Origin of the sequence: Bradyrhizobium sp. WYCCWR 12699, from assembly GCF_032144035.1 — a bacterium.
Taxonomy (GTDB): domain Bacteria; phylum Pseudomonadota; class Alphaproteobacteria; order Rhizobiales; family Xanthobacteraceae; genus Bradyrhizobium.
The window spans coordinates 167,516-224,304 of sequence record NZ_JAVTJN010000001.1; the positions used below are offsets into that span (position 1 = coordinate 167,516).

Sequence of the window (56,789 nt, forward strand, 5' to 3'; positions counted from 1 at the left end):
TCTAGAAGAGCCGGATTGCGGCAGCCTCGTCAAACCAGATGTCTCAATCGGTCTCATCACGTGAGCGCCGGCAGAGGCAGAATATCTCAGTGAAATGAACGGCTTGGATCGTAGATTTTCTATCGCCCCCATGATGGACTGGACTGACCGGCATTGCCGGGTGTTCCACCGCCATCTGACGCGGCGGGCGTTGCTCTATACGGAGATGCTGACGACCGGGGCCATCATTCACGGTGACCGCGAGCGGCTGCTTGGGTTCGACGCGGTCGAGCATCCGGTTGCGCTTCAGCTCGGCGGGTCGGATCCGCGTGACCTCGCGCAAGCTGCGCGGATTGGCGAGGCGTTCGGCTATGACGAGATCAATCTCAACGTCGGCTGCCCGTCGGACCGCGTGAAGGACGGCCGCTTCGGCGCGTGCCTGATGGCTGAGCCGGAGCTGGTGGCGAGGTGCGTCGAGGCGATGAAGGGTGCGGTTGCGATTCCCGTCACGGTGAAATGCCGCATCGGGATCGACGACCAGGATCCCGAAGCGGCGCTCGATGCGCTTGCGCGCGCGGTGGTCGCCGCCGGCTGCGATGCGCTGATCGTGCACGCCCGCAAGGCCTGGCTCAACGGTCTGTCGCCGAAGGAAAATCGCGACATCCCGCCGCTCGATTACGACCGCGTCTATCGGCTCAAGCGCGCGATGCCCGGCGTACCCATCATCATCAATGGCGGCATCCCCGGGATAGAGGAAGCGAAGGCGCATCTCGACCATGTCGACGGCGTGATGCTCGGCCGCGCCGCCTATCAGGAACCGTGGCGGTTGCTCTCGGTCGATTCCGAGATTTTTGGCGAAGCGCCCCCGCATGACTCCATGCAGGCCGCGCTCGAGGCGGTGATGCCCTATATCGAGCAGCAGCTCGCACGCGGCACGCGGCTGCACGCGATCACGCGGCATTTCGTCGGCGCATTTCATGCCGTGCCCGGCGCCCGGGCCTTCCGTCGCCATCTCGCCGAGCAGGGCACGCGGCCGGGCGCCGGCGCTGACGTGCTGAGCGATGCGATCGCCAAAGTCGCATTCGGACAGGTTGCGGCCTAGAAGCTGCACCCAACGCGCCTGTCCCAATCGCTGGGGACAGACGGAGGCGCCTGGATACGCTAGGTCTCGGCAGGGGCTACAGCAAGGGAGCGAAGCTTGAGCACCGCGCCGCGCATCGACATCGATCCCGCCGCATTCTGGGCCGATCCCTATCCCATGCTCGCGAAAATGCGGAAAGAAGCGCCGATTGCCTTCGTGCCGCAGCTCGGCTCGACGCTGCTCACCTGCCGCGACGACATCTCGATCTCCGAGAAGCAGATCGACGTGTTCTCCTCGCACCAGCCCGCCGGCCTGATGAACCGCCTGATGGGCCACAACATGATGCGCAAGGACGGCGAGGCGCATCAGGTCGAGCGCCGCGCGATGTTCCCGACGGTGTCGCCGAAGACGGTGAAGGCGCATTGGACCGCGCAGTTCCAGGCCCATGCCGACCGCATCCTCGCGTCGATCGCGCCCGGCCGGGTCGATTTGATGCGCGACTTCGCGTTGCCGTTCTCCGGCGAATGCCTGAAGTCGATCACCGGCCTCACCAATATCGGCTTTGCGGACATGGACGCCTGGTCGCAAGGCATGATCGAGGGCATCGCCAACTATGCCGGCGATCCCGCGGTCGAGGCGCGCTGCCATGCCGCGACGTCGGGTATCGACGCTGCGATCGACGACATCCTGCCGGTGCTGCGCAAGCATCCCGACCAGAGCATCCTCGGCGTTCTCCTCGCCTCGGGCATGCCGATGGAGAGCGTGCGCGCCAACGTCAAGCTCGCGATCTCGGGCGGGCAGAACGAGCCGCGCAAGGCGATCGCTGGCACGATATGGGCGCTGCTGACCCATCCCGAGCAGCTCGATCTCGTCAGGCGCGGTGAAGTCTCCTGGCTGCAGGCGTTCGAGGAATATGCCCGCTGGATCTCGCCGATCGGCATGTCGCCGCGCCGCATCGCAAAGCCGTGGAGCATCCGCGATGTGTCATTCGAAACCGACGAGCGCGTGTTCCTGATGTTCGGCTCCGCCAATCGCGACGAGAAGCATTTCGACCGCGCCGATCAGTTCGACGTGCGCCGCGACGTGACCAGGAGCGTCGCGTTCGGCGCCGGCCCGCATTTCTGCGCCGGCGCCTTCGCCTCACGCGCCATGATCGCCGACGTCGCGCTGCCGACCTTGTTCGGACGGGCAAAGATGCTGGAGATCGCCGACGACGAGGAAGTGCGGATCGGTGGCTGGGCGTTTCGCGGACTGCAGAATCTGCCGGTGCGGTGGATGCATTAGACCTGCAGGCCACGGTGGCGCCACTCCGCGATCATGCCATCATGCTCCTGTTTTGCCCGACGGAGCAAACGCATTGCCTGAGGCCGACTAGCCTGCAGCGTAAGTGATTGATTCCGTTATCGCCGGCTACTTTGCATGGGGTTGTTTTTCGCCTTTTGTGTCCGGCCCCAACCAAACGGCCCTCACATTTGCGTGCGGAAAGATTTGCCTGCATTTGCCTCGCCGATTGAACGATTGATCGTGTCGTCGGGCGCGCGGCAGCATGCGCATTGTTCTTCGTTGAGAGATCTCGACAAGTGCAGCTGACCGCACCATCGTTTTAAGTGCGCTAGGTTCGGAGCCGGTTAGCGGCGAGCCACTTGTTATCGGCGGACGATCGTACCTAAATAGAGGGAACCCCGCTTCGGGGAGCAATGCCATGAATGTAGTGCCCCGCGATCTCATGACTGAAATCCCCGTCTCGTCCGCCGATTTCCGCGGCGCCATGCGCCATCTCACCGGCGGCGTCAGCGTCATCACCGCCGGCAGGGGCAAGGACATCACCGGCATGACGGTGACCTCGGTGACCTCGCTGTCGGTCGAGCCGCCGACGCTGCTGGTCAGCATCAACCGCGATGCCTCGTCCTTCCCCTTGATCCGGCGCCACGGCGCCTTCGGCGTGAACATCCTCAACGCCGACCAGCTCGATGTCGCCGAGCGCTTTGCCGGCAAGGGCGGGCTGAAGGGCGCCGATCGTTTCAAAGGCGCCAAATGGGCGACGGCGGTCTCGGGCGTGCCGCTCCTGGTCGGCGCGCTGTCGGCCTTCGATTGCGAGGTCGAGGAGATCATGGAGCGCCACTCGCACGGCATCGTCATCGGCCGTGTCAGGGACATCAAGAGCTCGATGCGTACCGCGGCGCTGGCCTATTGGCACGGCCAGTATGTGGCGGTCGACCAGGACGAAGACGCCGCAAGGCTCGCCGAAGTCAGCCTTCCCGCGCACGGCCGGCGCGGCGCTTGATCGCTGCCCGAGGAAGCGCAGGCTGGCCTTTTCCGCCTCATCGCTCTAGAAGCGGCCAGAGCCTCCCGGTTCGGGATGGCCATGGAGCGGATCGATGAAGCGCATCGCGACCTTCGCCTTCTACGCCGTCGGCGCGCTCGCGATCGCCTATCTCGCGCTCTATGCCTATGCGATGTTCTCTGGCCAGCCCGTGATCATCCCCGGCGACCCCATCCACATCTTCCGCAAGCCGGATGCGCCGAGTTATTCGTGAGACGCGGGCGGGCATGACGGCGGAGCCTTGGCTACCCCCGCAAAATCGCCAGCGCCAGGGCCTGCGCGCGCGGCACGATGCTGTCGATCTCGAGATATTCCTCCGGCGTATGCGCGAGGCCGCCGACCGGGCCGAGACCGCAGATGGTCGGCGTGCCCACGGCGGCGGTGAAGCCGGAATCCGCGCAGCCGCCGGAGAACTCGCCCTGCAGGGTGGTGAGGCCGACCTGCCGCGCGGCCGCCTGATAGCCTTCGAACAGCGTCTTGGACTCCGCACTCTGCACCACCGGCACGAACTCGCCCTTGATCGTCAGCGCTGCGCTGGTGCCCGGCACGTAAGACGTCGCGACGATTTTTTCGATCGCATCCATCACCCGCGCACGATCCGCCGGATCTACATAGCGCAGGTCGATCTGGCCCTCGGCGGAGGGCGCCGTGGTGTTGACGGACTGCCCGCCCGAGACGAGGCCGACATTCAGCGTGATGCCCTTGTCGAGATCGGTCAGCGCGTGGATCTGCACGATCTTGTGCGCGAGCTCGCCGATCGCGCTGACGCCCGCCGCGAAGTTGGCGCCGGAATGCGCGGCTTTGCCGGTGATGGCCAGATGCATGAAGATGCCGCCCTTGCGCCCGGTGACGACGTTGCCGGTGGGGCGGCCCGGCTCGGAATTGAACACGGCGCGGGCGGAGCGGCCTTCGCGCTCGATCACGGGCCGGGAGGAGGGCGAGCCGATCTCCTCGTCGGAGGTGATCAGCAGCTTGATCGGATGCGGGTTGCCGCCGAATTTGTGGAAGGCGGTTGCGACGAACACGTTCATGACGAGACCGGACTTCATGTCGGCGACGCCAGGCCCGTAGGCGCGCCCATCCCTGATGGTGAACGGCCGGCGCCCGGCCTCGCCCTTGCCGAACACGGTGTCGCGATGTCCCATCAACAGCACCGGCTTCTCGTTGCTGCCGGGCTTCACCACCTCGGCATGGATCGCATCGCCGAAGGTGGCGTTGGCCTCGCGGCGGCACGGAATGCCGTGCTCGGCAAAATGCCGCTCGAACCGCGCCCCGACCGCATCGACGCCGTCCTTGTCGTAGGAGCCGGAATCGATGTTCACGACATCGCGGAGCAGATCGACCATCGCCTGCCGCTGCGATGCCAGCCAATCCGTGATTTGAGCTTCAGACATGTGGTTCCTCGCGTGGTTCTCAGGCGGGGTTATAGGACTTTGCTCCCGGGCGTCCTAGTCGCGTGGCGCGATCCCGTTATGCGACGAGCGCTCTCAATGACGAGGTTGGCAGCTTGCTCCACAACAGAAATGCCCGGGACCAGCCCGGGCATTCGTTGCCTCAACCAGCGTGAGGTGTTTACGCCCCCATCATCGGCACCCGCGGATATTCGCCGGGCGTGCCCGCCGGCGGGATCGGGATGCCGCCGTCGGAATATTCATTGAGCTTGTTGCGCAGCGTGCGGATCGAGATGCCGAGGATGTTGGCGGCATGGGTCCGGTTGCCGAGGCAGTGCTTCAGCGTCTCCAGGATCAGGTCGCGCTCGACGTCGGCCACGGTGCGGCCGACCAGCGCGCGCGTCACCTGCTCGGCGGCCATGGTGGCGTGAGCGACGGCGGGGGGCGTCTTGGCGAGGTCGAGACGGTCGCCGTCGGGCGTGATGATGGCGTCGGCGCCGATCTCGTCGCCCTGCGCCATCAGCACCGAACGGTGCATGGTATTTTCGAGCTCGCGGACGTTGCCCTGCCAGCGGTTGGCCGAGAGCACGCGGCGCGCTTCCGCCGAAATCGGGCGCAGCGGCACGCCGTTGGCCTCGGCGTATTTCTTCACGAAATGCTGGGCGAGCTCCAGGATGTCGGCGGGGCGCTCGCGCAGCGGCGGGATCTTCAGGTTCACGACGTTGAGGCGGAACAGCAGGTCCTCGCGGAACGTGCCCTCGCGCACGGCTTCCGCCAGATTGCGGTTCGAAGTCGCGATGATGCGGATGTCGACGGGCACTGGCTTGGTGCCGCCGACGCGGTCGATCACGCGCTCCTGGATCGCGCGCAGCAGTTTCGATTGCAGGCGGACGTCCATCTCGGAGATCTCGTCGAGCAGCAGCGTGCCGCCGGTGGCCTCCTCGAACTTGCCGATGCGGCGCGCGACCGCGCCGGTGAAGGCGCCCTTCTCGTGGCCGAACAGCTCGGATTCCAGGAGATGCTCGGGGATCGCGGCGCAGTTGATCGAGATGAAGGGACGCTTGGCGCGGGCCGAGCGGGTGTGGACGTAGCGGGCCAACACCTCCTTGCCGGTGCCGGACTCGCCGGTGATCATCACCGAGGCGTCGGAGCCCGCGATCTGCTGCGCCAGCTTGATCACCCTGGCCATGGCTTCGTCGCGGTAGATCAGCTCGCGGGAATCGTTGGCGACGGCGGCCAGCACCGCGGCGATCAGCTCGGGGTCGGGCGGCAGCGGGATGTATTCCTTGGCGCCGGCATGGATCGCGGCAACCGCGGCGCGGGCGTCGTTGGTGATGCCGCAGGCGACGATCGGGGCGTGGATGTGCTCGGCCTCCAGCCGCATCACGAGATCGCGGATGTCGAGGGCGACGTCGACCAGCAGCAGGTCGGCGCCCTTGCCGCCGCGCAGCACGCGCATCGCCTGGTCGTGATCCTCGGCGTGGGTCACTGTGGCGCCGTTGTCCATCGCGATCTTGGTGGCGGTGGTGAGCTGGCCCTTCAATGTGCCAACGATGAGAAGCCGCATGTCAGTCTCCTGTCCGTCTGGTCGCGCCTTCGCGCGTTATCAAGTGCGTTCGGTCTTGATGATTTCGGTCATGGTCACGCCGAGCTTGTCCTCCACCAGGACGACTTCGCCGCGGGCGACCAGCTTGTTGTTGACGTAGATGTCGATGGCTTCGCCGACGCGGCGGTCGAGCTCGAGCACGGTGCCGGGTCCCAGCTTCAGCAGCTCGCTGACGTCCATCTTGGAACGGCCGAGCACGGCCGAGACCTGCACGGGAACGTCGAACACGGCCTCGAGGTCGGCGGCGGCGCGCGCCGCATATTCGTCCTCGTTGTAGCCGACATCCGTGCCGGCAGGCGGCATCGGGCCGTTGAGATCGGGCAGCGGGACCTGTCCGTCGGTGTCGCTCATGGGTTAACTCCCCCTGCGGGACGCGATGTAGCGTCCGACCATTTCGTCGATCTTGGCCGCGATGGCGCCGCGCTCCAGCACGACGCCGCCATCGGCCCATTCGATCCGGCAGTCGCCGGTGGCAATCTCCGGCTCGGCCAGGATCACCAGCCGGCCCTCGAAGCCGCTCTGCTTGGCGAGCCGCTCGATCTTCTCGCGGGCGGCGTCGTAGAGCGCATCGTTGATGCGGACGACGAGATGCGGCGTCGCGACCAGATGCGAGAAGCAGTCCTTGACCAGCGCGACGATCTCGCCGAGCGGCTCGGCGGCAACGAGATCGGCGCACAGCTTGCGCGCGACCGCCACCGCGACGTCGACCGCCTCGGTTTCCATCTTGGTTTCGATGTTGCCGATGCCGGCCGCGATGCCGCGGACGGCGATATTGATCTCTTCCATGGCAAGCGCGACGCGGCGGTCGCTCTCGGCCTTGGCTTCGTGCTGGCCGGCGGCAAAGCCTTCCTGATAGGCGCGCGCTTCGGCTTCCGCGACCTTCTGGGCGATCTCGGCGGCGGTCGCGGCCTTCTCGCGCGTCGCCCGCTCGGGCGCCGCGAAGTCGGTATCGAACAGGAATTTCGCCGGAGCGGCCATCAATACACCAGTTCGTCGTCGGCGCGGTTCTTGGTCAGCATGATCTCGCCCTTGGCGGCGAGGTCCTTGGCGAGGTTGACCAGAAGCGCCTGGGCCTCGTCGACGTCGCGCAGGCGGACCGGGCCCATCGCCGCCATGTCGTCCTGGAGCATCTTGGCCGCGCGCGAGGACATGTTGCCGAAGAAGAAGTTGCGGACGTCCTCGTTGGCGCTCTTGAGCGCGACGCCTAGCTTGTCCTTGTCGACGTTGCGCATCAGGGTCTGGGCCGATCCGGAATCCAGCTTGACGAGGTCGTCGAAGGTGAACATCAGCGCCTTGATGCGCTCGGCCGATTCCCGGTTGTCCTCCTCCAGCGAGGTGATGAAGCGGGTTTCGGTCTGGCGGTCGAAATTGTTGAAGATTTCAGCCATCACCTCGTGCGCGTCGCGGCGGCGGGTCTGGGACAGATTGGACATGAATTCGGTGCGCAGCGTCTTCTCCACGCTCTCGATCACCTCCTTCTGAACCGCTTCCATCTTCAGCATGCGGTTGACGACGTCGAGCGCGAGATCCTCGGGGAAGATGCCGAGCACGCGCGCGGCGTGTTCCGGCTTCAGCTTCGACAGCACCACCGCGATGGTTTGCGGATATTCGTTCTTGAGGTAGTTCGCGAGGACCTCTTCCTGCACGTTGGAGAGCTTCTCCCACATGTTGCGGCCGGCAGGGCCGCGGATCTCGTCCATGATGCCGTTGACCCGCTCCGGCGGCAGATATTGCTGGAGCAGGCGTTCGGTGGCGTCGAAATTGCCCATCAGCGCGCCGGAGGCCGACATGCGCGAGACGAATTCGAGCAGCATGTCCTCTACGGTGTCGACCTCGACGGTGCCGAGCGTCGACATTTCCAGCGAGAGCTGGCGCACTTCGTCGTCGTCGAGCAGGCCCCAGATCTTGCCGCCATATTGCTCGCCGAGCGCGAGCATCAGGATCGCGGCGCGCTTCGGTCCGGACAATTGTTCGGCCGGCTTGCCGTCCTTTGCCCTTGTGTTGGCACGCTGACCGAGCGTGGAGATCACGCTGGTGATGTCGTTGCTGTTGGCGTTTTGCAATGCGGCGGCCATGTCAGTTCACTTCTCGTATTACTTTGCGGATTCGCTCAGCCATTGGCGGACGATGGCGACGGTTTCGTTGGGGTTGCGTTCGGCGAGCTCGCCGACGCGATGAACGGACTGGGCGTGGACCTGGCCCTGGATGGTGGCGACGTCGATCGCGCTGGCGGCGCCGCTCGGCAGGAGGGCCTGGCCCGAGGCGGGCGCGGCCTCTTCCGAGGCGGCGGGGCCGGCGAGGACGCCGGAGATGGCGGCGGCCATTTCGTCGGAGGCGAGGATGCGCTTGACCAGCGGGCGGATCACCAGGAACAGCACGATCAGGCCGAGCAGCATCATCACGCCGAGCTCGACGAAGTACATGACGTCGTCCTTGGTGAACTGCAGCATGCCGAGCAGGCCGCCGGGCTCGCCGATCGGAGCGGTGGAGGGTGCGTCGGCAAAGCGCAGATTGACGACCTCGACCTGGTCGCCGCGCTTCTGGTCGAAGCCGATGGCCGAGCGCACCAGCGCGGCGATGCGGTCGAGCTGCTCCTTGGTGCGGTCCTGATAGGCCAGCTCGCCCTTGTCGTTCTTGGAATAGATGCCGTCGACCAGCACCGCGACCGAGATGCGGTTGACCCGGCCGGCCTCGGTCACCTCGGTCTTGGTGGTGCGGGAGATCTCGTAATTGTTGGTCTCTTCGGTCTTCTTGCTCTGGTCCTTGGCCGCGACGCCGTTGTTCTGCTGGTTGCCGGGCAGCTCGTTGTTGACGGTGACCTGGCCGTTGTTGTCGGCGGTCATGCTCTGCTCTTCTCGGGTCTGGCTCGAGCGCAGCACGCGGCCCTCGGGATCGTACTTGTCCGAGGTCTGGGTGACCTTGTTGAAGTCGAAATCGGCGGAGAGCTGCACGCGGGCGCGGCCCGAGCCGACCACCGAGGAGACGATCTCCTCGACCTGCTTGCGCATCCGCTTCTCGAAGGAGATGCGGCGCTCGTCGCCGACCGCCTGCTCCGGATCGGCTGCCGCGCCGTCGGCCAGCAGCTGGCCGGCCTCGTCGACGATCGAGACCCGCTGCGGCTTGAGGCCGTTGACGGCGGAGGCGACGAGGTGGCGGATGGCGCGGATCTGCTGGGCTTCCAGCGAGCCGCGGACCCGCACCACGATCGAGGCCGACGGCTCCGGCGCCTCGCGGGCGAACAGCGGACGCTCGGGCAGCACCAGATGGACGCGGGCGGCCTGGATGCGGTCGATGGCGCGAATGGTGCGGGCGAGCTCACCTTCCAGCGCACGCAAGTGATTGATGTTCTGAACGAAAGAGGTGGTGCCGAGCGCGTCCGACTTGTCGAACACCTCGTAGCCGACGCCGCCGCCCTTGGGCAGGCCGCCCTCGGCGAGCTTCATCCGCAGCCGCGTGACCTTGTCCTTGGGCACCATGATGATGGAGCCCTCGTTGCGGATCTCGTACTGGATGCCCTGGCGCTCCAGGTCCTTGATGATGCCGGAGGAATCCTCGACGCTGAGGTCGGTGAACAGCGTGGTCATCTGCGGCGTGGTGACGCGCATGATGACGAACGCGAAAAAGCCGATGAGCGCGGCGGTGACCGCGATCATCGCCGCGAACCGGGCGGCTCCGATACTCTTCAAAAAGTCCGCAAGACCTTGCAAGCAACCGCCCCAACAGATTCGGCCGCTTTCACCGGAAAGGCCGACTGGGCAATTATTGCCTAGGGGATGGTTTCGATATGGTTAACGAAGGTTAAGAGGTCGGACAAAAGTAGCGCCAAAGACCAAATATGAAAAAAATCGGCCCCGCGAGGCGAGGCCGATTTTCGTCAAAAGCCGCAGTTTTCCGGATCGCCTTACTGGCGATATTGCTGGATACGGGTGGTTCGAAGACCCGCCAGACCATGCTGGTCGATGGAAAACTGCCAGGATAGGAATTCGTCGACCGTCAGGGTATAACGGCTGCAGGCCTCCTCGAGCGAGAGAAGTCCACCACGGACGGCGGCGACAACTTCGGCCTTGCGGCGGATGACCCAGCGTTTGGTGCCGGGTGCAGGCAGGTCCGCGATCGTCAACGGACTGCCGTCCGGCCCGATGACGTATTTTACCCTCGGGCGATGGGGTTCTGTCATGGCGTACTCACAAACTCTCAACCACTGAACTCACATCCGTAACCCTACGCCCGGCGGCTTAAAAATCCGCTAAGCCTAAGGCTTCAATACAATTCTCGTTGAAAATGCTGAAACGACGCCATGTCGGCCGGCGGATCGGGTGACATCCGGGCCGGTCGAGGGGTCTTCTTAATACTTTACTAACGAACGAGGCCCTTCAAGGGCTCTCTCAGCCGTCGTCCCTGCGAAAGCAGGGGACTCCTACCGCGTGATCTCTCGATGGGTCGCGCGTGGCAGCACCAAGAAAAATTTCCTAACTACGAGTCTTCGCCAAATTCCTCCCCGGGGTTATGGATCCCCGCGCCGGTGCGCAATTGTGCACGAGGCGGGGATGGCACCGACTATGTAGCTCGTGCCCGAGCCTAATTGCTGCTCGTCGCGATGATGCTCTTGACCTGGCTCAGCGTGTAGCTGGCGCCGTCGATGGTGAGCAGCGGCGGCGACTGGGTCAGGTCGACGGACGACACGGTGCCCTGCACCTGCGCGGCGATGCCGACATTGTTGTTCGCGACGTCTTTGCCCGTGGCCGTGATCGTGTACTTGCCGTCGGGCCATTGAGTGCCGTCATTGCCCTGGCCGTTCCAGGTGAAGGGGATGTCGGTGCCGGCGGCGGCGGTATATTTGCCGGTGAACACGGTCTGGCCGCTGGCATTGGCGACGGTAATGTCGACGGTAGAATCCGTGGGCACGTTGAGATGCCAGGTGGCCGACGAGCTCTTCATGGTCGCGGTCGAACCGTCGACCAGGGCGGTCTTGCCGACGAAGCCCAGCGCCTGGGTCGCCTGCGTGGTCTGCTGCAGGGTGACGAGCTGGGACAGCGCATCGTTGGTCTTGAGCTGCTGCTCGACGCCGGCGAACTGCACCAGCTGCTGGGTGAACTGGTTGGTGTCGAGCGGATCCAGCGGGTTCTGGTTCTGCAGCTGCGTGGTCAGCAGCGTCAGGAAGGTCTGGAAGTTGCCGGCGAGCGTCGATCCCGTGGTCGAGCTCAAGGAGTTCGACGAGGAGGATTTCGGCAGGTCCGTCGTCCCGGAGATGACAGCAGGGGCGGTAGCGCCAGTCGTGGTTGTCATGTCGAATACTCCTTACACTCTGATATCGACGCCGCTGCTCGGCCCGTACATGCGGCCGTAGCCGCGCCCGACGGGTGCGGCAGCGACAGTGTCGTCCTCGCTGATGATCAGCCGGCGGGCATTGCCGCCATTGTCGTTGTTCTGGCCGGAGTTCTGGCCCGATGAATTCTGGTCGCGCAGGCTGAAGGACAGCCCGTTGCTGCCGGTCTTGAGGCCGGCATCGTCGAGCGCGCGCTGCAATTGCGGCGCGTCCTGGCGCAGCATCTGCAGTGTCTCCGGCTTCTCCACCGTGAGATGCGAGGTGACGTTGCCGGCGCGGTCGACATGGATGCGCACGTCGATGCGGCCGAGCTCGGCCGGATCGAGGCTGATGTCGAAGCGGGACCTGCCGGAGCGGATCGCGGCCGCGATCTCGACCGGCACGCCGCTGATTGGCACCGCCGTGGCGGTCGCCGCGGTCGCGGTCAGTGTCGCGGTCGATGCGGACGCGATCGAGGTCGTGTTGGTCAGCGGCGCCTGCACGGCGGAAGCGGCCTGCGCGTTCGCATCGGTGGCATTGAAGGCGGCCTGCGCATTGGCATGGGCCTGGGCGGCCGGTGCCGCCGGAATCGCGTCGGGGCTGCGGTCCGCGGCGCCCGGCTTGGTCTCGGTCGCCGCGTCATCCGCCTGCGGCTTGGGGCCTTGCGGATGCGCGGCGGCGTTGGCCGTCGCAATGCCCGGTGCTTGCGTCGGGGCGGCGTTCGCCTTGCCGGTGTCCTGGCCGATATTGGAGACGTCGGACTGTCCTTGCGCGGTGGCGACGGCCTGGAACGAGGTCTTCGGCGTGCCGGGATTGACGGGGATCAGTCCGCTGGTCGGCTTGGCGTCGGCGGTGACCTCGTCGGTTGCGCCGGTCGCCGCGTCGGCCAGCGTCGCCGACGTGTCGGCATCCACCTTGGCGCTGGCGGTCTTGGCGCTCTTGTCGCCGGGCGTCGCATTGTCGGCCTTGGTGCCCGCGATCTGCGCCGCGGTCGAGGCGCTGGCGGCAAGGCCTGCGGCGGCGATCGTCAGCGGCGAGGAGGTGGCGGCCTGGGTCGCAGCCGCGTTCGGATCGGTCGGGACCACAGGCGCGGCCACCACGATCGCGTTGGGATCGGGCACGGCGACCTGCGCCGCATCGGTCGGTGCGATTGCCGCGGGATCCACGGCGGCGGCGAGCCCGTCGGTGGCCTCGGCCTTGTCGCCCTTGGTCTCCTCGGACGCGTCAGCCGATTTGGCGTCGGATGTCTCGGACTTGTCCTTGACCTTGTCCTTGGCCTTGCCGGCGTCCTTGGCCGGGTCGGCGGTGGCGTCGCCCGTCTTGTCGTCCCTGGCGGGGGCCGATACGTCGGTGTCGTCGCTCGCCTTGCTCTGCGAGGATGGATCCGTGGATGAGGTGTCGCGCGGGCCCTTGTCCTGGGAGGACGAGGACAAATCGCTCCGCCGCGGCGCGCTGTCCTGAGCCTGCGAGGCCACATTGGTGCTGATCGCCTGGGCGTTGCTGTCGACCAGCGACCCGAAGCTGTCGTTCGCGGGCGCCTCTTTGGCGCTCTGCGAGCGGGCAGGCTTTTGTTGCGTGCTCGAAACTTGCACGCTTGCCGCGACTTCTGAAGTACGACCGACCACAGGCGACCCCTTGGAAACATCTTCGGCATCAAGGGAGCAAGGAGCGGGCCAGCATCGCAATGCGTGATTTTATATAATAAAATCAGTGGCTTGATTGGTTTCGGACGCCGCAGCCGGGCCCGCCGCGACCCCGCCATTTCTGCCTCCCCGGCAAGAATTGCCCTAAGCTGGCCACCCCCGTGATTGCTTCACCGGAATGCCGCCTATATTAAAGAGGTTACTCTCAGCCGCTTTCGACCGGGCAGATGTGCCTTTCGGGAACTAAAGTTCCCGGGGATCGCCGATGTCCCGCGAGAAGCAAGAAATCGCGGGTCGCCGCGCGCCGCCGTCAACCCTTGAAGGCCCATGCTCAACAGTCTGGATCTCGAAGGCCGTCCTGAGGACACCAGGGTCGTCGTTGCCATGTCGGGCGGCGTCGATTCCTCGACGACGGCTGCGCTGTTGAAGGCGGAAGGCTACGACGTCGTCGGCATCACGCTGCAGCTCTACGATCACGGCGCGGCGACGCACCGCAAGGGCGCCTGCTGCGCCGGCCAGGACATCCACGACGCGCGCGACGTCGCGGCCAAGCTCGGTATTCCCCATTACGTGCTCGACTACGAGGATCGCTTCCGCGAGTCCGTCATCGACAATTTCGCCGATAGCTACGCGCTCGGCGAAACGCCGGTGCCGTGCATCGAGTGCAATCGCTCAGTCAAGTTCCGCGACCTCCTGAAGACCGCGCGCGAGCTCGGGGCGCAGGCGCTTGCCACGGGCCATTACGTCGCCTCGCGGCGCCGCGAGGACGGCTCGCGCGCGCTGGTCTGCGCGGCCGACGCCGACCGCGACCAGAGCTATTTCCTGTTCGCGACGACGCAAGAGCAGCTCGACTTCCTGCGCTTCCCGCTCGGCGACATGACCAAGCCCGAGACGCGCGAGCTCGCGCGGCGCTTTGGCCTGTCCGTCGCCGACAAGCACGACAGCCAGGACATCTGCTTCGTGCCGACCGGGCGCTACACCGACATCATCACGCGTCTGCGGCCGAACGCGATGGACCCCGGCGACATCGTCGATCTCGACGGCCGCGTGCTCGGCCGGCACAACGGCATCGCCAATTTCACCATCGGCCAGCGCCGCGGGCTTGGCATCGCAGCCCACGCGCCGCTGTATGTGGTGCGGCTGGAGGCAGCTCACCGCCGCGTCGTCGTCGGCCCGCGCGATGCGCTGAAGATGCACCGCATCGCACTTCGCGACGTCAACTGGATCGGCGACGGCGACATCGACCGCGCCATCGGCGGCGGCCTCGAACTATTCGTTCGCGTGCGCTCGACCCGCTCGCCGCAGCCGGCCTGGCTGCGCGGCGGCAATGGCCATTACGAGGTCGAGCTCGTTGCCGGCGAGGAGGGCGTCTCGCCCGGCCAGGCCTGCGTGTTCTACGACGCAGCCAGCGGGCAGGCGCGCGTGCTCGGCGGCGGCTTCATCCAGAGCGCCGCCGCGAAGGTCGGCGGTGCATCGGCGCGCCCGCTTGCCGAAGCGGTTCGCGGCTAATCTTGCCGAGATCGGCCCCAACTGCTACCGCGAAAGAGGTGCACCCCCTCTCCCGCTTGCGGGGGAGGGTAAGGGAGGGGGCTCTCTCCACCAGCGATATATCGCGAGCGGAAAGAACCCTCACCCGGCGCTGCGCGCCGACCTCTCCCGCAAGCGGGAGAGGCTCTAGGCCGCGCACGGAGTTGGATCTGATCTCACCAATGATCATTACCGAATAGAAGCGTTCAGGCAGGGCAGGGGCATGGCAGCAGACATCTCGCGGGCGGGGGTCGAGAAGGCCTATGGCCGCTGGGCGCCGGTCTATGATCTCGTGTTCGGCAAGGTGTTTGACGCCGGACGGCAGTCGACCATCGCAGAAGCCGACCGCATCGGCGGCCGCGTCCTCGACGTCGGCGTCGGCACCGGGCTGTCGCTGTCGGACTATTCGCGCACCACGAAGATCTGCGGCGTCGACATTTCCGAGCCGATGCTGCGCAAAGCGCAGGCGCGCGTGCGGAGCTTGCGCCTCTCCAACGTCGAGGTGCTCTCGGTGATGGACGCGAAGAACCTCGCTTTCCCCGAAAACTTCTTCGACGCGGTGGTCGCGCAGTACGTCATCACGGCCGTGCCCGATCCCGAAGGTACGCTCGACGAGTTCGTGCGCGTGCTCAAGCCGGGCGGCGAGCTGATCCTGGTCAACCACATCGGCGCCGAGAGTGGTCCGCGCAAGCTGTTCGAGCTGGCCTTCGCGCCGATCGCCCGCCGCCTCGGCTGGCGCCCGGAATTCCCGTGGGCCCGCCTCGTGAACTGGGCCGCCAGGCACGGCGGAATCACGCTGGCCGAACGCCGCCCGATGCCGCCGATGGGGCACTTTTCGCTGATCCGCTACCGCAAATCGTGATCATGTGCCGGGAACGCGCGCCGTGATCGGCGCGTTTCCCTCCCATGCGCACGACATCAAACATCATCCTGGCTGGCCTCCTGATCGCCGCTTCCGGCGGAGCGATCGCCCAGGCCCCGCCCGCCCCGGCGACGCCGCCGCAAGCGACCGCGCCGCCATCCCCGCAACATGCCGCCAACTGCGCCCCGCAGGACCGGCCGGGCCGCTCGTCGGACGGCACCACCACCGGCCAGTCCCGGGAACCGCTCGGCGACAAACTGGCCAAGTCCGACGGCGTGCTCTGCCCGCCCTCCGGCGTCGACCCCGACATGCACGCCCCGGCCCCCGACAGCGGCGGCAACACCCCGGTGATCCCGCCCCCCGGCAGCCCCGGCGGCGACCCCAACGTCAGGCCGAAATAGCGCGCCGTACTCCAGATTGCGTCATGCCCGGGGTTGTCCCCGGGCATCCGCGTTCTTGGGGCCCGCAAATCGAGGCGTGGGTGGTCGGGGCAAGTCCGGCCATGACGAACTCATTGAAAAAGATGCCATATTCGTAAGGCACTTGCCCCACGATAGCCTTGGCGAAGGCGGAAAAAGGCGGCCGCTTTGCTTGACTTCCCGCCGCCCCCTTCTTTATATGCCGCGCGTTCGCGAGATCGGCCGTCGCAGCCGTTCGCGACCCTGTGGCGGGGTAGCTCAGCTGGTTAGAGCACGGGAATCATAATCCTGGGGTCGGGGGTTCGAGTCCCTCTCCCGCTACCACGTACCTCCCACTGTTATGGTGGGCCTCCGGAGAGGCCTCCCGCCTATCCAGCGTGGCGAGTCTCCCCTTCACATCGAGTTCGAAGCCCTTCCAGGGTCCCTTTGGCTGGACAGTGACGCTGTGCACGGAGGTTCGGTAGATCATTCTGCGATTGACCGATTCTCTGACGACCGGAATGATCTCGCGGGCGCCTGCCGGTCCTTTTGCGCGGACGTCTCGTCCGGTCTGCGCGTCGGGTGCGATACAGAGCGCGGTGCCTGAGGCGGAACGTGCACGAAGTTGGGAGTGGTCTTGGCCTCAACATTTGTAAAGCCGATCGCAGAACCGCATCCCCTGGCTTCGGCAATTCAGGGTGGCTTGAACACGTTGTCCAATGCCCTGAGCTGGGCATGGCTCGACACGGTTTGCCAGTATCGGCGCTCGAGGATCGGCCCTCTGTGGGAAACCCTCAACGTGCTCGTGATGCTGCTGGGCCTGAGCGTCGTCTCGTCGGCCATCTTCGGCAGCAGCGTCTCCGACATCATCGCCTATGTCGGTGTCGGAATCATCGTGTGGTCGGCGATATCGGCGCTGGTCATCGAAGGGGGCGGCGTCTTCGTCAGAAATGCCGGATATCTCAGCAATTCCACGCTCGGTCTTGGTCTCTATGTCGGCCGGACCGTCTTCAAGATCATGATCACCTTCGGTCATCACGCCATCATCTATCTGCTCGGCCTCGTGTTTGCGCTGGTCCCGCTCAGCTGGACGAGCCTGCTGGCTATCCCCGGCATCATCCTGCTGTTCGTCAATGGTTTTTGGGTCGTGATGGTGCTCGGCTTCATTTGCGCGCGGTACCGCGACGTCGAGCTGATCGTGCGCAATTTGATGCAGCTTGCTTTCTTCGTGACGCCGGTATTCTGGAATTATCGGCAGATCGCCAGCGACCGGCAGTCTCTCGTCGAATACAACGTGCTGTTCTATTTCATCGAGATCATACGCAATCCACTCCTCGGCGAGGTCCCGCCGCTTGCGCATTATCTGACGGTGCTCGGCGTGACCGTCGCCGGCTATGGCCTCGCCTTCATGGTGTACCGCCGGATGCGCGGTCAACTCGCCTTCTGCGTCTAGAGCATGCCCGAAAAATCGAACATCGGTCTTCCCAGCGGATCATGCTCAACCAAGAGATTCTCACGAGAAACGGCTGACCGATGGCTCATGTTCGTCTGAAGAACGTCAACGTCAGCATCCCGATCTACGACAGCCATGCGCTCCGCCTGATCCGCCTGCCGTCCTTCAGCAATGCCCGGGTCGGCTCCGACTCGGCAAGCCGCACCAACGGCATCATCGTCATTCATGCCTTGAAGAACCTGTCGCTCGACCTAGGAGAGGGCGACCGCATCTGCCTGATCGGCCACAACGGTGCAGGCAAGACTTCCCTGCTGCGGCTGGTTGCCGGAATCTACCCGGCGTCGACCGGTTCGGTGGACGTGAAGGGAAGCGCGTTCACGCTGCTCAGCGGCAGCATCGCGCTCAATGCCGACGCGACCGGATACGAGAACATCAGGCTGATCGCGAATCTCTACAACTGGCCGAGCGACAAATATCAGGACCTCGTGCGCGACATCGAGGAGTTCACCGAGCTCGGCGTCTATTTGTCGTTGCCGACGCGCATCTACTCGGCAGGCATGCAGGCGCGGCTCTCGTTCGCGCTTGCGACCGCCCAGAATCCGGACATCCTGTTGATCGACGAAGGCATTGGCGCCGGCGATGCGCACTTCCAGGAGAAGGCGCACGAGCGCGTGAACCAGTTCGTCAGCCGCGCTCGTATTCTGCTGCTCGCATCGCATTCAAAAGACCTGTGCCGGTTGATGTGCACCAAGGCGTTGGTGCTGTCCAAGGGCGAGGGCGTCTTCTTCGGCGGTGTCGAGGAAGGCTTCGCATTCTATGAGCAGATGGGCTGAAGCAATAGTCCGGGATCGGCGGTGACCTCCGTTCGAGGTACCAGCTGAGGCTCCGCGATGGGGGATCGGCAGCCTTGCCGGTCGCAGAGACGAATGCGCTCACTTTAGGAACTCCGCGCACGGTCGCGGCTTGAATCGGCGGGCCAGAGTCGCCGCCGATTGCTGGCCTGCACGGCCCGCCTCCAAGCCCCCATGCCCCCCCAGGGTGGGCCGTGCGTCACGCGAGGAGAAGCCATTGTCCGACCCGACCGAGCAAGAGATCAGGGAACGCGCGCACCGCCTGTGGGAGCAGGCCGGCAAGCCCGAAGGCCGCGAGGACGAGTTTTGGCAGGCCGCCGAGCAGGAGCTGCGCAACGAGGACAAGTCGAGCACGTTGCGGACGCCGGACACGCTGTGACCGACAAGACCTGCCCATTCTGCCGGGGTCTGGGATGGGTCTGCGAAAACCACCCGCTCCGGGCCTGGAGCGAGAAGCTTGACGGCTGCCGCTGCGGCGAGGGCATGCCCTGCACCTGAAACACGATTGAAGATCCCGAAATCCGCGTGGTGATCGTCGAAGCCGATACGACCTGGCACTAGCGGCGTCGAGCAGATGTGATGGTGCGCAGGGTGGGCTACGCCGTCCGCTAACTCGCGCTGTTGCCGAGGGAACAGACCATCCCGGAAAGGAATTCAGTCTCTGAACAGCACGGGCTCTGACAACAATCCTTTCCCACGGCAGTGTCAGCGGTGGATGAGCAGAAGAAGATCGAGCACCAGATCGAACTCGCGACGCGAGCGGCAGCGCTCGTCAAGGACGAAACCACCGGCCAGCGCTTCAGGAATTTCGCCGACGAGCTGAAGCGCAAGCTCCGCCGCATGATGCGGCGCGGCCAGGTGCGCGCGCGTGCCTACGAGCTCTGGGAGCAGGCGGGACGGCCAGCCGGCCAGGATCTGGAATTCTGGCTCGAAGCGGAACGGCAGATCGAGGACGAGCGCGAGGAGCGGAAGGGCCCGGGCGCTTCATAGGTGCAAGCTGCGCGCGCGATTGGAGGGGCCATTTGCCGCGTTGCAACAAAGAAAAAGCCGCCGGGCTCTCACCAGGCGGCTTCGAAAAGTCCCGAGCTGTCGATCGTCGCCGCAGCCTTACGCGTACCGCCGTTACCTTGTTTGCGGCCATGCACCGTCATAGTAGGCGGAGGCGGGTGATTCTGCTGTGATCTGAACCACACAGTGGACAGATGATGGCGGCGCTGGGAGCGACAAGAGGGTGGCGAGACGAAGCAAAGCTCGGGTGAAATGCACCGCTAGGTCGAAAAGGCGTGTCTGAAGCAAGCCGCCGGCCCGGTTCGGTGCCGCAACGCTCAAGGCGCTGCGGCTTGTTCGGGACACGCGCGTCCAGCCCTCAGGCCCGATACCACGCCGCCAGATTCCACGTAATGGTGTCCCAGCCCGAGATGTCGATCATCAAATTGTTGGCGCCGGCATTGACGATATGGCGCGAGAGCAGCGGCAGGAACACGTGGGCTCCGCAGAAGATCTCGTCCACCTTCATCAGCAGCGCGGCGCGCTTGATGGGATCGAGCTCGTTCTGCGCCGCCTTGTAGGACTTGTCGGCTTCAGGGTCGGCATAGCGCGAATTGTTGCGGCCGAGCCATTTGTTGTCCTTGGTCGCGATCTCCCAGGACACGCATTGATTCAACAATCGCTCCGGATCGGGCTGCGGCTGGGTGGTATTGTACATCTCCATGTCGGCATAGAATTTCGAATAGGTGTCGGGATTGCCGACGTCGGAGGAGAAGAACACCGAGGCGGTGACCGCTTTGATCTCGATCTCGATGCCGGCCTTCTCGCAGGCCTGCTTGATGATGGCCTGGGTCTTCTGGCGCGGGGCATTGGTCGAGGTCTGGAACACATATTTGAGCCTCTTGCCGTCCTTCTCGCGGATGCCGTCCGCCCCTTTCTTCCAGCCTGCTTCGTCGAGGATCTTGTTGGCCTTGTCGATGCTGAACTCGTATGTCAGCTTGGGCGACTTGAACTGCTTCGGTGCGTTGACGAAGCTCGCGGTCGCGACGGCGCCGCGGCCGTAGATGAATTTCTGGATCGCGTCGCGGTCGATCAACAGGTTGATCGCTTTGCGCACCGCCGGATCGGACAGCGTCGGATGCTTGGTCTTGGCGTTCGAACGCTCGCCGTCGACCTCGGTCCACGGGTCGGTCGTGTTGAGGATGATGAACTCGACATTGCCGGAGGGGGTGATGTCGAGCTTGCCCTTGCCGCCCGCTTCCATGCGCTTGAGCACCTCCTCCTCCACCTGCATGTTCCAGGCAAAGTCGTATTCGCCGGTCTGCAGCACGGCGCGCGCCGCGGACACCGCATCGCCGCCGCCCTTGATCTCGAGCGTGTCGAAATGCGGCTGGTTCTTGATGTGATAGTCCGGATTGCGCTCGGCGCGGATCAAATCGCCCGGCTTGAACTCGACGAATCTGTACGGGCCGGTGCCGACCGGCTTCAGATTGCCCGGCGCTTCGCGCGACTTGGCGCCGACATAATCGCCGAAAAGATGTTTTGGCAGGATCTGGCCGACCGAACCGACGAACGGATCGGCCCAGAACGGCGTCGGCGCCTTGAAGATCACCTTGACGGCGTAGTCGTCGATCTTCTCGACCTTGATGTCCTTGTAAGAGCCGGTGGTGTAGGCCGCGGTGGCGAGGTCGCCGGCATACTGCCAGGTAAAGACGACGTCGTCGGCGGTGAAGGGCTTGCCGTCATGCCATTTGACACCCTGCTTCAGCTTCCAGACCACGCTCATGCCGTCGGCCGCGAGGCCGCCGTTGGCCTTAGTCGGGGCCTCTGCGGCAAGGCAGGGGATCAGGTTGCCCTCCTTGTCCCAGCCCGCGAGCGGTTCGAAGAAGACGCGCGAGGCGATCTGGTCCTTGGTGCCGAGCGCGAAATGCGGATTGAGCAAGGTCGGCGCCTGCCACAGCAGCATCTTGAGCGTTCCGCCGCCGCCGGCCTTGGTCGGCTTGTAGGGCAGCGTGGCTTCCGCCATCGCGACGTCGTTCCAGACCAGGATCTGGCTTGCGATCGGGGCCGCGATGCCGGCCGCGGCCACCTTCTGGATGAACGAGCGTCGCGACAGCGTGCCTTGCTTGACCTGTCCGACCAGACCCCGGATTTCATTCTCGTTCATCAGATGACCCTCCACCTCGAAGACAAATCGTCCCTGGCGGTCATCATGTTGCATCATGCGCGAGGCGGCAATGCCGGCAAAGCCGCCCTGCGACGAAATGACGATGGGGACAGCCCGCGCGGGTCACGAGCGGGATCGCCGCGCAGGCCCCTTGACGCGCCGGGCATCTAGCCGATGCTGACCACGCCGATCGCCAGGGCCGAAAGCAGCAATGCCTGGCTCAGCAGCTGCAGCGCCGTGTTCGGAAGCGCCAGCCAGCGCGAGACCCGCTCGGAGAAGGACAAATTCGTGTCGGCGAACAGCGGCTCGAAGCTGTGCCGGAAGAAATGCGGGAACCTGGCGCCGAACCCCGGGGTCAGCAGGGCGTGAAAAGTCGACATCATGGCGACGAAGATGACGGCGCCGAAGGGCTGGCCGACGAACTCGGCCGCGTCGATCAGCTTGATCAGCAGCGCGACGCCGGAATAGATCGGCACGCCCTGAAGCACAAAATAGAGTGCAAAACATTCGAGCCATTTTCGGCCGGTGAGCTTTGGCGTGGCAAGTGCGGTCATGGTCGATTGCTCCTTTGGTTCCGCTGGTGATGTCGCCAATCTTGCGCGCCGGGCGCCGCGTTGCCGTGATGCGCCTCACGCTTTGCGGCCGCCGCGAATTCGTTCCGCGTTTGCCGCCGAATGGAGAACGCGTGCCCGCCCCGAGCATGCAATATGGATTTCCATTTCATTGATTTCGGCCTACGGAGAAGCGAATACGGTTCCAGTCATTTTCGCCGTGCCATGGAGACCAAGATGTCGTTTCGCTTGCCCCTGATCCTCGCAACCTTGCTCGCCGCCTGGTCGGCAGGAAGCTCAGCCGAGACCATCAAGATCGGCGTGACGCCGGGGCCGCATGCGCAGATCCTCGAGGCGGTGAAACCGGTCGCGGCCAAGCAGGGCCTCGACATCCAGCTGCTCGAGTTCTCCGATTACGTGGTGCCGAACGCCGCGCTCGATGCCGGCGAGATCCAGGCCAATTCGTTCCAGAACCAGCCTTATCTCGACAACCAAAAGGCCGACCGCGGCTACAAGATCGAGGCCGTCGGCCTGACCGTGAACTTCCCGATCGGCGTCTACTCGAAGAAGCACAAGGCCTTCGCCGACATTCCCGAGGGCGGCAAGGTCTCGATCCCCAACGATCCGACCAATGGCGGCCGTGTGCTGCTGCTGCTGCGCGACAAGGGCGTGATCAAGCTGAAGGACGGCACCGGCTTCAAGCCGACGGTGCTCGACATCACCGAGAATCCCAAGAAGCTGAAATTCATCGAGGTCGACGCGGCGCAGGCGCCGCGCGCGCTCGACGACGTCGACGCCGCCGCGATCAACACCAATTACGCAACCCAGGCGGGTCTCGATCCGGTCAAGGATCCGATCCTGCGCGAAGACCCCAAGGGCCCCTACGTCAACCTGATCGCGGTGCGCACCGCCGACAAGGACAAGCCCTGGGTCAAGATCCTCGTCGACAGCTACCACACGCCCGAGGTGAAGGAATTCGTTCTCGCCAAGTTCAAGGGCGCGGTGCTGCCGAGCTGGTAGGCAATCTGCCCAGCTCCAGCGCAGTCGCGGGCGATCCGGTGGGCGGCCTTGCGCATGAGCCTTGCTTATGGGCCTTGCTTATGAGCCTTGCGCAATGCCCGCTTGTCTGAAGCAGCAGTAACCGACATCATCGGGGGCCTGGCCATCCCAGCCCGACAGGGGTCGTATGAAACGCTTTGCAAATTTGAAACGCCTGGGGTTCTTCACGCGGCTGCTCGACGAGGCCCCGCCGGCGGACCGCTACCGCTTCGCGGCCGAGCAGATCGTGCGTGCCGAAAAGGCGGGGCTCGATTCCGCGTGGATCGCGCAGCATCATTTCCACGAGCGCGAGGGCGGCCTGCCGTCGCCCTTCACCTTCCTCGGCTACGTCGCAGCACAAACCTCGCGCATCCGCCTCGGCACCGGCATCGTCACGCTGCCGCTGGAGAATGCGGTGCGGGTGGCGGAGGACGCCGCGGTGCTGGATCTCCTCTGCAACGGCCGTTTCGAGCTCGGCGTCGGCACCGGCGGCAATCCCTCGGCTTTCGCCGCCTTCGGCCTCGACAGCGCCCAGCGCAACGAGATTTTCGCCCGCAATCTCGAGGTCGTCCGCACCGCTTTGGTCGGCAGGCCGCTCGATGGCGGTGACACGATCTATCCGCAGCGGCCGCAGCTGGACAAGCGGATCTGGCAGGCGACGTTCTCGGTCGCCGGCGGCGCCCGCGCCGGCAAGGCGGGCGATGGCCTGTTGCTGTCGCGCACCCAGCCGCGCACCAAGGAGGCACCGAAGGCGACGCTCGCCGAGATCCAGAACCCGGTGATCGATGCCTATCTGGAAGCGCTGCCCAAGGGGGCTGAGCCGCGCATCATGGCCTCGCGCAGCGTCTTCGTCGCCGACGACCATGCCGAAGCGATGCGGCTCGCAGACATTGGACTGCGCCGCGCGCTGCCGCAATTCATGAAGGGCGGTCACGCCAAGCCGGGCGAGACGCTGGAGGAAATGATCACGGCGTTCGACACCCATGTCGGCGACGCCGATCACGTCGTCGCCTCGCTGCGGGGCGACGCGACGCTGGAGCGGATCACCGATCTCGTCTTCCAGGTGCATTCGGTCGATGCGCCGCACGCCTGCGTCCTGCGCTCGATCGATCTGGTCGCGGAGAAGGTCGCGCCGGCGCTGGGCTGGACGCGGACGGCGCCCGACGTGGCGCTCGCAGGTTAACCGCTATGAACGCGATCGCGTGGCACGAGGCTGAATGATGGCAACACCAGATATCATCGACACGCTCGCCGGGATCGAGCCCGGCTCGGCTCTGGACGCCATCCGCGCCCGCCGCCTGCAGGCGCGCGACAATGCGCAGAAGAGTTATCTCTCGCTGTTCGAGCCGATCGACGCGAGCGAGTTTTCGCTGGTAGAACGCGCCGCGGTCGCGGCCTTCGTGACCGGGCTGCACGGCGAATCCCCCGTCGCCGCCTTCTATCGCGACAAGCTGGCCGCCAACGCGGATGGCGCGCGCCTGATCGAGGCGATCGACGGCGAGATCGCAGGGGGCAAGACCTCGGGTCCGTATGGCTCGTATCCCGCCGGTCCGCTGTCGATCGAGAACACCGCCGGCCTGATCTATCGCGTGAGCGCGGAGCGCAAGGCTGCCCTCGGTCCGCGGCTCGTCGCGGCCCTCGAACACGCGCATCTCCTGGTGTTCCGGCCGCGCGATGCCGCGTCCGCCGACATGAAGGCGTTGCTGGACGCCGGCTGGTCGGCCACCGGAATCGTCACCTTCTCCCAGCTCGTCGCGTTCCTGTCGTTCCAGCTGCGGGTCGTCGGTGGCCTGCGCACGCTCGCCGCCGCGAACGCATAAGAGGAGGCAGCAATCATGAGCGTCACCGTCAACCCGCCCGTCGTCTTCACCCAGGATGAACTCGGCTGGGTCTCCTGGATCGATCCGTTGCCCGAGGCCGAGCTGACCGGGCGGCATTACGCTGGCCTCGTCGACCGGGCCCGCGCCAAGTCGGAATATTTCCGCCTGCTGGTGCGCGATCCCGAGGTGCTGGAAGCTCGTACCAAGACCGACAAGGACATCTTCTACAACGTCGCCGACGGCCTGCCCCGCGCCGAGCGTGAGCTCGCGGCGGCCGCGACCTCGCGCTATAACGGCTGCATCTATTGCGCCTCGGTGCATGCGCGCTTCGCCAGCACCTATTCCAAGCGCCGCGACGACGTGCAGAAGCTGCTCGATGAAGGCGTCAAGGCCGATCTCGGCGAGCGCTGGAATGCCGTGGTCAAGGCCTCCGTGGCGCTGGCCGCGACGCCGATCGCGTTCGGCCCTGACAATATCGCGGAGCTGCGCCGCGCCGGTCTCGACGATGCCGAGATCGTCGACGTCATCAACGGCGCCTCGTTCTTCAACTGGGCCAACCGGCTGATGCTGTCGCTCGGCGAGCCCTCGAAATAGGCAATATCACCGGCACAAAGACTTGCTGCTTGTTTCAACACCTGAGTGGATGGAGCCGTGCATGAGCAACATCGATCGTCGTACCCTGGTGAAGGGCTCGCTTGCCGCCATGATGGCGGGCGCGGCCTTTTCGCGCGGTGCCTTCGCGCAATCCTCCGAGCCGATTCTGCTCGGCGTCAGCGGCCCCCTGACGGGACCGAACGCGCAATATGGCACGCAGTGGAAGCAGGGCTTTGATCTCGCGCTCGACGAGATCATGGCGGCCGGCGGCATCAACGGCCGCAAGCTCGCTTACCAGTTCGAGGACAGCCAGAGCGATCCGCGCCAGTCGGTGGCGATCGCCCAGAAGTTCGTGTCCGATCCCCGCATCGTCATGGAGCTCGGCGATTTCTCGAGCCCCGCCTCGATGGCGGCATCCCCGATCTACCAGCGCGGCGGCCTGGTGCAGTTCGGCTTCACCAATTCGCACCCTGATTTCACCAAGGGCGGCGACTTCATGTGGAGCACATCGGTCAGCCAGGCCGACGAGCAGCCGCTGCTGGCGGCCTATGCGGTGAAGCGCCTCGGCCTCAAGAAGCTCGCGGTGCTGCATCTCAACACCGATTGGGGCCGCACCAGCCGCGACTATTTCGTCAAAGCCGCCAAGGAATACGGCGCCGAGATCGCGGTGACCGAGGGCTATATCGCGGAAGAGCGCGACTTCCGCTCGACGCTGGTGCGCGTGCGCGACGCCAATCCCGACGGGCTGATCCTAATCTCCTATTATTCCGACGGCGCGCTGATCGCCCGTCAGGCGCGGCAGGTCGGCCTGAAGCAGGTGATGTGCGCCGCAAGCTCGGTCTACTCGCCGAAATTCATCGAGCTCGGTGGCGAGGCGGTCGAGGACGTGCATCTCGGCACGCGCTATTTCCCGCAGGATCCCCGGCCCGAGGTGAAGAAGTTCATCGCCGGCTTCAAGGCCAAGTATGGCGGGCAGGAGCCCGATGCCTTCAACGCCTATTCCTACGATGCGATGAACATGGCCGCCGCCGTCGTCAAGATCGGCGGCACCGATCGCCGCGCTGTCCGCGATGCCTTCGCCAAGGTGAAGGACGTCTCCAGCGTCATCTTCGGCCAAGCGACGTTCGACGTCGAGAGCCGCCGCGTCAAGGGCGCCATGAACGCCGAGCTCGTCGTGCGCAAGGGCCAGTTCGCGCTCTGGGACGGCAAGCCGACCTGACCTGATGGTCCGAGCATTCGCTTCGGCCCGTTCTCCCTTCAGTAGGAAAACTGCGTGTCTTCCTGGCTCGACTACACCATCAACGGGCTGATCGTCGGCAATGTCTATGGGCTCGTTGCGGTCGGGCTCGCGCTGATCTTCGGCGTCAGCCGGCTGATCAACTTCGCGCAAGGCTCGATCTATCTCGTCGGCGCCTATGTCGGCTGGGTCGCTGTAGTGCAGCTGCATACGCCGCTGCCCCTCACCATCATCGTGGTCGCGGTAGCGGCTGCGATCGTCGGGCTGATCATCGAGCGGTTCGGCCTGCGTCCGCTGCAGAACTCGGTGCGCATCGCACCGCTGCTGGCGACGATCGGCATCAGCTTCGTGCTCGATCAGCTGGTGATGCTGACCTTCTCGCCCAATCCGCGCGCGCTGCCGAGCCAGTTGCCGGATGTGCGTTTCCAGGTCGGTGGTGGCACGATCGGGCCTCTTGATCTGCTCATCGCAGGTGTCGGCCTCACCAGCGCGCTCTTGCTGTTCGTGTTCCTGCGCTACTCCAAGCTCGGCTGGGCGGTGCGCGCGGCCTCGCAGGACCGCGACGCCGCGATGCAGATGGGCGTCGACGTCAACCGCGTCAATCAAGCCGTGTTCGGCATCGCCGCCGCGCTCGGCGGCGTCTCCGGCATGCTGGTCGGCATGTACTACAACCAGATCGACACCGCGATGAGCCTGCAGGCGACGCTCAAGGGCGTCGTCGCGGAGGTCGTCGGCGGTGCCGGCAATGTACCGGGCGCGGTGATCGGCAGCCTGCTGCTCGGCCTCGTCGAGAGCTATGGCGTTGCCGTGTTCGGCACCAGCTACCGCAATCTGTTCGCATTCCTGCTGCTGGTCGTCGTGCTCGTGCTGCGGCCGAACGGCCTGTTCGCCAGCGCGCGGCAGGCGCCGCCCGAGCCGCTCACCGGCACCTTCATCGCGCCGAGCCGCCCCGTGCGCATTCCGCGCTGGGCCCTGGCTGTTGCGGCAGCGATCTTCGCGATCCTGCCGCTATTCCCGGTATCGTTCTACGTGCTTCAGACCCTGATCAATGCCTGGCTGCTCGGTATGCTCGCGCTCAGCCTGACGCTGGTCGCGGGCACGATCGGCCAGGTCTCGCTCGGTCACGCCGCGCTGCTCGCGATCGGCGCCTACACCTCCGCGCTGCTGTCGCTCACGTTCTCCGTTCCCGTCGGCCTCGCGATCATCGGCGGCGGCCTGATGAGCGCGGCGCTCGGGACAGCCTTGATCTCACCCTCGTTCCGCCTGCGCGGGCACTATGTCTCGATCGCAACGCTCGCGATCGGCGAGATCGTCTCGTTGGTGATCCTGAACTGGGAGACCGTCACGCGCGGGCCGATCGGCATCTCCGGCATCCCGCCGCTGTCGCTGTTCGGGTACGATCTGATCAGCCCGACCTCGGTCTACTGGTTCAGCTTCGCGGTGATGGTGGTGCTGGCGCTGCTGCAGGGCCGGTTGCTCGGCTCGCATCTCGGCCGCAGTTTCCGCGCCATCCGCGACGATGACGTCGCCGCGCGCGCCTATGGTCTCAGCCTGAACCGCTACAAATCGCTGGCCTTCATCTTCGGCGGGTTCGCCGCCGGAATCAGCGGCGGCATTGCCGCACATCTCTACTCCTACATCAACCACGAGACTTTCAACACGCAGCAATCGATCCTGGCGCTGACCGTCGTCATCCTCGGTGGCCTCGGCAATGTCGTCGGTGCCATTCTCGGGGCGGTGGCGCTGGTCGGCTTGCCCGAGGTGTTCCGGATCGCGGCGGAGTATCGCATCCTGATCTACGGCATCGTGCTGCTGCTGCTCGTGCGGTTCAGGCCGCAGGGCCTGCTGGGGACGATCTGATGGCGGAGCAGCACGTACCCATGCTGTCCCTGCGCGGGCTGACGCGCCGCTTCGGCGGCCTCACCGCCGTCGACGCGATCGATCTCGATCTCGCCAAAGGCGAGCTCGTCAGCATCATCGGCCCCAATGGCGCCGGCAAGACGACGCTGTTCAATCTCGTCACCGGCCTCGACCGCCCCGATGCGGGTACGGTTCACTTCGAAGGCCGGGACATCACCGGCCTGTCGCCGGAGCGGCTCGCGGCCGAGGGCATCGCGCGCACCTTCCAGCTCGGCCGGGTCTTCGGCAATCTCAGCGTGATGGACAACGTCCTGATCGGCGCGCACACGCGCTTGCGTGCGGTGAAGCCGGCCGTGCCGGTGATCGGCCCGCTGCTCGAACTCGGACTGGCGCTGCTGCGGCCCGCGAGCGTCAAGGCGGAGGAAGAGCGGCTACGGGAAGAGGTGAAGGCCATTCTCGCCCGCTTCGGCGAACGGCTGGTGCCGCGCATCGACCAACCCGCCTACAGCCTGTCCTACGCCAACCGCCGCCGCGTCGAGATCGCGCGCGCGCTCGCGTTGAAGCCGCGCCTGTTGCTGCTCGACGAGCCGACCGCCGGCATGAACCCGACCGAGACGGCGGAAATGCAGGGGCTCGTCGCCGAACTGAAGGCGGAAGGGCTGACCATCCTCCTGATCGAGCACAAGCTGGAGATGGTGATGCGCCTGTCCGACCGCGTGATCGTGATGGACGAAGGCAAGAAGATCGCGGAAGGGCCGGGCGAACAGGTGCGGACCGATCTCAAGGTGATCGAGGCCTATCTTGGCCATGGCCTGAGCAAAGAGCAGGAGAGCGCGGCATGATGAATGCGTCGCCCGAAGCGCTGCTGGAACTGTCCAACGTCAACACGTTCTACGGCCAGGCCCAGGTGCATTTTGATCTCTCGATCACCGTCGCGCGCGGCCAGATCGTCTGCCTGCTCGGCGGCAATGCCAGCGGTAAGTCGACCACGATGAAGATCATCCTGGGCCTGGTGAAGCCGCGCTCGGGCGAGGTGAGCTTCGACGGCGCCTCGCTGATCGGCCTCTCCACGCCGCAGATCGTCCGCCGCGGCATTGCCTCGGTGCCGGAGGCGAGGCGATTGTTCGCGGACATGAGCGTGCGCGAGAACATCCTGATGGGCGCCTTCGTGCGCAATGACCGCGATGCGGTGGCGCAGGATCTCGACAGGATGCTGACCCTGTTCCCCAAGCTCGGCCAGCGCCTGTCGCAGCGCGCCGGTTCGCTCTCCGGCGGCGAGCAGCAGATGGTCGCGATGGCGCGCGCGCTGATGAGCAGGCCGCGGATGATCGTGATGGACGAGCCGACCATGGGCCTGTCGCCGCTCTATGTCGACCGCGTGCTGGAGCTGATCCGGACCATCAACCAGGAGGGCGTCTCGGTGTTCATGGTCGAGCAGAACGCCAGCCTCGCGCTCGAAATCGCGCACGAAGCCTATGTGCTGCAGACCGGCAGGATCGTGCTGTCGGGGCCGGCGCGGGCCTTGAAGGACGACCCGCGCATCCGCGACGCCTATCTCGGCGGCTCCGAGGCGGCCTGACGCCTCACGCCGACGCCGCGCGCACGACCGGCTCGGCCGGCAGGTCGTCGCCATTGGGATCACCGGGGGCCGTGGCCCAGGCCAGCTCCACCAGCGTCACGATCCGGCGGCCGCTGCCGTCGATCTGGACCACGATCAGGCCTTGCTCCTCCATATAGCCGAGCAGCCGCTGCGCCCGGCGCAGCGAATGCGAGCCGTAGGCGCGGGCGATCGCGGCGTCGCCGGGGCAGGGCCAGCCTTCCTTGGCGGCACGCGCGATCATCATGAACACGCCCTGCATGTCGTCGGGCAAGATCGACGCGCGCAGCGAGACGTCCTGCCAGGCGTCGTCTTCGGCCAGATCGGTGCCGAGGCCGGCGCGGGCATGGGTCAGCATGCGGCGAAATTCGTTGAGATCGGGCACTGCCGTGCCGAGGCCCTCGATGCGGCAGCGGACCACGAACTCCTGATAGAGCACGCCGATGGCGCGGAAGCCGGCGTCGGGCGCGGCGAGCACGGCCCGCAGCGTACGATCCACGCGCTCGCGCCGCTCGGCGAGCTCCTCGGCACTGACCGGCGCCTCGACCACCTCAGGCTGGATCACCGGTGCGGCCGCCTTTGCGGCGCGCAGCTGCTCCAGCAGATCCGGCGCGGGCCGTCGCTGCGGCCGGCTGGCATCGGGCGGCGGCGCGGCCAGGATCACGGCGCGCATATCTTCAGTGGCCTCCGGCAGCGGCATCAGCCGCGGCGTCGAATTGCGCGGGGAGGTGTCGGTCGGGCCGATGTTCAGGCGCAGCGGACGGCGCGACAGCGCAGGTCCAAGCGCCATGAACTGGCCGCGCTCGAGGTCGCGAAAGGCTTCGGCCTGCCGCCGTTCCATGCCGAGCAGATCGGCGGCGCGCGCCATGTCGATGTCGAGGAAGGTCCGGCCCATCAGGAAGTTGGAGGCTTCCGCCGCGACGTTCTTGGCGAGCTTTGCCAGCCGTTGCGTCGCGATGATGCCGGCGAGTCCGCGCTTGCGGCCGCGGCACATCAGATTGGTCATGGCGCCGAGCGAGAGCTTTCGCGCTTCGTCCGAGACTTCGCCTGCCACCGCCGGCGCGAACAGCTGGGCCTCGTCGACGACCACGAGCATCGGATACCAATGGTCGCGGTCGACGTCGAACATCCCGCCGAGAAACGCGGCGGCGCGGCGCATCTGGTTCTCGGCGTCGAGACCTTCGAGATTGAGCACGGTGGAGACGCGATGCAGCCGCGCGCGCTCGCCGGCAACCTGAAGGCCGCGCTCGGTGTGGTCCTCGGCCTCGATCACGAGATGGCCGAAGCGTTCGGCCAGCGTGACGAAATCGCCTTCGGGGTCGATGATGGCCTGCTGCACCCAGGGCGCGCTCTGTTCCAGGAGCCGCCGCAGCAGATGCGATTTGCCGGAGCCCGAATTACCCTGCACGAGGAGGCGGGTCGCCAGCAGTTCCTCGAGGTCCATGGCGGCCGCGGCGCCCGCCGTGGTCTGCCCCATCTCGATTGCAACTGTCATGCCCGACTCAAGTCCCCGTCATTCGCGGACAGCGGCTTATCAATCCCGCCGCGACGCGTCGAGCGGCATGGCGCTGATCATGCCGCGTTGCCCACGGCGGCGTTCAGCCGTGGTTCGATTGCCGTAGAAGTGCGGGCCGATAGGGGGCTTGCGGATCGTCGTCCTCGTTCTCGGGGATGACGCATGAGCCGAATTCCTGCCTGATCCGCTCCATCTCGGCGATGCGCTCGTGCAATCGCTGCAAATGTTCCGGCGACGTTGCCCGCCAGAACCGGAACGTGTCGGCAGTGAGCGGCACGAAGGCCGTGCCGAACAGCGTCGGCTCGGGAACGACGGTGCGTCCGAGCAGCAGAAAGCGGTCGGCGCCGGAGACGACGAGGGTGGCATAGCCCCGATTTCCGATCCGCTTGATCCCGTTCAGCGACCATTCGGCGAGCTTGCTGAAATAAGGCTCCTCGCGCCAGCGATCAGGGCAATGGTCGTCGACCGTCACGTTCACTGCATCCTGGCTGAAATGCACGATGATGCCCGACTTCGCCGGGAACCAGTCGTCGTCGAGATGCCCCTGCAGCCAGGCGCAGACGAAGGAACGGCACATCTGGGGGCGGCGGTCGTAGATGGTGCAGCCGGTGCCGGTCTGCCAGTGCTTGCAGAGCTGGTTCACCGGCTTGTCGACGGCGGCCACTTCGAGAATGTCGCAGCATGCGTTGCACGATCCGCATTGCCGGGCCAGCGGAGCTGCTTTAGGCACGGCGGTCGCACGAAAGCCCTGGCCGTCGCGGACCAGCAGCTTCTGCTTCTCCAGCGTGTTCAACGCGCGCTCGACCTTGAGACGGGACAATCCGGTCGCGTCGATGAGACTCTTCATGGTTGTCGCGCCGGCCTCCACCGCGCGCACGACCTGCAACGTCGACTGATCCATCTTCGATGACTTGTTCTTTCGCCCATCATCCGGCTGTCGCCGGCAGACCCGGAACCTGCTGTCCGGAACCGGCGTCCAGAGATACTGCCGAGACATCTCGGCAGCCTCCATTAACTAAGGCCAGACGTCGCATGGATGCAAATTTTTCGCAAACAGGCCGGGGCCGAGGCGGACGCGGCTGATCCGGCCGCAATCTTTCCAATGGGCGCGCAGCCGGCAAGCAATACTCGGAACGGCGCGCCTACTGCGCGCCGGATCCGCCCTGCACGATCTTCTCGTTCAGCTTCTGGTCCACGGTGTCGACCGTGCGGTCGATCTCGGGATTGGGCACGCCAAGCTGATGCGAGATCAGCTTCACCAGGAGATCGACGCGCTCGATGAAGGGCGCGCCGCTTGCGACCGCACGCGCGGCCGACGACGGCTTGAGCAGGCTCTCGGCGGCCTTGGCGTATTTCGCGAACGGCACCTGGTCCTGCGGATCGGCGCCGAGGCGGCGCGCGATGGCGTCGACATGGTCGTAGATCGTCTGCGAGCGCTTGATGTCGCCGTGCACGGCGTCGCGGATCGACTGCGGCTCGTTCGGCGTGATGCAGCGATAATTGCCGGTGAGCAGCATCGACCATTTCGCCAGCGGCACGAACAGGGAGTCGAACACTTTCAGCTTCACTGGCACGTCGTGGCCGTCGAGCGTCACCGCGTCGATGTCGGCCTCGAGCTCACGCAGCACCTTGTTGTGCTTTTCGTCGGCGAACACCGAGGCCTTGAAATTGGTGGGCAGGCCGACATGCAGCACGTTCGCGGCTTCTTCCGGCGGACGGAACGCCTGCGGGTCGGGCGAGCACAGCGTCACCAGCCCCGGCTCGAACCGCTCCCACACCTGCGCATTGGTGTAGGCCTCTTCGAGGTCCATATCGGCGAGCGCCGGGATCCGCTTCAGATAGGGCAGCGGCGGCATGTTCATGATCGACAGACACGGCAGCTTCGCTGCGGCGATCTTGACCATGAGCATGCGCACGGTGTGGTTGGTGTATTGCGGCTCCTGCATCGCAAGGCCGACCAGATCATAGCGGGAGAGGTCGACATTGGCCGGGGTCACGGCGTCGAGCTTGCCGGGCAGGTCGCGCGAGAAGATCGCCCGGTGCACCGCCTCGTCACGCAGCTTGATGCGCACCTCGGTACCTTCGCGGTTGATCAGCTCGGCGGTCTTGGCGCGGCAGACCAGGGTCACGTTGTGCCCGGCCATCAGCAGCTTCGTGCCCAGCAGCGAGCCGTAAGAAGCCCCGAGAATCAATATGTTGCGCGCCATGCTCCGTCCCTTTGACAATGTGCGTGATTTTTCAGCCCCGGCCGTCATCCGCGGGCGAGTTGCCGGCATGTAAAGCGAAGTCCGCGGAGATGGCAACTGGGATAATGCATACAAGGGTGACCGGCGGGCCTCCTGAAACGCCCGCATGCGCCCTCCCAATGTGCCGAAGAGTTTTGATTTACAGAATTTGGGTCCAGTCGCTCTCGCGCGCGTGACGACTAGTCATGAGCACGTCACATAAGTCGTCGCCGTCATTGCGATGGATCAGCGTGCCGGCGGCTTCCGTCCTCGCATTGTCAGGCAAGGCGGCAATCGGACGCATCTCACCATATCGTGCGTTCACAACGGCGGTTTACGCAGTCATGTCTGTTTGATCGACAGGTGGCGCATTTCCGGCTTGCCTGTCGCAACAAGAGACGAACGAGCCCGCATCACTGGTGCGCGGCAAATGACTGTGGATCAGCGACGGAGCTGGGACGTGACGATCGCGTTGAGCAGGCTTGGACATTGCACCGAGGCCGGCTCGTTTGGAAGCAGGACCGTTTCGCGCAGTGCCTTCGCTGCGCCGAAGACGACGCTCGAAGATCCCGGCGCATGTCTGGGGGCGCGCGGATAGCGTCGTTTGGGGGCTGGCATGGAAAGTGATCATTGGCCACACGGCTCGTGCGATGGCTGCGGTCGCAGCCTGGCGCAGTTGCGGCATCGCGCGTCCGGATTCTTTGAAAGCTTGTCGGTCGCAGAACTCGGGCGGGAGACGCACCGGCATCTGTGGGTTTCGGACTGGCTGCGGGTCGCAGACGACTACCGGACCTTCGCCAAGTTCGCCGGCGAGGATGGGACCATCCCGACCGCGCGGGAGGCGTGGCTATGTGCGTTGACGGCCTTGGAAGTCGTCAGAAGCGTGTCTTGCCCAGGCGACGTCGAAGCCGCCGATTTCGCAAACGAGGTCGATATCAGCCTGAAAGGCTTGGCCGATGACGCCGGCCCCGCGATCGAGCGCGTGACCCTCGAAGGCTTTGACGAGGCCGCGCTCACCGGATTCTTCGTCCCGGCGCTTTGCCGGGCGTCGTCCGCCCCCGCGGTCATCTGCGTCGGCGACGAGGACATCACGCTGGGCTCGATGATGATCAGGCTGCTGCCGGCATCGCTCCGTCACAACATATCGCTCCTGCTCGTCGACGCCCGCCGCTCATCCGCCCGCCGCCCCTTCAAGCCGGAGCAGATGCTTCAATGCTGGCTGGACTATCTTCAGGGGCGAGCGGATGTCGATCCGCAGCGGATCGCGATCTATGGCGAAGGGGCGGGCGCCGGGCATGCGTCCCGTCTTGCCCGCGCGGATCGCCGGCTCGCCGCCGCCGTGTGCGACGGGGGCCTATTGAGCCCGGTGATGTGCCGGGCATCGCTGCGCTGGATGACCGACGTCGAGCAGGCGGCCCTTGACGCGAGCGTGCCGGTTTCGATGATGGCCCCGCGCCAGCTCCCGTGCCCGCTGCTCATGGTGGTCGGAAGTCGCTCGATGATGCTGGAGCAGGATGCCCTCGAACTGCAATCGGCCTATCGACAGGCCGGAGCCGATTGCTCGGTGGTCGTTCCGAGCCGCATCCCGCATCCCCTCGGCGAGGTCGAGAATTTCGTCGCCGTCGACGATTTCATTTTCGAATGGCTCGACAGCAAGCTCGGAAGCGCCCCCCAGCTCGAGGACGTGACCTATCTCTAGTCGGCCGGGCTTGCTTCCCGGCGGATCACGACACGTCGATCGCCAGCAATCGCGCCGCCAGCCGGGCGTTCTTGGCGATCTTTGCCAGCGCGGTGTTCATGTCGGCCAGGGTCTTCTCGTCGAGATCGTTGAACATCGTCGAATTCAGCGCGAGCCTTCTCTTGGACAACTGCTCGATGTCGGTGGTCGCTTTCGCGGTCAGCGACATCAGCACGAAGCGGGCGTCGTTCGCCGCCGGCCGCCGCGACAGGAAGCCGCCCTTTTCCAGGATCTTGGTCTGGTTGGTCACGAAGGCCGGATGAACGCGCAATTTGTTCGCGATGTCCGTGCCGGCGACGCCTTGCCCCTGGTCCAGCTCGGTGATCGCCATCAGGATCAGCCATTGCGGCTGGGTAATGCCGAGCAATCCGGCCCAGCTGGTGTGGATGTCATCCAGCTGCGCGTGAATTTCGACGACATTCCAGATGAAGTCCCTGATCGCCTTGTCGAGCTTCTTCTCGATCATGCCGCGTCGCCCCTCCCCCTTTGGCGTTGATCCTTTTTTTATTGGTCTTGGATCAATGTTCTATCGGGATATCGCGGGGACGTCTCCTATGTCGCGCGTCGAAAGCAGGCGACAGATACAGCATTGTTGGAATGGCTTAGCCATTTGATACTTGCATAAATCAATTAATTCAATTACGTCTCGTGCCACTCAATCTTTGCTGCTCTTGACCCTGTCGACAGACGGCGATGTGAGACCTCCAAGAAAGCCCTCGGGATGCCCCCTGAGGGCTTTTTACTTTTTCTTCAGTATCTTAGTTAGCCTTCTCGCAAGCTCTGTTGCTCGCGAGCAACATCTTCCGCCGAACTTACAATTCATTAGATCAATAAATTGAGGCGGTTGTTTTTATAAACTATACGTGAGTCACGACGGAGGGGGGGCACCTCACTGTCGTTTCAGTCCGGACCTCAGTGCGGATCTGAATTGGACGGAAATTATGAGGGTGAAGCGGTGTCCTCCGAGGAAGCCGAGCCCCCTGAATCGACCTGGAGGTTTACCTAAATGAAGTTGACGAAGTCGCTCTTTCTCGGCTCGGCTGCCGGCCTGATGGCCGTCTCCGGGGCGTTCGCAGCCGATCTTCCCGTGAAGGCCAAGGCGGTCGAATACGTGAAGATCTGCTCGCTGTACGGCGCCGGTTTCTACTACATCCCGGGCACCGACACCTGCATCAAGCTGGGTGGTTATCTGCGCGCCGAAGTCGCGTTCAACACCAACAGCAACTACGGCATCTCGAACGGTTCTCCGGCCGGTGCACACAACCGCCTGAGCAACTACTACCAGATGCGCGCTCGTGAAGATCTCAACATCGACACGCGCACCGCGACCGAGTACGGCGTCGTCCGTACCTTCTTCGACGGCGTGTTCACCTGGACCACCGGCGGCTATCAGGGCTCCGGCTCGGCGACGGGCGGCACTGTCTACACCGGCAACCTCGGCCTCAACACCTCCGGCGCCACCCCGGCGCTCGTTGGTTCGTCGATCAACGGCACCGACGGCAACACCTCGGGCGGTTCGCTCGGCGTGTACTACGCCTTCATCCAGTTCGCCGGCTTCACCATGGGTAAGGCCGTGTCGCAGTTCGACGCGCCCTGGACCAACTATCCCGGCAACAACATCGACAGCCTCGTCGGCGGTTCCGGCACTGTCACCGGCGTCAACCAGTTCACCTACACTGCTGACTTCGGTCAGGGCGTGACGGCGGCGTTCTCGGCTGAAGACGCGACGGCTTACTATCAGGCCGGCAACGTCAACCTGACCGGCGCGACCGCTGGCAGCATGATCGGCGGCACCTACGGCACCAACGCCATCGGCGGTTCGCGTTCGCCGAACCTCGTCGGTATGGTCCGTGTCGACCAGGCCTGGGGCATGTTCCAGGCGTCGGTTGCTGCTCATGACAACCACGTTGCCTACTACGGCGCCAACGAAGCCACTGGCCACCCCGACGACAAGTGGGGCTGGGCAGTTCAGCTCGCTCTGTCGATCAAGAACATCCCGACCGGTGCGGGCGACGTGCTCAACATTTCGGGCGTCTACACCGACGGTGCGACCCGCTACAACTTCCAGAACCTGGCGGGCAGCAGCTACTCGATGTTCGGCAACTCGGGCGTTGCCTACCAGAGCGTCGGCTTCGCCTATGCTCCGGACACCGTGTTCGTCACGGGCGGCCAGCAGGAGACTGTGAAGACCTGGGGCTTCCGCGGCGCTTTCACCCATAACTGGGATCCGTACTGGAACACCGCGCTCTACGGTGCCTACGCTCAGGCGCAGTACGGCTCGACTGCCAAGACCGCGCTCTGCGGCGCTGGCGGTGCGGGCGGCGTGTTCGGCGGTCTCGCCGGTGTCACGGGTTGTAACCCTGACTTCGCCGTCGGCCAGATCGGTATCATCACCCGCTGGACCCCGGTCAAGAACCTGACGTTCTCGGGCGACCTGAACTGGACCCGCCTCGACCAGAAGTACTCGGGCACGGTTGGTTACGCTGGTGCCGGCACGACGGCCAAGCCGGCCGCCCTGTACGAGCTGAAGGATCAGGACAGCGTCACCCTGCTGCTCCGCGCTCAGCGCAACTGGTAAGATCAGTCGAAGTCTTTCGACGAGCACCCGGCGGGAAACCGCCGGGTGTTTTTTTGTGCGTGATGGTGCGGGAGATTCGGCGGCCGGTGGCCCTGGGTGAGGGCAGCGATACCCGGGACTCGGTCGCGAGCATCCCGGATGTCGCTGCGCGAAGGTGCCTGTCGCCCCACGCTCAATGTCATCGCCCGGCTTGACCGGGCGATCCAGTAGTCCGAGACGGCCGTGATTGGACCGCGAAGCCGCGGCGTCCTGGATTCACCGCTTTCGCGGGAATGACACGGCACTTGGAGGACAAGCTGCCGCCTCACATTGACGATGTGGAGAGCGCGTGCGCATTCTGGAACAGGCGCTGCTGCGAAAGGATCCGCAAAGCCTTATCCGAAGACTTGCCCGGAAATTGCGCGCGTCTCAGCCCTGACTCGCCATCCGCGCGCGGTCGAGATGCTCTTCGATCTTCGGGCGGTCGCGGGTGCGCTCGAAGCTGGTGCACAGCAGTTCGGTTTCCTCGAGCGAGATCGGAGCGCGATACAGCCGGCACATGAACTCGGCGCTTGCGCGTCCCTTGGAGGCCGCCGGGCCGCGTTCGGCGAGAAACATGCAGTCACGGCAAACGCTGGCATCGAGCCGTTGATGGGCTGCGTCGAGGTGATTGAGCACTTCGCGGAGCGAGTCGCGCAGCCTGACGCATTCGTCATTGCCGAGCGCCCTGACGGCGTTCACCACGTGATTGATCGGGTCGTGCTGATTGAGGCACTTCTCGCCCTGCGCGGTGACGTGCAGGACGACGGAACGCTTGTCCTCCTGCGACGGCTTCCTCACCAGGAAGGACTTGCTCTCCAGCGTCTTCACGATTTGCGATGCGGTCGCTCTGGTGGCGCCTATGAAGCCGGCAAGCGCAGACGGCGTGCGCGAAAACCTGTTGGCGCGGCCGAGAAAGCGCAGCGCCATCCATTCCCGATCGCGCAATCCATGCTGGTTGCCTTCGAAATACCAAGCCCTCGCCGCTTGAACCAGCAGCTCGACGGCTTCCCGCGCCAATGGCATGAATCTACCTCGTCCCCGGAACATCATTTGCGGCGTCCCGAAGCCGCTTTGCGCAACAGTCTGCGAATCCTTCGAAGGGCATCCAACGATTGCAGCCGTCCGGCGCGCACGTCGTGTCGAGCTCAGCTTCGAATGAACGAATTGCAGCGCGCCCGATCCTGATCCGCAAGGCTCGCGTGTTCTGGAGCGAGTCACTGCGCCATTGGCATGCCAACGGCGTCGTCGCACGGGAGCCCGGTTTGCCGTCGCCAGCAGACGATGGATCGGAATAGTTCAACCGAAGCCCCTGAGTTCAAGTCACACGCAGACGTTTCTTATATTCCGTCGAAACGATGAATGAGCTTCTCAACAAAATCAAGTACAGACCCTCGCGAGCCCCAGATGTCGTTGCGTGCGAATGTAACGTTCAAGACATTCTCGCTCGGTCAGTACACATGATAGTGAATGCAATACGTTGTGCCGCGAATGAAATGCACTCGGCGCTGCGACACCTTGATTGCATGTCATCTCGATGTCTGTGTTTGGGCGCAAACTGATTGAAGCTTGTGCAGGCCGACGATGCGTATAGGCAACGTCATCCACAACTTGTGCGTGGTGTCGGAGAATCATCGAGGGAACTCACAGGAATTGCACGCGCCGGTTGTTGATCGCCGCAGGCGCAGAGCCGACCATGCAATTGCTTCCGGCACTGCCGCGCGTTGCTCTCTCGCTCCAATGGCGGAGGCGTCACGACGAAAACCGGAGGCGGCTGTTCGGGCGCATGCGCCGGCGGCGCGGCGGCATGCGCAATCTCCTGTCGAAAACAACGCGCGGGAACGGCGCAGCGCGCATGTCGCACGCGGTCCCGGCTTCTCGGCTGCTAGTCGCCCCTGAGCATGTCCCGGAGCTCGCGGAACGGATCGGCGCTCGGGGGAGCGGAAGCGTCTTGCCGCATCGCGCCGTAGATTTTCGGAACCATGTCGACAGCCTGGTCGAGGCCCGAATCACGCCCTGCCTGGTATCCGCCCATCAGGCGAAGGTCGCGCGTATCCTCGTATTTGGCGATCATGGCGCGCAGCTTGCTCACCAATTCGCGCTCCTCGGGATCCCATACGTTATGGGCGAGGCGGGAGACCGAGGCCAGAACGTCGACAGCCGGATGGCGCGCCTGATCGGCGATGTGCCTGGACAGCACGATATGTCCATCGAGCGTGCTGCGGATGGTGTCGGCAATCGGCTCGTTGTGATCGTCGCCATCGACCAGCACGGAGAAGATCCCGGTGATGGTGCCGGAACCTTCCTCGCCGGGGCCGGCGCGCTCCAGGAGGCGCGGCAGATCGGTGAAGACCGTCGGTGCGTAGCCGCGCGCGACGGCGGGCTCTCCGGCGGCGAGCGCGACCTCGCGAGCCGCATGAGCGAAACGGGTGATCGAATCGACCATGAGCAGCACCGATTCGCCGCGGTCGCGGAAATATTCGGCGACCGCCATGGCCGTCTTCGGCGCCAGCCGCCGCATCATCGGGCTTTCGTCTCCCGTCGACACGATGGTGACGGCGCGCTGACGATCGTTGCCCAGCACGTCCTCGATGAACTCGCGCACCTCACGGCCGCGCTCGCCGACCAGGGCCAGCACGACGGTGTCGAAACCCTGGCTGCGGGCGAGCATTGCCAGCAGCGTCGACTTGCCGACGCCGGAGCCGGCAAAGATGCCGACGCGCTGGCCGGCGCAGATCGGCGCGAACAGGTCGATCACGCGCACGCCGGTGCGCAGCGGCTTGTGCACGCGTGCGCGCTTCATGGCCGAGGGCGCGTCGGCTTCGGCCGAGACGGCAAGGGAGCCCGGGGTGAGGGGGCCTTGTCCGTCGAGCGGCGCGCCGAGGGCGTTGATGACGCGGCCCTTCCAACTCGGGTCGGGCGCAAAGGACAGAGGCGGCATCCGGTAGGCGACCGAGCCGAGGCCGCCGGCGAAGTGCCGGTCGAACGGCTTGGCGACGATGCCCTCGCTGTCGATCCGCACCACCTCGCCGATCTGGGGCTTACCGGCCGAATTGACGCCGATGAGCTCGCCGAGCCTGACGAAGCGCGACAGGCCGGAGACACGGAAATGCGTCGGCGCGATCTCGGAGATCGCGCCGCTGACGCTTGCCAGGGGAGTGCTCTGCTGAAGCTCCAGCAGCGCCCACTCGAGTTGCCGAAGAGCGTTCAAGGAAACCGTCCAACCTCAATCAATGCGCGCGAAGCGCTTTACTTGCCGGGTTCGCCCAGCGTGCGAATGGCGTTCTGAAGCGAGCCCTCGGTGCCCTCGATCATCGAATTGGTGCCGTCGAAGGCGCGCGAGGCCGCGATCAGCTTGGTCAATTCCATCATGGGATTGGCCCCGGAGCCCTCGACATAACCCTGCTTGAAGCCATCGCGCGAGAAATCGGCGATGGCGGTCGCGGGCCGGTCCGGCGTCACGCCGGAATTGCCGTAGCGCTCGAGATTGGCGTCAGAAGGGATGTTGAACAGGCCGATGGTGCCGATCTCGTTGTTGTCCTGGGTGATCGCGCCGCTACGCGCAATCGAGATCGGCCCGCCATTGGCGTCGAGCGTGATCTGGGCGCCACCGGAATCGACGACGGGGAAACCGCTCACGGTCTGAAGATCGCCGTTGGGGGCGATCTGGAGGCGGCCGTCACGGGTATAGACCGTGCCGTTCGGGCCCGCGAAAGCGATCCAGCCCTGTCCGACCACGGCGACATCGAGCGGGTTGCCGCTCTCGGTGATGTTGCCCATCTCGCGCGAGATGATGTTGTCGCCGGGCGAGGAGAAGGCGACAGGGTTCGGGCCCGCCTTGGACAGCACGGTCTCGAATTTCACCACGTCGGTGCGGAACGCCGCCGTGTTCACGTTGGCGACGTTGTTGGCGATCGTCTGGAGGCGCTTTTCGAGGGCGACCTGCGCCGACAATCCCACATAGAGAGCCGATTGCATGGGCTACTTTCCGAACCGGATGGACTGAAGTTTCGCGAGCATGTTGGTGTCCATGCTGGCCGAGGATACGCCGCCGATCAGGACCAGCGCGGGATTGGTCGAATTGTCGCTCTGGGCCTGGGTCGCGTCCCACATCGCTGCGAAGCGCTGCACGAACTTGGTGACCTTGGCCGGGTCCTTGAAATCGGCGAGGTTGATCCTGTTCGTGATCATCTTGGCCTGGGCGTCGATGTTGGCTGCGCTGATGGTCGAGGGCAGGCCGAGCGCGGTCTGGACCACCTGCGTCAACGCCTTGTCAGCGAGCACCTGGTAGGCAGTCGTGACCGTGGACGCCTTGCGGGTGAAATAGAGCGCCAGCCGCAGGCCCTCGTTCTGGTCGCCGGCCTTTTGCTCCATGGTCTGCGTGACGTAATGGGTCGCCGTTCCGGTCGTGGCCTGAACGGTCTTCGTCGCGTTGCTGCCGAGGGCGGCGAAATTGAAGGCCGTGGCGAATTCGCGGTAGCGGGTGTCGGTCAGCTTGTTGGCGAAGGTGTTCTTGTTCGCGACACCCTCGGTCAACACCTTGCGCATGAACGCCTTGGCGTAGGTCATGTCGCTAAGGCCATAGGCCTTCATGGCGTAGGAATAGAGGCGATAGTCCTTCAGGAAGTCGTCGATCGTCTTCACGTTGCCGATATGGCTCAGGAAGTAATCGGTCTCGCGGCTGACATCCGGCTGCGTCGCGACCTGTGTCAGCGACTTGCCCATGTCCTTGGTCAGCCGGGTGTAGTCCGCGATGGTGGATAGCATGACACGCGCCTCTCTGGCCGCTGATGCGACGCGGCCTCAAGGTGCCGCCAATTGCTTGCGCGGGGCTGGCGGTGCGGGAAGCCAGCTTCGCGCAAGGCTCGCCGACTAGATATTCCCGATGGGATCGGCGATGGAGCGGCGCGTTGGGCAGTTTCGTGGGGGTTTTCATCACGGTAGCGGCGCTGCTCGGTGGATTTGCCGCCATGGGCGGGCACCTGGGCGTGCTCATGCAGCCGTGGGAATTCGTGATCATCATGGGGACCGCGGTCGGCACCTTCATCGTGGCCAATCCGTGGAAGACGGTCGTGGACACCGGCGTCGCCTGCATGCAGGCCATCACCGGCGCGGTGCCCGGCCAGCGCTATTACCTTGATCTGCTCGGGGCGCTCCATGCCCTGATGCGCGAGCTCAGGGGCAAGGGCCGCAACGAGGTCGAGGCGCATATCGACGATCCCGCGTCCTCCGAGATCTTCAAGGCGTTTCCGAGCGTGCTCGGCGATCCCTCGCTGCTCCAGTTCATCTGCGACTACGTCCGCCTCATCATCATGGGCAACGCGCGCACGCACGAGATCGAGGCGCTGATGGACGAGGAGATCCACACCATCGTGAAGAGCAAGCTGGCGCCCTATCATGCGCTGGTGACGGTGTCCGAGGCGCTGCCGGCGCTGGGCATCGTCGCTGCCGTGCTCGGCGTCATCAAGGCGATGGGCGCGCTCGACCAGTCGCCGAAGCTGCTCGGCGGCTTCATCGGCGCGGCCCTGGTCGGCACCTTCGCCGGCATCTTCCTGTCCTACGGCGTCCTTTCGCCCTTCGCGATCAAGATCAAGATGACGCGCGAGAAGAAGTGCCGCCCCTACATCATCGTCAAGCAGACGCTGCTCGCGTTCATGAACGGCGCCATGCCGCAGATCGCCGTCGAACACGGCCGCAAGATGATCGCGAGCGGCGAGCGGCCCTCGATCGACGTCGTCGAGAACGAGACGATCGCAGGTCCCAAGGCCGTCGTCACCGAGCCCGAACCCAAGGCCGCCCGCGCATGATGATGGAAGACGACGTCGGCGTCGATCACAAGAAGCAGCTCCCGAACTATCTGCTGGACGCTGCCGGCATATCGATCGAACGCATGCCGATGCTCAATGTGATCTTCGATCGCATGGCGGCATCGTGCACCGACAGCCTGCAGCCGATGGCGGGAACGCCGTGCTATTTCTCGGTCAACGGCATCACCAACGATCCTCTCGGCGACATCATCAAGGACTACGAGGGCAACGCGGTCGCTGCGGTGCTCTATGCCGAGCAGTGGGACTCGCGCGTCATCATCATGCTGGACCGCGATTTCGTGTTCACGATGGTCGAGGCGATGTTCGGATCCGACGGTGCGGAACCGCCGCTCGATGTCGAGCGCACGTTCTCGAACATCGAGATCCGGCTGGTCCAGGCCTTGTTCGAGCGGTTCGCCAAGGCGCTGCAGGGCGCCTTCGCCGGTACCTCCAACGTCACCTTCCGTGTCGAGCGGGTCGAGACGGCGATGGCATCGCTGGCGATCGGGCGCGCCAGCAACATGTCGATCTGCGCGAACATGATGGTGCAGGCGCTCTACCGCGGCGGCCAGATGTTCCTGATCATTCCGCACTCCGCGCTCAATCCGCTGCGTCAGAAGCTCGCAACCGTCACCGCCAGCGACGGCCGCACGACCGATCCGCGCTGGCGCGAGCAGATGGAGAGCGAGGTCCACCGTACCGAGGTGACGCTGAGCGCCGTGCTAGACGAGAAGATGATCTCGCTCGAGGACGTCGTGAAGTTCAAGGTGGGGCAGGTGCTGGAGCTGGAGGCCACGCCGCGCACGCTGGCCCGTCTCGAAAGCAACAACCAGGTGCTGTTCTGGTGTCAGATCGGCCAGCTTGACGGCTATTACGCCATGCAGGTGGCCGATCCCGTGGATCAGAAACGGGAGTTCGTCGATGATATCTTATCTCGTTGATGCCGTGCTGCTGATCGCGCTCGCCTTCACCAGCATGCGGGTGACGCGGATGCACCGCGAACTGGCGCGTTTGCGCAGCTACCAGGGCGAATTCTCCACCATCGTCCACGAGACGGCGGGCGCCTTCGACACGGTCATTACCGCGGCGCATGATTCCACCGCCAATCTCGGGCGCCTCGCCAACGTGCTGAGCACCAAGATCGATCAGGCCCATGAGGCGATCGCGGCGCTCGACGCACGCAGCGGGCTTGCGCCGGCCGCGACCACGGGCGGCACCGAAGTGAACAAGCACTGAAGCCGAAGCCGACAGAACCAATACGAGCGGAACGCCGGGGCGTTCCGGGAGCGGAACTACCAAGAGGCGATACCAGATGGCGCAATCCTTCGACTATGACTCTGCCACGCGAGCACCGGCCGCCGACGAGGGGCATACCGACACGACCCCGCTGGAGCGGCTCGCGGAAATCGCCGCGCGCACCGCGGAGGAGAGCGGCAAGTTCGCCAATGTCGACGCCATCCTGCGCATTCCCGTCACCATGCAGGTGGTGCTGGGATCGGCCACCATTCCGGTGGCGAACCTGATGAAGCTCGGCCGAGGTGCCGTGGTTCCGCTCGACCACAGGGTCGGCGAGCCCGTCGACGTCGTGGTCAACGGCCGCATCGTCGCCCGGGGCGAGGTGGTCGTCGTCGAAGAGGACAATTCCCGCTTCGGCGTCTCGCTCACCGAGATTGTCGGTCCGCTGGGGCAGGGCGATAGCTGACCATGGCGGCACAGGTCGGCATCGCTCCCATCAAGCAGCGAGGCGTTGCCGCGCTGGGCGGAACGGAAAAGGTCGCGGCGCTCCTGCTGGCAATGGGCCGGCAGGCGGCCGCGAGCGTGCTCGCGCAATTCGAGCCCCAGGACATTCGCATCGTCACCAAGGCCGCGGCCGAATTGCGGCCGATCACGGCGCAGGAGCTCGAATCCATCGTCGAGGAGTTCGCGCAGCAATTCTCGATGGGCGCGAACATTCTCGGCACCCTCGGCGGTCTGGAGGCCGTGCTCGGCGACGTGCTTCCCGCCGACCAGGTGTCGGCGATCATGTCGGACCTGCTCGGCAATTCGAGCCGGTCGGTGTGGGATCGCGTCTCGTCGGTGTCGGAAAATTCGCTTGCGACCTATCTCTCCAAGGAGCATCCGCAGACCGCGGCGCTGATCCTGTCCAAGGTCAAGCCGTCTTGCGCCGCCAAGGTGATGAGCCAGCTGCCGTCGAGCCTGCGCAACGAGCTGATGCGGCGCGTGCTCAGCCTCAAGCCGATCGTCGACGACGCGATGAAAGTGCTCGAGAAGACGCTGCACGAAGACCTGACGCTCAATTTCGCCCGCAATCTCGGCGCCGACACCTATGCCCGCGTCGCCGACATCATCAACAAGATGGAGCGCGGCCATATCGAGGACATGCTCAAGAGTCTGTCGGAGAAGCGGCCGAAATCGGCGGAAGTGCTGAAGGAGCTGCTGTTCACCTTCGACGACGTGACCAACCTGACGCCGAAGGCGCGCACCATGATCTTCGACCAGGTGCCGACCGATCGCATCGTCATCGCGCTGAAGGGCACCGACAAGCACTTCCGCGAGCTGATCCTGTCCTCGGTCGCCTCGCGCGTCCGTCGTGTCGTCGAGCACGAGCTCGCCATCGGCGAGCCCTCGAACCAGCGCGACGTGCTGGAGGCGCGGCGCGTGATCACCGATCTCGCGCTCGAGCTCGCGGAGAAGGGCGAAATCGAGCTCAACCCCGAGCAGGAGGATGAGCTGGTCTTCCGCTGACCGCTGAACGGACATGGCAGAATCATCCGATCAGGAGAGCAAGACAGAAGAGCCGACCGAGAAGAAAGTCCGTGATGCGCTCGAACAGGGCAAGATCCCGGTCTCTCGGGAGGCTTCCATTTTCGCCTCGATGGCCGCGCTGATGGTCATCATGGCGTTCCTGATCGGTCAGGGCGTGCAGCAATTGACGCCGACCTTGACGAGCCTGCTGGACGATCCCGAAGGCTTCCCGCTCGCAACCGGCGCGGACGCGCAGAACCTGCTCACCGTGGTCGGCCTGCAGGCGCTGCGTTTCCTGGTGCCGCTGGTCGTCATCCTCATGGTGTTCGGGCTCGCGGCCTCGCTGCTGCAGAACGCGCCGCGCTTCGTGCTGGAGCGCATCAAGCCGGAATTGTCGCGCATCTCCCCGGTCAGCGGCTGGAGCCGGCTGTTCGGAACGCGTGGCCTCGTCGAGTTCGGCAAGTCGCTGTTCAAGCTGACCGCAGTGACCTCCGTGGTCGTCTTCGTGCTGCGCTCGTCGGAAGCGAAGGCGTTCGAGGCGATGTACACCGATCCGGTCGCGCTGCCGGAGATGATCCTCAACATCGCGATGCGGATCGTCTCGGCGATCTGCATCGCGACCATCGTGCTGGTCGCGATCGACCTTGCCTGGGCGCGCTTCCACTGGCGGCGCGAGCTGCGCATGACCAAGCAGGAGATCAAGGACGAGCACAAGCAGGCCGAGGGCGATCCGCTGGTCAAGGCCCGCCTGCGCTCGCTGGCGCGCGACCGCTCGCGGCAGCGCATGATCGCCTCCGCCGCGCGAGCGACCCTGGTGATCGCGAATCCAACGCATTTTGCGATCGCGCTTCGCTACAACCGCGAGGAAAATCCCGCGCCGCTCGTGGTGGCCAAGGGCATGGACGTGATCGCGCTGAAGATCCGCGAGGTCGCCGAACAGAACCGGATTCCCGTCATCGAGAACAGGGCGCTGGCGCGCGCGCTCTACGAGGCGGTCCAGGTCGATCAGGTGATTCCGGCGGAGTTCTTCCGCCCAGTCGCCGAGATCATCTACTTCCTGCAGTCGAAGCAGACGCCGCGCACCGAGAAGGTCCAGTAGAATTCCGAGGACGACGTCCGGCCCAACAGCTTGACGAAAGCTTAACGCCCTAGGCTCCTCTCGAATGGACCAGAACGGGGCTGTCGTGGGACCGCTTTATCTCTTCGAACTCGCATCGTCGCAGGCGCGCTACCTCGAGCTTCGCCAGTCGACCATCGCCACCAACGTCGCCAACGCCAACACGCCGGGCTTTCGCGCGCGCGACGTCGAGCCCTTCAACAAGGTGCTCGACGGCATGCCGGTGAGGCTCGCCACGACGTCGCCCTCGCACCTGCAATTGTCCGCGGCCGAGACCGACACGCGCGCAACCGCGAAGAAGGACAGCTGGGAAGTGGTCCATTCCGGCAACTCCGTCAGCCTCGAGCAGGAAATGATCAAGGGCAGCGACGTCAACCGCGACTATTCGATGAACTCGGCGATCGTGCGGTCGTTCCACCGCATGGTCCTGGCCGGTGCGAAGGCCTGAGGTGAACTGACATGCTGGACTCACTGAGCGCCTCCCTCACGGTCGCGAGCTCCGGGCTCGAAGCGCAATCGACGCGCATGCGCATCGTCTCGGAAAATCTCGCGAACGCGACCTCGACGGGACGCACCGCCGGCGCTGATCCCTATCAGCGCAAGACGATCACCTTCGATGCCGCGATGGACCGCGCCTCGGGCTCGCAGCTCGCGAAGGTCAAGGAGATCGGCGTCGACACCACGCCGTACCGCGTCGAGTACGATCCCGGGCATCCCGCCGCCGACAAGGCCGGCTACGTCAAGCTGCCGAACGTCAACATGATGATCGAGATGGCCGACATGCGGGAAGTCAACCGGTCCTATGAAGCCAATCTCCAGGTCGTGAAACAGGTCAGGTCGATGCTCGGCATGACCATCGACCTCCTAAGGAGCTGACAATGCTTGAGGCGATTTCATCCACGGCGATCTCCGCAGGACAGGCGGCGTCGCGCGCGACCGAGACGCAGGCGATCTCGCCTGCGGCGACGACGGCAGTCCAGTCCACGGACGATGTCGGCTTCGAGTCTGTGATGAAGCAGGTGACGAGCGATGCGATCGGGACGCTGAAGGCGGGCGAAGCCGCGTCGATCTCGGCGATGCAGGGCAAGGAATCGACGCGGCGCGTCGTCGAGGCGCTGATGTCGGCGGAGCAGGCCCTGCAGACGGCGGTCGCGGTTCGCGACAAGGTCGTGCAGGCCTATCAAGAAGTCGTCCGGATGTCGATTTGATCTGAAGGAGTAGGTTCAAGTGAAATCGCTCGCCATTGCGGCCACGGGCATGAATGCCCAGCAGACCAACATCGAAGTCATCGCGAACAACATCGCCAACATCAACTCGACGTCGTACAAGCGGGCGCGGGCGGAATTCACCGATTTGTTCTACCAGATGGACCGCATGCAGGGCGTGGCCAACGTCAACGGCTCCTCGCCGATTCCGGAAGGCGCCAATCTCGGCCTCGGGGTCAAGTCGGCGGCGATCCGCAAGCTCCACATCCAGGGCGCGCTGACGCAGACCGGAAATCCCTACGACATGGCGATCAACGGCCGCGGCTGGTTTCAGGTGCTCGGTCCCAACAACGAGGTGCAGTACACCCGCGCGGGCTCGTTCAATACAAATGCCAACGGCCAGCTCGTCACGATCGACGGCTACCTCCTGGACCCCGCGATCACGGTGCCGCAGGGAACCGTCGAGGTCACGGTCAACGCCACCGGGCAGGTGTTTGCCAAGCTCGACACGGAAGTGAACCCGCGGCAGATCGGCCAGCTCAACCTCGCCAACTTCGCCAACGAAGCCGGCCTCGAGCCGCTCGGCGGCAATCTCTACAAGGAGACCACGGCGTCGGGCACGCCGGTCGTCGGTCTTCCCGGCGATTCCGGATACGGCAAGATCAACCAGAAATATCTCGAAGCTTCGAACGTCGATCCGGTCAAGGAAATCACCGAGTTGATCTCGGCGCAGCGCGCCTACGAAATGAACGCCAAGGTCATCCAGGCCTCGGATGAAATGGCCCAAACGGTTTCGAAGGGCATGCGCTAGTTCCGGTGTTGCGATGGTGAACAGGGTGGGCCTGATCATGCGCGGGTTGGCCGCCGTGCTGCTGATTCTGGCCTCGGGTCGCCTCGCCATGGCCGAGGAGAAGCGGCTTCCCGTGCCGGCGGTTGCGATCCGCGCCGGCGAGCTGATTCGCGACGACATGATCACCGAGCGCGCCTTCGCATCGGGCCTGCTCGGCGTTGCCATGTTCATCGAGGGGCGCCAGGTCCTGGTCGGCCGGATGGCGCGGCGTGCGCTGCTGCCGGGCCAGCCCATTCCCAGCAATGCGGTGGAAGATCCCTGGACCGTCGCGCGCGGCGCCATGGTCAAGGTGGTGGTGGAGGACAGCGGACTGTCCATCGTCACCTACGGCTCGGCGATGCAGTCGGGCGCGGCGGGCGCGCTCATTCCGGTGCGCAATACCGATACCGGCGTGATCATCAAAGGCGTCGTCCAGCCGGACGGTACCGTCAAGGTCGCGGACGGCTCATGACCCGGCTCCTGCTTGCGCTCGTCCTGCTGCTTTCCGCCGCCAGCGCTCATGCCGCCGTCCGCATCAAGGACATCGCGGACATCAAGGGTCTGCGCGAAAACCAGATCGTCGGCTATGGCCTCGTCATCGGCCTCAATGGCACCGGCGATACGCTTCGCAACGCTCCGTTCACCGAGCAGTCCCTGCAATCGATGCTCGAAAACATGGGCATCAATGTCAGGAACGAGACCACGAGCACCAACAATCCGCCCCGACCGACGACGCTGCGCACGCGCAACGTCGCGGCCGTGATGGTGACTGCGGACCTCACGCCCTCGATCGGGCCCGGCGAGCGCATGGACGTCACGGTGTCCTCGCTCGGCGATGCCACGTCGCTGCTCGGCGGTACGCTGGTCATGACGTCGCTGCGCGCGGCGGACGGCGCCGTCTATGCGGTGGCGCAGGGCGCGATCGTGGTCGCCGGCTACAGCGTCGGAGGCCAGGCGCAGAACGTCAGCCAGGGCACCCCGACCGCCGGACGCATCCCGAACGGTGCGCTGGTCGAGCGCGAGGTGAAGGGAAGTCTCCACGAGATGGAGTACCTGGTGCTGCAGCTGAAGAACCCTGACTTCGTCACCGCAACGCGCATCCTCGACGCCATCAACCGCTTCGCCGGCGGACGCTACCGCGCGCAGATCGCCTTCGAGCGTGACTACCGTACCATCGTGCTGTCGAAGCCGCGCCACATCGGCCCGGTCCGGTTCCTTGCCGAGATCGGTGAGCTGACGGTCGAGCCGGACACGCCGGCACGGGTGGTGATCAACGAGCGCACCGGCACGGTGGTGATCGGGCGCGACGTGCGAATATCGACCGTTGCCGTGACGCACGGCAATCTGACGGTCCGTGTCACGGAGATGCCCGTGGTGTCGCAGCCGGCGCCGTTCTCGCGGGGCCAGACGGTGGTCGTCCCGCAGACCGTGGTCGAGGCCAACGAGGCGGGATCGCAGGTGGCGATCCTCAGTGGGGTCGATCTGCAGCGCCTGGTGCGCGGGCTGAACCAGATCGGCCTGAAACCATCCGGCATCATCGCGATCCTTCAGGCGATCAAGACCGCCGGCGCGCTCCAGGCCGACGTCATCGTGCAATGATGCATAAGCGTCGTGCAAGCTTGGTCGCTCAATGCTCAGGTCTGAAGCGAGAATCGCACGCGGCCCGATGCTGACGCTGGATCACAAAGCCAAACTCCTCTTGATCGTGGCATCGATGCTCGCGAGCATCTCGCCGGTGCTCGCCCTGGACGAGGCCAAGCCTTCGAAGCCACTCAACCTGCTTTCCTTCGCGCGCGCCCGCGCGCCCGGACCGCAGAAGCCGCAGCCGGTCACGGCGGTGCCGGGCGACAATGCGTCGATGCGGGCGACCGCATGGGCGGCCGAGGATTCGGGACCTTCAACCACCGGTGCGGTGCCCGAGACGCCTGCGCCGGCGGCAGCGCCCGCACCCACGCCCGCACGCCCGGCCAAGCCCGCCAGTGTCACGGCCCCGCCGAAGCCCGCACTGCCGCAGGCCGCGCCGTCCGCGGACAACGAAGTCGCCCTGTTCTGCAGCAACGTTGCCGATCCCGCCGTCGATGCGAGGCTGGCTTGGCAGCTCAAGGAGCTGGAGAAAGCCGAGAGCCTGCTGCGCGAGCGGATCGCCGAGGTCGAGGCCAAGCGCGCCGAATATGAAAAGTGGATGGCGCTGCGTGACGACTTCCTGAAGAAGGCCGAAGCGAGCGTCGTCGAGATCTATTCGCGCATGAAGCCCGACGCCGCGGCGACCCAGATTGCCGGCATGGCGGACGAGACCGCCGCCGCCGTGCTCGCCAAGCTCAGTCCGAGGAGCTCGAGCGCGATCTTCAACGAGATGGAGACGGCGCGCGCGGCGCACCTCGCTGACCTCTTGGGCGGAATGCGTCGCGTGGACGACGGAAAGACCAAATAGATGAAGAAGCCGATCCGCATCCTCCCGCTGATCCTGGCGTCCGTGCTCCTGGCCGGATGCTTGCATGATCCGTCCGAGGTCCTGAACGGCCCGCAGATGTCCCCGGTCGGCAGCGGCCTCCGGACCCAGGCCGATCCGATCCCGGTGACGCCGCGCATGCGCACGCCCGTCAGCTATCGCTCGACCTGGGACGACGGCACCGATCTCTACCGCGATCCCCGCGCCCGGCGCACCGGCGACGTCGTGACGGTGATCATCTCGATGCAGGACAAGGCCAAGCTCGACAACAAGACCGGCCGCTCGCGCGATTCGCAGGTCAAGTTCGGGCTCGACTGGCTGATGGACGTCGCGGGATGGCAGGACAAGGGCTCGACAAGCGCCAATCTCAACACCAACACCCAGATCAAGGGTAACGGCCAGATCGACCGTACCGAGGACATCAAGCTCTCGATCGCCGCCATCGTCACCGACGTGTTGCCGAACGGCAATATGATGATCAGCGGCTCGCAGGAGTTTCGCGTCAACACGGAGATGCGCGTGCTCAATGTCGGCGGCATCGTGCGTCCGCGCGACATATCGCGCACCAACACGATCTCCTATGAAAAGATCGCCGAGGCCCGCGTGTCCTACGGCGGTCGCGGAAATCTCTCGGACGTGCAGCAGCCTGGATGGGGACACCGGATCTATGACGCCGTGGCACCATTCTGAAGTTCGCGCCGGCCTGGCCGTGTCGCGAGGGCAGGGGACGTCATGCGCCTGATCGCGGTTATCGTGGTGCTGACCCTGGTCGCGATCGGCGCGGGAGCGCTGGCCGGCCTGCATTTGTTTGCGACCGCCGAGCGCGTCGCCGACGCGAAGAAGGGCGCGACCCCGCCGCCGCTGGCGTCGAGCTACGCCGGCAGCGCGCGCTTGCGGAAATTGTCGCCGATCGTGACCAACTTGGCCGCGCCGGCCAATAATTGGGCTCGCATCGAGGCCTCCATGGTGACCGAGAGCATGAGCGACGAGGACGCCGGCATCCTGGCCGCCCACATCAGCGAAGACATCGTCACCTACTTGCGGTCCGCCTCGGTGGCGCAGTTCGAGGGATCGCGCGGGCTTCAGCATCTGCGCGACGACCTGACCGAGCGCGCCGCCATCCGCTCGTCGGGCAAGGTCCGCGAATTGATCATTGAGACGTTGGTGATCCAGTGAGAGTGAAAGTCCTGCTGCTCGCCTTGATCATGGTCGTGCTGCCCGAAGTGGCGTTCGCCCAGATTCCGGACCTCAACTCGCTGCTGCCGCCCGGAAACGGCTCGACCAGCGGCCGGATCATCCAGCTGATGGCCCTGATCACGGTGCTGTCGGTGGCGCCGGGACTGCTCATCATGGTGACGAGCTTCACGCGATTTGCGGTGGCGCTGTCGTTCCTGCGCGCGGGGCTCGGCCTGCAGACCACGCCGGCCAATCTGGTCATGATCAGCCTCGCGCTGTTCATGACCTTCTACGTGATGGCGCCGACCTTCGACCGCGCCTGGGAGACCGGCGTCCAGCCGCTGATGAAGAACGAGATCTCGGAAGAGCAGGCCTATCTGAAGATCACGGATCCGTTCCGCGAGTTCATGCTGGCCCACGTCCGGGACAAGGATCTGCAGACCTTCGAGTCGCTCGCCGCGGAGAGCTTCCGCAAGAAGTTCGACGACAAGCGGGTCGATCTGCGCGTCATCATCCCGGCCTTCATGATCTCGGAGCTGAGGCGTTCGTTCGAAATCGGATTCCTCATCATCCTGCCGTTCCTCGTGATCGACATGATCGTGGCGACGCTGACCATGTCGATGGGCATGATGATGATGCCGCCGACGATCCTCGCGCTGCCGTTCAAGATGCTGTTCTTCGTGTTGATCGACGGCTGGAACCTGCTCGCCTCCGGGCTGGTGCGCTCGTTCTCGTAAGGGGCGGTGGCCGCGTGGCGCCCCGTCATGGTTAGCGGAAAGTACCGCGTTATGGTTAGCGGTGGGTAATATTAACCATCTGATATTGCTGAAGAATTCAAGCCGATCTTAATCCGCAGGCAAGATTTCGCGTGCTAGCAATGCGTCACGGCGGGTTGGACCCCACCCACAGCAGTCCAAAGGCATGATGCCGCCCCTCCGTACCGGTGCAAGTCCGGTATGTCCCCTGATGAAAATGTAACGCGTACATAAAGGGACATTCGCAATGTCAAGCCTGCTCACGAACTCGTCCGCCATGACCGCGCTCCAGACCCTGCGGTCTGTCAGCTCGCAACTCTCCACCACGCAGAGCCGGATCTCCACCGGTCAGCGCGTGGCCACGGCCGCGGACAACGCCGCCTACTGGTCGATCGCGACATCGATGCGCGCCGACAACGCCGCGCTCTCCGCCGTCTCCGACTCGCTCGGTCTGTCGGCCGCGACCGTCGACACCGAGTACACCGCTCTGAACAAGGTGCTCGGCGACAGCAACTCCGGCCTGACCAAGCTCCAGTCGCTGCTGGTCGAAGCAAAGACCGCCGGTATCGACCGCAGCAAGATCCAGTCGGAAATCACCCAGATCCAGCAGGACATGAAGAACGTCGCCAGCGCGGCGACCTTCAACGGCGTCAACTGGCTGAGCACAAATGCCTCCACGCCGACCACCGTCAACCTGGTGTCGTCGTTCTCGCGCGTCGGCTCCACGCCGACCACCAGCTCGATCACCGTGACCGTCGCCAACTACTCGCTCTACACCGCGAGCACGAGCGGCATCCTCGACACGGTGAGCGGCAGCGCGTCGGTCAACACCCTCAACATCGGTGCGCTGACCGACTCGGCCGCTGACCAGACGATTCTCGATGGCTACATCGCGCAGGTCACCGCGGCGATCGGCACGGTGTCCTCGGGCGCTGCCAACCTCGGCGCCATCAAGAACCGCATCTCGAACAACTCGGAGTTCGTGAAGTCGCTGATGGACTCGGTTGATCGCGGTATCGGCCAGCTCGTCGACGCCGACATGAACCAGGAGTCCACCCGTCTGGCGGCTCTCCAGGTCCAGCAGCAGCTCGGCGTTCAGGCGCTCTCGATCGCCAACAACAACAGCCAGAGCATCCTGTCGCTGTTCCGCTAAGTCTTAGATAGTCCGGGAGGGCCGCGCTTCTCGCGAAGCGCGGCCCTTTCGTTTGACGCGGCGCCGTGCGCCGCGATTTCGGCTGCGCTGTTGCCGCAGGATCACAGCGCCACAAGCCCCGCACAAGCTTCGCTGGCTAGTCTGGCCGTTACGACGGGTTGGGTTCATGCGCATTTCCGCAGACCCAAAGGCATGATGCCGCCCTGTCGTACCGGTGCAAGCCCGGTATGTCCCCATTCAATCTGTTTTCAAAGGGACATCAAAGATGGCTTCCAGCCTGCTTACCAACTCCGCCGCAATGACTGCGCTCCAGACCCTCCGGAATGTCAGCGCCAGCCTGCAGACCACCGAAAACCGCATCTCCACCGGTCAGCGCGTCTCGACCGCTTCGGACAACTCGGCCTATTGGTCGATCGCGACCTCGATGCGCGCCGACAACGCCGCGCTCTCTGCCGTCTCCGACTCGCTCGGTCTGTCGGCCGCGACCGTCGACACCGAGTACACCGCTCTGAACAAGGTCATCGGCGACCAGAACTCCGGCCTGACCAAGCTGCAGGCGCTGCTGGTCGAAGCCAAGACCGCCGGCATCGACCGCACCAAGATCCAGGCTGAAATCACCCAGATCCAGCAGGACATGAAGAACGTCGCCAACGCGGCGACCTTCAACGGCGTCAATTGGCTCAGCACCAACGCATCCACCCCCACGACGGTCAACCTGGTGTCGTCGTTCTCGCGCGTCGGCGGCACGCCGACGATCAACACCATCACGGTGACGGTTGCCAACTACTCGCTCTACACGGCGTCCACGAGCGGCATCCTCGACACGGTGACCGGCAGCGCGTCGGTCAACACCATCGGCATCGGTTCGCTGACCGACTCGGCAGCCGACCAGACCATCCTCGACGGCTACATCGCGCAGGTCACCACCGCGATCAACACGGTCAGCCAGTCGGCCGCCAACCTCGGTGCCATCAAGAACCGCATCTCGAACAACACGGAATTCGTGAAGTCGCTGATGGACTCGGTGGATCGTGGTATCGGCCAGCTCGTCGACGCCGACATGAACGCGGAATCGACCCGCCTCCAGGCGCTGCAGACCCAGCAGCAGCTCGGCGTTCAGGCGCTCTCGATCGCCAACCAGAACAGCCAGAGCATCCTGTCGCTGTTCCGCGGCTAAGCGGCGCTTCCGAAAACGGCCGTGCTCCCTA

Annotated in this window: 58 protein-coding genes and 1 tRNA gene; 40 read left to right on the plus strand and 19 right to left on the minus strand. The window is 64.9% G+C overall.

Annotated elements, in window-relative coordinates:
* Positions 1-94 precede the first annotated feature (94 nt).
* The 4 genes from dusA (at position 95) to RPS27_RS00835 (ending at position 3,597) form a co-directional block, all read left to right on the plus strand.
* Positions 95-1,081, plus strand: coding sequence for a tRNA dihydrouridine(20/20a) synthase DusA (gene dusA / locus RPS27_RS00820; protein WP_212067330.1), 987 nt, complete (start codon positions 95-97; stop codon positions 1,079-1,081).
* Positions 1,082-1,177: 96 nt separating this feature from the next.
* On the plus strand, positions 1,178-2,344 hold the full coding sequence (locus tag RPS27_RS00825; RefSeq protein WP_211416057.1) for a cytochrome P450: 1,167 nt from the start codon (positions 1,178-1,180) through the stop codon (positions 2,342-2,344).
* Between the two features lie 418 nt (positions 2,345-2,762).
* Positions 2,763-3,344 (plus strand): flavin reductase family protein, encoded by a 582-nt coding sequence (locus RPS27_RS00830; protein ID WP_211416058.1) that lies wholly within the window; start codon positions 2,763-2,765, stop codon positions 3,342-3,344.
* Between the two features lie 94 nt (positions 3,345-3,438).
* Positions 3,439-3,597 (plus strand): hypothetical protein, encoded by a 159-nt coding sequence (locus tag RPS27_RS00835; RefSeq protein ID WP_164718287.1) that lies wholly within the window; start codon positions 3,439-3,441, stop codon positions 3,595-3,597.
* Positions 3,598-3,628: 31 nt separating this feature from the next.
* Here RPS27_RS00835 and RPS27_RS00840 read toward each other — a convergent pair whose 3' ends face one another.
* From RPS27_RS00840 to RPS27_RS00880, 9 genes are all read right to left on the minus strand, one after another.
* A complete protein-coding gene (locus RPS27_RS00840) occupies positions 3,629-4,777 on the minus strand; it encodes a M20 family metallopeptidase (RefSeq protein ID WP_211416060.1) in 1,149 nt (382 codons plus the stop codon).
* Positions 4,778-4,955: 178 nt separating this feature from the next.
* On the minus strand, positions 4,956-6,341 hold the full coding sequence (locus tag RPS27_RS00845; protein ID WP_194404219.1) for a sigma-54 interaction domain-containing protein: 1,386 nt from the start codon (positions 6,339-6,341) through the stop codon (positions 4,956-4,958).
* Between the two features lie 39 nt (positions 6,342-6,380).
* Positions 6,381-6,731 carry a flagellar motor switch protein FliN gene (gene fliN, locus RPS27_RS00850; protein ID WP_018641467.1) on the minus strand — a complete coding sequence of 117 codons (351 nt, stop codon included), beginning with the start codon at positions 6,729-6,731 and terminating at the stop codon, positions 6,381-6,383.
* A gap of 3 nt (positions 6,732-6,734) precedes the next feature.
* Positions 6,735-7,358: a FliH/SctL family protein gene (locus RPS27_RS00855; protein WP_211416062.1), complete on the minus strand. Its 624-nt coding sequence runs from the start codon at positions 7,356-7,358 to the stop codon at positions 6,735-6,737.
* Complete coding sequence (fliG, locus tag RPS27_RS00860) at positions 7,358-8,455, minus strand: flagellar motor switch protein FliG (protein ID WP_194404217.1); 1,098 nt, start codon at positions 8,453-8,455, stop codon at positions 7,358-7,360. Before fliG ends, RPS27_RS00855 begins: the two co-directional genes overlap by 1 nt.
* 18 nt (positions 8,456-8,473) lie before the next feature.
* Complete coding sequence (fliF, locus tag RPS27_RS00865) at positions 8,474-10,087, minus strand: flagellar basal-body MS-ring/collar protein FliF (protein WP_211416063.1); 1,614 nt, start codon at positions 10,085-10,087, stop codon at positions 8,474-8,476.
* Positions 10,088-10,281: 194 nt separating this feature from the next.
* Entirely contained in the window at positions 10,282-10,557 is a 276-nt protein-coding gene (locus tag RPS27_RS00870; protein ID WP_002714638.1) for a DUF1153 domain-containing protein, read from the minus strand.
* Between the two features lie 401 nt (positions 10,558-10,958).
* Positions 10,959-11,666 carry a flagellar hook assembly protein FlgD gene (locus tag RPS27_RS00875; RefSeq protein WP_212067327.1) on the minus strand — a complete coding sequence of 236 codons (708 nt, stop codon included), beginning with the start codon at positions 11,664-11,666 and terminating at the stop codon, positions 10,959-10,961.
* Between the two features lie 12 nt (positions 11,667-11,678).
* Positions 11,679-13,310: a flagellar hook-length control protein FliK gene (locus RPS27_RS00880; protein WP_212067326.1), complete on the minus strand. Its 1,632-nt coding sequence runs from the start codon at positions 13,308-13,310 to the stop codon at positions 11,679-11,681.
* A gap of 345 nt (positions 13,311-13,655) precedes the next feature.
* Between RPS27_RS00880 and mnmA the strand changes: the two genes are divergently transcribed.
* From mnmA to RPS27_RS00920, 8 genes are all read left to right on the plus strand, one after another.
* Positions 13,656-14,837, plus strand: a complete 1,182-nt coding sequence (mnmA, locus tag RPS27_RS00885; protein ID WP_212067325.1) for a tRNA 2-thiouridine(34) synthase MnmA — start codon at positions 13,656-13,658, stop codon at positions 14,835-14,837.
* A 241-nt stretch (positions 14,838-15,078) separates the two neighbouring features.
* Entirely contained in the window at positions 15,079-15,717 is a 639-nt protein-coding gene (locus tag RPS27_RS00890) for a class I SAM-dependent methyltransferase (protein ID WP_212067324.1), read from the plus strand.
* Positions 15,718-15,761: 44 nt separating this feature from the next.
* Positions 15,762-16,118, plus strand: a complete 357-nt coding sequence (locus RPS27_RS00895) for a hypothetical protein (RefSeq protein WP_212067323.1) — start codon at positions 15,762-15,764, stop codon at positions 16,116-16,118.
* 265 nt (positions 16,119-16,383) lie between these two features.
* Positions 16,384-16,460: transfer RNA gene (locus RPS27_RS00900), tRNA-Met, on the plus strand.
* Between the two features lie 454 nt (positions 16,461-16,914).
* Entirely contained in the window at positions 16,915-17,568 is a 654-nt protein-coding gene (locus RPS27_RS00905) for an ABC transporter permease (RefSeq protein WP_409517538.1), read from the plus strand.
* An 80-nt stretch (positions 17,569-17,648) separates the two neighbouring features.
* The gene (locus RPS27_RS00910; protein WP_212067321.1) at positions 17,649-18,401 is read left to right on the plus strand and encodes an ABC transporter ATP-binding protein; all 753 of its coding nucleotides are present in this window, start codon (positions 17,649-17,651) and stop codon (positions 18,399-18,401) included.
* 235 nt (positions 18,402-18,636) lie between these two features.
* Entirely contained in the window at positions 18,637-18,798 is a 162-nt protein-coding gene (locus RPS27_RS00915) for a DUF2934 domain-containing protein (RefSeq protein ID WP_212067320.1), read from the plus strand.
* 332 nt (positions 18,799-19,130) lie between these two features.
* On the plus strand, positions 19,131-19,409 hold the full coding sequence (locus tag RPS27_RS00920; protein ID WP_194404206.1) for a DUF2934 domain-containing protein: 279 nt from the start codon (positions 19,131-19,133) through the stop codon (positions 19,407-19,409).
* 376 nt (positions 19,410-19,785) lie between these two features.
* Here RPS27_RS00920 and RPS27_RS00925 read toward each other — a convergent pair whose 3' ends face one another.
* The gene (locus RPS27_RS00925; RefSeq protein WP_212067319.1) at positions 19,786-21,573 is read right to left on the minus strand and encodes a peptide ABC transporter substrate-binding protein; all 1,788 of its coding nucleotides are present in this window, start codon (positions 21,571-21,573) and stop codon (positions 19,786-19,788) included.
* 167 nt (positions 21,574-21,740) lie between these two features.
* Positions 21,741-22,127: a hypothetical protein gene (locus RPS27_RS00930; protein WP_194404204.1), complete on the minus strand. Its 387-nt coding sequence runs from the start codon at positions 22,125-22,127 to the stop codon at positions 21,741-21,743.
* 222 nt (positions 22,128-22,349) lie between these two features.
* Here RPS27_RS00930 and RPS27_RS00935 point away from each other — a divergent pair, with 222 nt between their 5' ends.
* From RPS27_RS00935 to RPS27_RS00970, 8 genes are all read left to right on the plus strand, one after another.
* Complete coding sequence (locus RPS27_RS00935) at positions 22,350-23,144, plus strand: MetQ/NlpA family ABC transporter substrate-binding protein (RefSeq protein ID WP_211416603.1); 795 nt, start codon at positions 22,350-22,352, stop codon at positions 23,142-23,144.
* 166 nt (positions 23,145-23,310) lie between these two features.
* Positions 23,311-24,345, plus strand: coding sequence for a putative FMN-dependent luciferase-like monooxygenase (locus RPS27_RS00940; protein WP_212067318.1), 1,035 nt, complete (start codon positions 23,311-23,313; stop codon positions 24,343-24,345).
* 34 nt (positions 24,346-24,379) lie between these two features.
* Positions 24,380-24,982: a CMD domain protein gene (locus tag RPS27_RS00945; protein ID WP_409517539.1), complete on the plus strand. Its 603-nt coding sequence runs from the start codon at positions 24,380-24,382 to the stop codon at positions 24,980-24,982.
* 15 nt (positions 24,983-24,997) lie between these two features.
* A complete protein-coding gene (locus RPS27_RS00950; RefSeq protein ID WP_212067317.1) occupies positions 24,998-25,576 on the plus strand; it encodes an alkylhydroperoxidase domain protein in 579 nt (192 codons plus the stop codon).
* A 61-nt stretch (positions 25,577-25,637) separates the two neighbouring features.
* Complete coding sequence (locus RPS27_RS00955; RefSeq protein ID WP_212067316.1) at positions 25,638-26,795, plus strand: ABC transporter substrate-binding protein; 1,158 nt, start codon at positions 25,638-25,640, stop codon at positions 26,793-26,795.
* Positions 26,796-26,849: 54 nt separating this feature from the next.
* The gene (locus RPS27_RS00960; RefSeq protein ID WP_212067315.1) at positions 26,850-28,673 is read left to right on the plus strand and encodes an ABC transporter permease; all 1,824 of its coding nucleotides are present in this window, start codon (positions 26,850-26,852) and stop codon (positions 28,671-28,673) included.
* Positions 28,673-29,515, plus strand: coding sequence for an ABC transporter ATP-binding protein (locus tag RPS27_RS00965; protein ID WP_212067314.1), 843 nt, complete (start codon positions 28,673-28,675; stop codon positions 29,513-29,515). The genes RPS27_RS00960 and RPS27_RS00965 overlap by 1 nt, the downstream gene beginning before the upstream one ends.
* On the plus strand, positions 29,512-30,252 hold the full coding sequence (locus tag RPS27_RS00970; protein ID WP_212067313.1) for an ABC transporter ATP-binding protein: 741 nt from the start codon (positions 29,512-29,514) through the stop codon (positions 30,250-30,252). The genes RPS27_RS00965 and RPS27_RS00970 overlap by 4 nt, the downstream gene beginning before the upstream one ends.
* Before the next feature lie 4 nt (positions 30,253-30,256).
* Here RPS27_RS00970 and RPS27_RS00975 read toward each other — a convergent pair whose 3' ends face one another.
* From RPS27_RS00975 to RPS27_RS00985, 3 genes are all read right to left on the minus strand, one after another.
* Entirely contained in the window at positions 30,257-31,765 is a 1,509-nt protein-coding gene (locus RPS27_RS00975; protein WP_212067312.1) for an ATP-binding protein, read from the minus strand.
* 103 nt (positions 31,766-31,868) lie between these two features.
* Entirely contained in the window at positions 31,869-32,687 is an 819-nt protein-coding gene (locus RPS27_RS00980) for a YkgJ family cysteine cluster protein (protein WP_212067311.1), read from the minus strand.
* Between the two features lie 241 nt (positions 32,688-32,928).
* Positions 32,929-33,993, minus strand: coding sequence for a ketopantoate reductase family protein (locus RPS27_RS00985; protein WP_212067310.1), 1,065 nt, complete (start codon positions 33,991-33,993; stop codon positions 32,929-32,931).
* 622 nt (positions 33,994-34,615) lie between these two features.
* Between RPS27_RS00985 and RPS27_RS00990 the strand changes: the two genes are divergently transcribed.
* A complete protein-coding gene (locus tag RPS27_RS00990) occupies positions 34,616-35,710 on the plus strand; it encodes an alpha/beta hydrolase (protein ID WP_313753843.1) in 1,095 nt (364 codons plus the stop codon).
* A 25-nt stretch (positions 35,711-35,735) separates the two neighbouring features.
* Here RPS27_RS00990 and RPS27_RS00995 read toward each other — a convergent pair whose 3' ends face one another.
* Entirely contained in the window at positions 35,736-36,215 is a 480-nt protein-coding gene (locus RPS27_RS00995; protein WP_194404193.1) for a MarR family winged helix-turn-helix transcriptional regulator, read from the minus strand.
* A gap of 540 nt (positions 36,216-36,755) precedes the next feature.
* On the opposite strand from RPS27_RS00995, the gene RPS27_RS01000 reads away from it, so the two are divergent.
* A complete protein-coding gene (locus RPS27_RS01000) occupies positions 36,756-38,327 on the plus strand; it encodes a porin (protein WP_313753844.1) in 1,572 nt (523 codons plus the stop codon).
* A gap of 408 nt (positions 38,328-38,735) precedes the next feature.
* Here the strand turns inward: RPS27_RS01000 and RPS27_RS01005 are convergent, their stop codons facing one another.
* The 4 genes from RPS27_RS01005 to RPS27_RS01020 all read right to left on the minus strand — a co-directional run bounded on the left by RPS27_RS01005 (position 38,736) and on the right by RPS27_RS01020 (position 43,112).
* Positions 38,736-39,371 carry a MarR family winged helix-turn-helix transcriptional regulator gene (locus RPS27_RS01005; RefSeq protein WP_194404191.1) on the minus strand — a complete coding sequence of 212 codons (636 nt, stop codon included), beginning with the start codon at positions 39,369-39,371 and terminating at the stop codon, positions 38,736-38,738.
* Positions 39,372-40,230: 859 nt separating this feature from the next.
* Positions 40,231-41,556, minus strand: coding sequence for a flagellar protein export ATPase FliI (gene fliI / locus RPS27_RS01010; protein ID WP_212067308.1), 1,326 nt, complete (start codon positions 41,554-41,556; stop codon positions 40,231-40,233).
* Between the two features lie 38 nt (positions 41,557-41,594).
* Positions 41,595-42,323, minus strand: coding sequence for a flagellar basal-body rod protein FlgF (flgF, locus tag RPS27_RS01015; protein ID WP_212067307.1), 729 nt, complete (start codon positions 42,321-42,323; stop codon positions 41,595-41,597).
* Positions 42,324-42,326: 3 nt separating this feature from the next.
* Complete coding sequence (locus tag RPS27_RS01020) at positions 42,327-43,112, minus strand: DUF1217 domain-containing protein (protein ID WP_194404188.1); 786 nt, start codon at positions 43,110-43,112, stop codon at positions 42,327-42,329.
* Positions 43,113-43,255: 143 nt separating this feature from the next.
* Between RPS27_RS01020 and motA the strand changes: the two genes are divergently transcribed.
* From motA to RPS27_RS01110, 18 genes are all read left to right on the plus strand, one after another.
* Positions 43,256-44,152 carry a flagellar motor stator protein MotA gene (gene motA / locus RPS27_RS01025; RefSeq protein ID WP_211416087.1) on the plus strand — a complete coding sequence of 299 codons (897 nt, stop codon included), beginning with the start codon at positions 43,256-43,258 and terminating at the stop codon, positions 44,150-44,152.
* Positions 44,152-45,093, plus strand: a complete 942-nt coding sequence (locus RPS27_RS01030) for a flagellar motor switch protein FliM (protein WP_211416604.1) — start codon at positions 44,152-44,154, stop codon at positions 45,091-45,093. Before motA ends, RPS27_RS01030 begins: the two co-directional genes overlap by 1 nt.
* On the plus strand, positions 45,074-45,388 hold the full coding sequence (locus RPS27_RS01035; protein WP_212067306.1) for a hypothetical protein: 315 nt from the start codon (positions 45,074-45,076) through the stop codon (positions 45,386-45,388). The genes RPS27_RS01030 and RPS27_RS01035 overlap by 20 nt, the downstream gene beginning before the upstream one ends.
* A gap of 76 nt (positions 45,389-45,464) precedes the next feature.
* Positions 45,465-45,854 (plus strand): flagellar motor switch protein FliN, encoded by a 390-nt coding sequence (gene fliN, locus RPS27_RS01040; protein ID WP_018318435.1) that lies wholly within the window; start codon positions 45,465-45,467, stop codon positions 45,852-45,854.
* A 2-nt stretch (positions 45,855-45,856) separates the two neighbouring features.
* Positions 45,857-46,897, plus strand: coding sequence for a flagellar motor switch protein FliG (locus RPS27_RS01045; RefSeq protein ID WP_194404185.1), 1,041 nt, complete (start codon positions 45,857-45,859; stop codon positions 46,895-46,897).
* Positions 46,898-46,910: 13 nt separating this feature from the next.
* Complete coding sequence (flhB, locus tag RPS27_RS01050) at positions 46,911-47,996, plus strand: flagellar biosynthesis protein FlhB (RefSeq protein WP_211416089.1); 1,086 nt, start codon at positions 46,911-46,913, stop codon at positions 47,994-47,996.
* A gap of 64 nt (positions 47,997-48,060) precedes the next feature.
* Positions 48,061-48,462, plus strand: a complete 402-nt coding sequence (gene flgB / locus RPS27_RS01055) for a flagellar basal body rod protein FlgB (protein ID WP_194404183.1) — start codon at positions 48,061-48,063, stop codon at positions 48,460-48,462.
* An 11-nt stretch (positions 48,463-48,473) separates the two neighbouring features.
* A complete protein-coding gene (gene flgC / locus RPS27_RS01060) occupies positions 48,474-48,890 on the plus strand; it encodes a flagellar basal body rod protein FlgC (protein WP_100174722.1) in 417 nt (138 codons plus the stop codon).
* A 2-nt stretch (positions 48,891-48,892) separates the two neighbouring features.
* Positions 48,893-49,222, plus strand: coding sequence for a flagellar hook-basal body complex protein FliE (locus tag RPS27_RS01065; protein ID WP_211416090.1), 330 nt, complete (start codon positions 48,893-48,895; stop codon positions 49,220-49,222).
* A 19-nt stretch (positions 49,223-49,241) separates the two neighbouring features.
* Positions 49,242-50,030: a flagellar basal-body rod protein FlgG gene (gene flgG / locus RPS27_RS01070; RefSeq protein WP_063201481.1), complete on the plus strand. Its 789-nt coding sequence runs from the start codon at positions 49,242-49,244 to the stop codon at positions 50,028-50,030.
* Between the two features lie 37 nt (positions 50,031-50,067).
* Positions 50,068-50,520 carry a flagellar basal body P-ring formation chaperone FlgA gene (flgA, locus tag RPS27_RS01075; RefSeq protein WP_249131890.1) on the plus strand — a complete coding sequence of 151 codons (453 nt, stop codon included), beginning with the start codon at positions 50,068-50,070 and terminating at the stop codon, positions 50,518-50,520.
* On the plus strand, positions 50,517-51,647 hold the full coding sequence (flgI, locus tag RPS27_RS01080) for a flagellar basal body P-ring protein FlgI (RefSeq protein WP_211416092.1): 1,131 nt from the start codon (positions 50,517-50,519) through the stop codon (positions 51,645-51,647). The genes flgA and flgI overlap by 4 nt, the downstream gene beginning before the upstream one ends.
* Positions 51,648-51,714: 67 nt before the next feature.
* Positions 51,715-52,479: a MotE family protein gene (locus RPS27_RS01085; RefSeq protein ID WP_211416093.1), complete on the plus strand. Its 765-nt coding sequence runs from the start codon at positions 51,715-51,717 to the stop codon at positions 52,477-52,479.
* A 12-nt stretch (positions 52,480-52,491) separates the two neighbouring features.
* The gene (gene flgH, locus RPS27_RS01090) at positions 52,492-53,187 is read left to right on the plus strand and encodes a flagellar basal body L-ring protein FlgH (protein ID WP_211416605.1); all 696 of its coding nucleotides are present in this window, start codon (positions 52,492-52,494) and stop codon (positions 53,185-53,187) included.
* 42 nt (positions 53,188-53,229) lie between these two features.
* Positions 53,230-53,673, plus strand: coding sequence for a flagellar basal body-associated FliL family protein (locus RPS27_RS01095; protein ID WP_212067305.1), 444 nt, complete (start codon positions 53,230-53,232; stop codon positions 53,671-53,673).
* The gene (gene fliP, locus RPS27_RS01100; RefSeq protein ID WP_212067304.1) at positions 53,670-54,410 is read left to right on the plus strand and encodes a flagellar type III secretion system pore protein FliP; all 741 of its coding nucleotides are present in this window, start codon (positions 53,670-53,672) and stop codon (positions 54,408-54,410) included. The genes RPS27_RS01095 and fliP overlap by 4 nt, the downstream gene beginning before the upstream one ends.
* A 265-nt stretch (positions 54,411-54,675) precedes the next feature.
* Positions 54,676-55,581: a flagellin gene (locus RPS27_RS01105; RefSeq protein WP_194404176.1), complete on the plus strand. Its 906-nt coding sequence runs from the start codon at positions 54,676-54,678 to the stop codon at positions 55,579-55,581.
* Positions 55,582-55,846: 265 nt separating this feature from the next.
* Entirely contained in the window at positions 55,847-56,758 is a 912-nt protein-coding gene (locus RPS27_RS01110) for a flagellin (RefSeq protein WP_194404175.1), read from the plus strand.
* Positions 56,759-56,789: the final 31 nt, after the last annotated feature.

Coding starts and splice junctions, on each gene's coding strand:
- RPS27_RS00895 (WP_212067323.1), top strand. CDS start 15,762: ATGCGCACGACATCAAACATCATCCTGGCTGGCCTCCTGATCGCCGCT.
- RPS27_RS00930 (WP_194404204.1), bottom strand. CDS start 22,127: ATGACCGCACTTGCCACGCCAAAGCTCACCGGCCGAAAATGGCTCGAA.
- RPS27_RS00935 (WP_211416603.1), top strand. CDS start 22,350: ATGGAGACCAAGATGTCGTTTCGCTTGCCCCTGATCCTCGCAACCTTG.
- RPS27_RS00955 (WP_212067316.1), top strand. CDS start 25,638: ATGAGCAACATCGATCGTCGTACCCTGGTGAAGGGCTCGCTTGCCGCC.
- RPS27_RS01000 (WP_313753844.1), top strand. CDS start 36,756: ATGAAGTTGACGAAGTCGCTCTTTCTCGGCTCGGCTGCCGGCCTGATG.
- RPS27_RS00965 (WP_212067314.1), top strand. CDS start 28,673: ATGGCGGAGCAGCACGTACCCATGCTGTCCCTGCGCGGGCTGACGCGC.
- RPS27_RS01065 (WP_211416090.1), top strand. CDS start 48,893: ATGCTTGAGGCGATTTCATCCACGGCGATCTCCGCAGGACAGGCGGCG.
- flgI (WP_211416092.1), top strand. CDS start 50,517: ATGACCCGGCTCCTGCTTGCGCTCGTCCTGCTGCTTTCCGCCGCCAGC.
- RPS27_RS01085 (WP_211416093.1), top strand. CDS start 51,715: ATGCTGACGCTGGATCACAAAGCCAAACTCCTCTTGATCGTGGCATCG.
- RPS27_RS00950 (WP_212067317.1), top strand. CDS start 24,998: ATGAGCGTCACCGTCAACCCGCCCGTCGTCTTCACCCAGGATGAACTC.
- flgF (WP_212067307.1), bottom strand. CDS start 42,323: ATGCAATCGGCTCTCTATGTGGGATTGTCGGCGCAGGTCGCCCTCGAA.
- mnmA (WP_212067325.1), top strand. CDS start 13,656: ATGCTCAACAGTCTGGATCTCGAAGGCCGTCCTGAGGACACCAGGGTC.
- RPS27_RS00830 (WP_211416058.1), top strand. CDS start 2,763: ATGAATGTAGTGCCCCGCGATCTCATGACTGAAATCCCCGTCTCGTCC.
- flhB (WP_211416089.1), top strand. CDS start 46,911: ATGGCAGAATCATCCGATCAGGAGAGCAAGACAGAAGAGCCGACCGAG.
- RPS27_RS01105 (WP_194404176.1), top strand. CDS start 54,676: ATGTCAAGCCTGCTCACGAACTCGTCCGCCATGACCGCGCTCCAGACC.
- RPS27_RS01110 (WP_194404175.1), top strand. CDS start 55,847: ATGGCTTCCAGCCTGCTTACCAACTCCGCCGCAATGACTGCGCTCCAG.
- RPS27_RS01005 (WP_194404191.1), bottom strand. CDS start 39,371: ATGCCATTGGCGCGGGAAGCCGTCGAGCTGCTGGTTCAAGCGGCGAGG.
- RPS27_RS00835 (WP_164718287.1), top strand. CDS start 3,439: ATGAAGCGCATCGCGACCTTCGCCTTCTACGCCGTCGGCGCGCTCGCG.
- flgC (WP_100174722.1), top strand. CDS start 48,474: ATGCTGGACTCACTGAGCGCCTCCCTCACGGTCGCGAGCTCCGGGCTC.
- RPS27_RS00925 (WP_212067319.1), bottom strand. CDS start 21,573: ATGAACGAGAATGAAATCCGGGGTCTGGTCGGACAGGTCAAGCAAGGC.
- RPS27_RS00970 (WP_212067313.1), top strand. CDS start 29,512: ATGATGAATGCGTCGCCCGAAGCGCTGCTGGAACTGTCCAACGTCAAC.
- RPS27_RS01035 (WP_212067306.1), top strand. CDS start 45,074: ATGATATCTTATCTCGTTGATGCCGTGCTGCTGATCGCGCTCGCCTTC.
- fliG (WP_194404217.1), bottom strand. CDS start 8,455: ATGGCCGCCGCATTGCAAAACGCCAACAGCAACGACATCACCAGCGTG.
- RPS27_RS00910 (WP_212067321.1), top strand. CDS start 17,649: ATGGCTCATGTTCGTCTGAAGAACGTCAACGTCAGCATCCCGATCTAC.
- RPS27_RS00855 (WP_211416062.1), bottom strand. CDS start 7,358: ATGGCCGCTCCGGCGAAATTCCTGTTCGATACCGACTTCGCGGCGCCC.
- RPS27_RS00875 (WP_212067327.1), bottom strand. CDS start 11,666: ATGACAACCACGACTGGCGCTACCGCCCCTGCTGTCATCTCCGGGACG.
- fliN (WP_018641467.1), bottom strand. CDS start 6,731: ATGAGCGACACCGACGGACAGGTCCCGCTGCCCGATCTCAACGGCCCG.
- RPS27_RS00975 (WP_212067312.1), bottom strand. CDS start 31,765: ATGACAGTTGCAATCGAGATGGGGCAGACCACGGCGGGCGCCGCGGCC.
- RPS27_RS01095 (WP_212067305.1), top strand. CDS start 53,230: ATGCGCCTGATCGCGGTTATCGTGGTGCTGACCCTGGTCGCGATCGGC.
- flgB (WP_194404183.1), top strand. CDS start 48,061: ATGGACCAGAACGGGGCTGTCGTGGGACCGCTTTATCTCTTCGAACTC.
- RPS27_RS00840 (WP_211416060.1), bottom strand. CDS start 4,777: ATGTCTGAAGCTCAAATCACGGATTGGCTGGCATCGCAGCGGCAGGCG.
- RPS27_RS00980 (WP_212067311.1), bottom strand. CDS start 32,687: ATGGATCAGTCGACGTTGCAGGTCGTGCGCGCGGTGGAGGCCGGCGCG.
- flgA (WP_249131890.1), top strand. CDS start 50,068: ATGCGCGGGTTGGCCGCCGTGCTGCTGATTCTGGCCTCGGGTCGCCTC.
- RPS27_RS00995 (WP_194404193.1), bottom strand. CDS start 36,215: ATGATCGAGAAGAAGCTCGACAAGGCGATCAGGGACTTCATCTGGAAT.
- RPS27_RS00870 (WP_002714638.1), bottom strand. CDS start 10,557: ATGACAGAACCCCATCGCCCGAGGGTAAAATACGTCATCGGGCCGGAC.
- RPS27_RS00985 (WP_212067310.1), bottom strand. CDS start 33,993: ATGGCGCGCAACATATTGATTCTCGGGGCTTCTTACGGCTCGCTGCTG.
- dusA (WP_212067330.1), top strand. CDS start 95: ATGAACGGCTTGGATCGTAGATTTTCTATCGCCCCCATGATGGACTGG.
- RPS27_RS01045 (WP_194404185.1), top strand. CDS start 45,857: ATGGCGGCACAGGTCGGCATCGCTCCCATCAAGCAGCGAGGCGTTGCC.
- RPS27_RS00940 (WP_212067318.1), top strand. CDS start 23,311: ATGAAACGCTTTGCAAATTTGAAACGCCTGGGGTTCTTCACGCGGCTG.
- RPS27_RS01030 (WP_211416604.1), top strand. CDS start 44,152: ATGATGGAAGACGACGTCGGCGTCGATCACAAGAAGCAGCTCCCGAAC.
- RPS27_RS00890 (WP_212067324.1), top strand. CDS start 15,079: ATGGCAGCAGACATCTCGCGGGCGGGGGTCGAGAAGGCCTATGGCCGC.
- RPS27_RS00945 (WP_409517539.1), top strand. CDS start 24,380: ATGATGGCAACACCAGATATCATCGACACGCTCGCCGGGATCGAGCCC.
- fliN (WP_018318435.1), top strand. CDS start 45,465: ATGGCGCAATCCTTCGACTATGACTCTGCCACGCGAGCACCGGCCGCC.
- RPS27_RS01020 (WP_194404188.1), bottom strand. CDS start 43,112: ATGCTATCCACCATCGCGGACTACACCCGGCTGACCAAGGACATGGGC.
- RPS27_RS00845 (WP_194404219.1), bottom strand. CDS start 6,341: ATGCGGCTTCTCATCGTTGGCACATTGAAGGGCCAGCTCACCACCGCC.